We start from the raw sequence: 46,666 nt of genomic DNA, 5'->3' as shown, positions 1-46,666 counted from the left end.
GGAATAAACGAGAACTCTATCTGCAGAATGAGAACCCAGCAATCTAGATTGAGAAATCTTTTGTTAATTCAATAGAAGTCCTCTTAAATCGTAAGTCTCACTCATAAAGAGAGCATTCCTTATTCATTTTCTTCATTCCCTCGTCGACTACAAACTTTCCTGCTATAATAATAGAGTTCTGTTACAAGGGAATACCCCTTAGTCAAACTTTAAAAAAATGTTATGGAGGATTGGAAATTTGAAGGTCATATTGATTATTATTGGGCTGTTGTTCATTGGATTGTTATATTGTGGAATGAATAAAATAAAGCAAAAAGAAGTAAAACGGACGTCAAAAATGGCATCACCTCTGCTAATTACAGGCTTAGTGGTTGTACTCTCGGGTTGTGCCGGTTCATTTGACGAAAACGAGTCAACTGATAAAGCAACGGAAGAGCACGTTGAAACAGTCGAGATAGAAAAGCTAGAAGAGAAAGCACCAGCGGAAGACAGTTCAAAGAAGGAAAATAAAAAGACTGAAACGGAAACTTCGAGTAATAGCGCTACTGCCGTAGAAAAGAATTCCGCTTCCACTGGAAAACCAGCTTCGGCGAAAAAGACTGAGACATCCGGTACGACGGCGCAAGTCCCCGTTAAATTGGTGAAGACGATCGACGGCGATACAATTAAAGTTTTGTACAACGGCCAGGAAATCAATGTCCGCTATTTATTGATCGACACGCCTGAGACGAGCCATCCGCGCCTTGGCAAGCAGCCATTTGGAGAAGAGGCGAAGGAGCGCAATCGGCAATTGGTCAATAGCGGTGCACTTACACTCGAATTCGATATCGGAGAGAGAATCGATAAATACGATCGATTGCTTGCCTACGTTTATGTCGACGGGAAAAGTGTTCAAGAAACTTTATTAGCGGAAGGATTGGCACGGGTCGCTTACGTATATCCGCCAAACACTCGTCATTTGACGCCTTTCGAGGAAGTCCAAGCGGGAGCGAAGAAAAAAGGACTCGGTATCTGGTCGGTTGAAAACTATGCGACCGATTCTGGATTTAACAGCGATGTAGTACCTGTGACAAAGCCAAGTAGTTCAACAGCGAAAAGCCCGACAACTCCGTCGACGCCAAGCGTAAATGTTGCGGACGGACAGGAATGGTTCAAAAACTGTACGGAGCTCCGCAAGAAATATCCGAACGGCGTTCCGGAAGGCCATGCTGCATACCAATCAAAAATGGATCGGGATAAAGATGGGTATGCGTGTGAAAAATGATATAAGGGTCGGTCATCTCTTTATCTGAAAAGGTGGAAAAGCTAGCGTTAGTTCGGCCATCACTCCTGAAGCCTTTTCTTGATATGTCACACTATTCTAAATACCACAGGAACGGTCTTTTTTAAAAAACAATAGCACTGCATTGCCCGGGGAATTGAACTCGTTCAAAGAGGGAAAGATACATGAAGGTCGACTACATTAATGACAGTCTAGGAGGACCGCCGATGCAGGAATTCAAAATCACTTATTTTTTTGATGAAGAGCATTACATCCGCCGCTTTATTTTCACTGAATCCTTGGAGAGCGCCGAACAACTTGTCCGAAATGAGCGGGATCAATACATATCCTTCCGCGACAGCAGGGGCATTTACCATGAACTTCATACCGGCAAAGTCCGCGTTGTTCAAATTTCGGAATATCATCGGGAAGAGAAAAAAGCCGATCAATGATTGAGCAAACCGCGAACTCGACTGGAAAGAATGGACCCTTGTGCAAAAAATGGACCCCGAACACGAAAGAACGGACCTTGTGATTTCATACAAAAAAGCTTCCCTAATATAATTTCCCGGGAAGCTTTTTTCTCAATTCACCATACAATTTCAACCTCTTAAAAAATTGGTATGACAGCGCTTGGTATTTCAATGTGGATGTCAGTACCTACACCTTGTTGGCCGTCTATAGAAATGGTACCAGCAAAAGAGTTGACCATTGCATGCATATTATAAAGTCCAATGCCAGGTGTCTTCTTTTCAGTCAATTGCCGCGGATTAAAACCGATTCCATCATCATAAATCGACAGTTCCGCTTTTCGTTCTGTTATGGTTAATTTCAACTCAATCTGCTTGCATTTACCATGTCGGACTGAGTTGCCGCATGCTTCCGAAATAATCCGGTATAATGTCTGCTTCACTTTTTCGGAAATGAACCCCTCTTCCCCTGTCATTTGGTAATCAATCCGGATATCATTCAGTCTAGCGAACTCTTCAAGGTATTTCTGTAAGCATACTAAAAAAGGCGTCTCGCCTTTTTTAACAGAACTAAGCCGGTAGACGACTGACCGTAGCTCTTTAATTGTCGAATTCGCTGTTTTGGAAAGGAATTCGTATTCTTCTTCCAACTCTCTGCTCGACATCGATCCGCCTTTCACTTTCAAACTATGCAATGAACAGACAAGCCCGAACAATCTTTGCGATACACTGTCATGGATCTCATTCGCAATCCGATTCTGTTCTTCAACAACGATCATTTCGTCCATCATTTCGTCCATATGCAGTTTTTCAAGCATGATTTCTGCCAACTCACATAGAAATTCAAATGGCTGGTTGCCAGGATAAACGTTGTTATTCTCCATTTCCACCCCTACGACACAAATATTGTAAGATGTCTTAATGACTTTCATTCCGAAAAATGCACCATTCAGTTCCATAACAAACGGCACTCGCTTGCCACGGATTTCTGGCCACTTTTCCTTTAACTTATTTTCGATATGATGATCATTATCTGCAATTGCAAAATGACTGTGTTGCTGATTAAAATCGGTCAACCAAAAGAATGCATTCTTGCTTTTCGTACTTTTTACGATAGATGCGGTGATTTCATTCATCAATTTCCGCACGTCCATTGCAGATGAAAATTTATCCATTAAGTGATAAAGCGACATGACCTGTTCCAGTGTATCTTGATATTTCTCATTCGTTTCTGTCAGTTTTTCATTGACATGCAACAGTTCTCTTGTAAGTCCGGTGAAAAGCCGAGTCAAAATGACGGTCAATAAACAGACAAGATAGAAGTATGACTGTCCTTCAAAAATCGGAGCTAAATTCCCCGTGTTTAAATAAGCGATGAATGTCGCACTACTGAGGAAAAAGGCTAGGATTCCCCAACAGAATAAAGAAGAGAGAAACATCGCAGCGACTAATACCGGATTTAGTGCATACCAAATGAAAGCGCTTGAAATCCCTCCCGTAGGAATTAATAACAACGTCACTCCGACCATTTCCGCAATGACGGTCAGTTTCATGATTGACGAATTTGCTGCATATCGAGTTTGCAAATCTGTAATAATCCATGCCGCAATGCATAAAGAGGCAATTACCCCCATTTTAAAACCGAGTACTGATTGCGGATCCATTAAAAAGAAAATTGAGGACAGAGCTAATGAAACGTATCGATAAAATATAAGCAATCCCATATTGCTCGATGGATTTCTTTTCAAGCTAATCGCATATCCCATTCCATACACCCCTATAACCACCTATTTCTTCTTTTTAAAATGAAAGCCTGACGAAACTTTTATTCTCTTATGCTCCCAGTATAGACAACCAATACTGAATATCACGTCATAAAATGCGATAATTAAGATTCTATTTTTGTCTGATTAGAAAAGATTTTGTCTGATTGGTTAATTTGGTGGCAGGCACCTTTACTATGTGCACAAATTGTGGAACTGCCGCTTGCAGTGCTTATGTATTGAGCTGCATCCTCACAGCTCATTTATATATTCGCATTCCCATTCCCCTATTTTCCTGCTTGTCCATCCAGCCTTTTATTCACCGTCTTGAGCGTCAAACCTGTATCGTCCGCCGCCAACTCCAATAGATCCAACTCCGCTTTGTTGAGGCCGTTTTCCAGCCTTTCGAATGATTCGGCATCATGCAGGTGCTGTTCGTATTCCTTTTCGAATGAAGCAAGAAGTTCTACGGCCGGTTCGACTGCGGCAAATATCGTAGCGCTGCACGCCACAACGGAAACTGCCAGTAGGATTGCTAGAACTTTTTTTATGACAATCACTCCTTTAGACATAGACCTTTTCATTAACTATACGACTTTCACGGCTGTTAGAAAATTAAATTTTTTAGATAAAAAATGCTATACTTTCATACAAATCGTCAACATACGAATTGAAACTTTGTGCATCGACAGCTTTTATTGTCTAATGCTGAAAAAAAGTGGGGAAACATTCATATTTCGCACCCGAAGCTAGACGATATCTAAAACACAAAAAAGTCGACTCGAAAGATTGAGCCGACTTCACATTTTTTCTATTCAAATCAATTCATCAAAATACTCAACCGTTTTCATCGGTGTTCCGAGTTTCCGCAATGACCAAGTATCTTCAATATAGATGTCCGCAAGTTTTTCGTACTTGTCGCCGTGTTTCATCGCCCATTCAAGCGCAACGATGCTTTCATATAGATGCGCCATCCGCTTCATAAGACCTTTCGCTTCGAGTGTTTGAAGTGCATTGTCCAAATTTGCAAATACCGTAAGATCGGTGGATAGCTTGTTTAATTCGACGAAAACCGCTTTTTTCATTTCGCTGTCATGGATGATGACAAGGCGGTTCCGCATTTCATCCAGAAATAGCTTGTGCGCTTCGTAATTATTGACGAGCCGGATGAGTTCGAGCCCTAAAATATTCGCGGTGCCTTCCCAGACGGTGAGCACTTGGGCGTCCCGCAGTAGGCGCGGTGTGACGAAATCTTCGATATAACCGTTGCCGCCATGCATTTCAATCGCTTCGTGCGCGAAATGGATTGCCTGTTCCGCCGTTTCCTTTTTCATAAGCGCGATAAAAAGACGATTGAGAATTGTTTCCCGATCGGACGCCGTGCCCTCTGTGACGCGTTCATACTGTTGGGTCAAATCAAAGACGGTAGCCACTTCGACATGGAGCTTTGCAACCATTTTTCCGATTGTATCCTTCACCATCGGATAGTCGATGAGCCGGTTGTCGAATGCGTTGCGGCGAGTGGCATATGCTTTTGATTCCAATAATGCCCTGCGCATGATGCCGACTGAAGCGACAGCATTACAAATGCGCGACAGATTGAGTGCTTCCATCATATAATAGAAACCTTTTGTCTGATCACCGACGACATAGGCGAGCGCACCGTCAAATTCGACCTCGCCTGAAGGTACGGCGCGCACGCCCAGTTTGTCCTTCAGACGGCGGATGCGCAAGCCATTCAGCTTGCCATCTTCTGTGCGCCAAGGAACTGCGAAAAGCGTCAATCCACGCGAGCCGTCCTGCGCTCCGTCAATTCTAGCAAGCACCATCGCGACACCTGCCATGCCGGCATTCGATGCAAAATATTTCTCTCCAAAGAGGCGGAAGTGATCGCCGTCTTGCACCGCTTTCACAACGTTTGCACCTACATCAGATCCTCCTTGCCGCTCCGTCAAAAATGTTGCGCCTTCGTATAACGGTACTTCACCGGTCGAGCAAACATTATTGAGGAAAAGGCTTTTCACATGTTCATCAGCGTAATGATCAAGCAAGTACGCGGTCGCCAGCGTCAACGTGACGGGGCAATGAAACCCCGGCTCCGCATGCGACAGAAGATAGCCTTGCGCGAAGCTGTACGTATAATTCCCTTTATGCCCGAGCTCTGGAATTTCCTTATGCACGTAGCCGACAATGCCCGTATCATACGTTTCCTGGACCGTTTTCCGATACCCTTCATTCACCCATACTTCGGAAACTTCCTCTCCGAATTTATCGTATTGGATGAGGCGGGGCTCCCCTTCGCGGTCAGTATATTTCGCACGCTCGTCGATTTCATTCGCACATAGTTCTCCGAAGGCATGCAGTTCCCGCTTCGCGTAGTTAAGGAATGGCCCATCCAGATGTTCTTCGAGTATGAGTTGAAGTGTTTCGTCGTTTTCAAAGAAATTGTCTATTTTAACGGAATCCGCTTCTTGTAGTACTTTCACTGGATTGTCACTCCTTCCCGCAATGGTTGTTTCAGAATTTTGCCGGATGCGTTTCGCGGCAATGCTTCAACTTGCTCGTACAAGCGCGGAACTTTGTATTTGGCAAGATGCTCCGCCAGGAATGCCTTCATTTCATTCACATTAACCGGTACAGTTGCAGCGAACACCGCTTTCACCGTCTCGCCCCATTCAGGATGCGGCACGCCGACGACCGCCACTTCCCGGATGCCAGGAAAACGAAGGATCGTTTCCTCGATTTCTTTCGGATACACATTGACGCCGCCCGAAATGATCAAGTCTTTTTTCCGGTCGACAATCCAAATGAAACCATCTTCATCGAACTTCGCCAAGTCGCCGGTCTTCAGCCACTCCCCGATGAAAGCCTTCTTCGTCTCTTCATCATTCTTATAGTAGCCGAGCATATTCCCTTCCCCGAGCAAGACGATTTCACCGATTTCACCTGTCGCAACGTCTTCCCCTTGTTCATTCACAATCCGGAGTTCTGTGTGAAGAGGCGCCCTGCGTCCGATGCTGCCCGCTTTCGTAGCGTGCTCATCCGCAAGCAGCAATGAACCGCTAGGACCTGCTTCCGTCAGGCCGTAGACGCAAATAAGATTATCCGTCTTGAATGCGGTTTTCACCATTTTCACTTCGTTTGCGGATAGAGGAGCTCCCCCGTACACCCACCACTTCATGGAAGAAAGATCAGCTTCCTTCAAACGCGGCTGTCCCGCCGTTAGTAAATAGGCGACAGGCGCACCGAAGAAATGGGTCGTTTTCTCTTTTTCTACCGTATCGATCAGTAGATCAGGTGTGAACGTCGGTGTGAGAACGAGCGTTGCACCGACATACATGCCCGCCATCATGAATAAATGAAGCGGTGCCGAATGGCTGAGCGGCATCATGAGAAGAATACGGCTTTCCGGTTTATATTCCATTTCAACTGCAATCAAGGAAGCGACAGTAAGAATGTTGCGATAGCTGAATAAAACCCCTTTAGGATCTCCTGTCGTGCCTGAAGTGTAAAGTATTGTCGATTCGTCGTCTTCTTTTAAATCGCATGGAATCGCTTGATCATCCGATTGCTGGATGAGCGTTTCGAAGCTTTTCCAGATTCCCGACGCTTCTCCTGTTTTGATTAAAATAGAAGGAGATTGCAATGTTCGCACCGTATCGAACAGCATTTCATTTGCAATGAGCGCTTCTGCATCTGAATGGATAAGCACATATTTCAATTCGTCTGTTGTCAATTTGACATTGATCGGTACGACAATTCCGCCGATTCGCTGCACCGCGAAATAGGCGACGATGAATTCCTCGACATTCGGCAGGAAGAGCGCCACCTTCGCTCCTTTTTGAATCCCTTCCTTTCTGAGTGCATGTCCGAACCGATTGACACGCGCATCCAATTCCTTATATGTCGTCCGCTTCCCCATGCTGACGACTGCTTCTGATTGCGGATACTTCCTTGCATTTCTCTCCAATAATTTTGAACTGTTCATTCCCTTCATTCCCCTTTCGAAATGTTTAACCTGTCAGTGAATTCTCCGAGTAGTTCTTCCATTTCACCCTTCATTTCTTGAAGTTCTCGAATTTTTTCATCGATTTCTCCAATTCTTCGTTTGCCATATTCGACTGTCCGTTCAAGCTGTTTGCGCCCTGACCGGTCTTTGTCGAACAGCAGCACCATCTCTTTGATTTCATCCAATGAAAACCCGTATCGCTTTCCTCGGAAAATCAGTTTCAATTTTGCAAGCTCTGCATTTGAATACATCCGCTGTTTGTGCACCGACCGATCTGGTGCAAGCAGCCCAATTTCCTCGTAGTACCGGATTGTACGCGTTGACACCCCAAATAATTCCGCAGTTTCTCTAATCGTCCTCAGCTTCACCACCCCTTCAGCTGTTTACGTTGACTATATCATTGACGTTAACGTAAAGGTCAAGTAGATCGGTTTGAATTTTGCAGAAATTGATCAGTGGGATTGCTACTGGAAATCCGCTAGAATTTCGTTAAAAAATGTACGTTATAATGTATTTTTCGCAATTTGCATATTTTTAAGACATTTATACTATTTATTTGGAATTCACCATGCTATAATAAATGGCGAAATGAGAAAAAAAGGAGGATTAGTTATGTTTAGTAAAAGTTTTTTACTCGATCATCGCGCGCTCGCATTACGTTGGGCGAACGGAGACGATGGCTTGTCGGAGATTCTAACGACGCATGGCAATTTTCTTTCTAACCGCAATCCTATGGAACTTTTGGATCAGGCAAGCATTTGGAATCATACTATAAGAAGTGGTTCTCACATGAAACCTGACCCATCATGCTTGAATCAACAAAATTATGGGTTTTTCCAAACAGCGGAATCCCGCGATGTGAACTGTGTATGGATTTTCAATCGCTTTTTCACTTCTCGTGCAGTCGGAATGAATAAGACTGAATTGCGATTTGAAAATGGTTCAACCATTTCCGTTCATGCGAGCAAGTCTTTTATTGATCAACAACGCAAACGCTTACATAGGGCAGACAAACCTATCTGCCAATTGAACTACATACTCCCGGGCAGCAAAGAATTCAACTACCATTATTATTCAATTGAACATCAATGATACGTCAAAAAGCCTCCAAACCGTGAAAAGGTTGGAGGCTTTTTGTGGTGTCAGGCACCGAATTTTTTTATTCTTTTAGGTCTTCGATAGAGTCGATGTCCATGTATTGTGGAACGACAAGGCCGATTTTAACGCCTTCCATGCTTACGCCGAGGTCTTCGAATTTACCATCAAATTTTTCTGCGTATGTTGCATGCGTCACCGGCAACCAAGCTGCAAGTGAAGCATCTGCGCTACCATCAGCGACTGCAGTCCAAAGCGGGCCTGCTTCCACTTGAGTCAATGTAACATCATATCCCATATCTTCCAATACGAGTTTTACAACGTTATGGCTTGCAATTTCACTATCCCATGCGACATAGGCTAGTTTGATTTCATCGCCATCAACTTTATCGATACCGTCAGTCCATTCTGCTACTTTATCTGGATTTGCATCGATCCAGTTTTGTGCAGCGACTACTTCTTTTTCACCTTCTTGAATAGCGACCATCACTTCACCCATGTCCTCTTCAGCCCAATTGAAGTTGGAAAGAATCTGATGTGCTTCAGGCAGGTCTTCCGCAAGCCCGACTCTGCCGATTGTATGAATTTCCTCTTCCCCACCATAAGAACCTTTCGGGTCATCCAAGTATTTCAAGTCGAATTTCGCGAATTTCCAATGTGGCGTCCAACCAGTAATGATAATCGGCTTTTCAGCGTCATACGCTTTTTTCAAAGACGCTGTCATCGCCGCACCCGATCCTGTTGTTACGTCCCATTTATCAAGCTCATAGTCCTCAATTGCTCTGTCAGTCGCTTCCATAATGCCAGCGCCTGGGTCAATACCAGTAATTTTATAATCAACGGATTCACCGACCGAAGTCGAGTTGCCTCCGCCCGAAGTTGTTTTGTCGTCAGCCTTATCATCATTTCCGCAAGCGGCAAGGCCTACTGCAAGTACTGCTACTGCTCCTAGTCCGAACATTTTCTTCTTAAAATTCATCGTATAGTTCCCCCTTGTTTTTTCTTACCTGCGTGCTGTGTAATCCGGTCAAGAATAATGGCGACGATGACAATCGATAGGCCGGTTTCAAAACCGACGCCCGTCTTCAATTGTGTTACCGCTCTATACACTTCTTCACCGAGTCCTGGTGCACCGACCATTGACGCGATAACGACCATGGATAGGGAAAGCATGATGCTCTGATTGACCCCAGCCATAATCGTCGGCTTGGCAAGCGGTATTTGTACTTTCGTAAGCCGTTGCCAAGTCGTCGAGCCGAATGCTTCAGTCGCTTCAATCAAATCTTTTGGTACTTGCTCAATTCCAAGCATTGTAAGACGGATAGTCGGCGGCATCGAGAAGATGACTGAAGCGACAACGCCCGGTACGACACCAATATTGAAAAAGAAGATCGCTGGCAATAAATAAACGAATGCCGGCATTGTCTGCATCAAGTCCAAAATCGGATTGATGATCTTTTTCACCGTCGGCTGCTGCGATCCCAATATGCCTAACGGGATACCGATAACAAGCGCAATAACTACCGACGTTATGACGAGCGATAGCATTTGCAACATCGAATACCAGTAGCCTAGGTAGTCAATGAACAACAGTCCGACCAATGTAAATATCGCGATTCTGCGAGTAGAGATGAACCAGGCAAGCAATGCGAAAAGAATGGCCAGCACGATGGATGGCACCATATCCATCAAATCCACCGATCCTTCGACAATACCTTTTAGAAAGGCAGATATTCCGTCGAAGACAGATCCGAAATGAGTAACAAGCCAATCAACACCAGTATCAATCCAATCTGCGAATGGCAATCGTGGCAATAAATTATCCATGGTTGACCACCTCGACTTCTTCCGCAACTACGGATTCTACTGGACTGCTATTAATAAACTGGCCGTCGCCTGCTAAAGCGCCGATCAGTGCACCACGAATGATAATACCTTGCAAATGATTCTGTTCGTTCACAACAGCGACTGGAATCGTCGTCGTCGAAACAGTATCGAACAGATCAGTTAATACTGTATCCGGAGTAATTGTCGGAACATCCCGAATCAAGACATCTTCCAATGTTTTACCTGAATCCGTTGCGTCAAGTGCATCTTGCGCTGTCACCGCACCAATCAACCGATTCCCTTTATCCACAACATAAATGGATGAAATCCCCTGTCTTTTCATAAGACGCAATGCAACTCGGGCACCACGATCTATTTGAACCATATCCGCCTTCTTCATAATATGGCCTGCTGTCAACACTTTCGAAAGGTCAACATCCTCGACAAAACGTTCAACGTATTCATTCGAAGGGCTCATTAAGATTTCTTCAGGCGTCCCGATTTGAACGATTTCTCCGTCCTTCATTAGAGCGATGCGATCGCCGATCCGAAGTGCCTCATCCAAATCATGGGTGATGAAAATAATTGTTTTTCCCATATCATGATGCAGTTGCAGCAATTCATCCTGCATATCTTTACGAATTAACGGATCCAGCGCACTGAATGCTTCGTCCATCAATAAAACATCTGGACCGTTTGCAAGCGCTCTCGCCAATCCGACACGTTGCTGCATTCCGCCACTTAGCTGGCTAGGATATTGTTCTTCATATCCTGCTAGTCCTACGAGTTTCAGTGATTCGCGTGCTTTCTCTTGCCGTTCCGCTTTCGCAATCCCTTGAATTTCGAGACCATATTCCGTGTTCTCAAGAATTGTCTTATGAGGGAAAAGGGCGAAATTTTGGAACACCATTCCAATTTTTTTCCTTCTGATTCCGCGAAGCTGCTCTTTATTCATCACGACAATATCTTCCCCATCAATTCGGATTGACCCCATCGTCGGATCAATCAACCGGTTCAACATCCGGACCAACGTCGATTTCCCACTTCCAGATAGCCCCATGATGACAAATATTTCACCATCATAGACATCGAAAGAAGCGTTTTTCACACCTACCGTAGCTCCGGTAGACTTCAAGATTTCACCCTTCGATTTGCCTTCGTTCAATAGCTGCGCCGCGCGCTTGCTATGTTTACCGAAGATTTTAGTCGTATTGACGACTTCGATTTTCTTTCTTTGTTCTTCCATGCGTACACTCCCTAAATTCGAAACTCAACGTCTACTAGTATATGCGTAATAATTTTGTAATACAACCGTTTTTACGAAATAAATTGTTTGTACGGAAAAAACTGTACAAAGTTTAGTTTTATCGATATACTCGAAATGTGGGTATAATATGCTTAGGATAGTGATTGGGAAATTGATTTCCATGAGAGACTTCGGAGGGAATGCATAATGGACGGAAAAGAAACACTTGACAAAGCACGCGAGCGGATCATCGAAACAATCGCGCAAAATATACATCTATATGGCCTAACACCATCTGCTGGCAGACAGTACGGCACGATGTTCTTCCATAATGAGCCGTTAACATTGGATGATATGACAGAAGAACTCGGCATGAGCAAAACGAGTATGAGCACTTCCGTTAGAGCATTGTCAGACTTAAAATTAGTGGAACGCGCATGGAAACGTGGTATCCGCAAAGATCTCTACCAAGTGAAAGACGATTGGTACCAAAGCTTCATCGATTTATTTTCAATTAAATGGCGCAGGTCCATCTCTCTTCATTCCGTCGCTATTAGAAAATCGTTAACCGAACTGCAAGTTTTGAGAAACGATCCAGGAGTTAGTGATGAATTGAAAGAAACTGTTGAAATAGATATAGCAAAACTCGAATATATACGCGATTACTACGAATGGCTTGATCGTTTAGTTGATGCATTCGAAGACCACGATATTTTTGACCTTGTTCCTCGAAAAGATGAATTGACGAAATAAATGACTAAAGTGTGCTGGTGATCGTTAGCACACTTTTTTTGATGCTAAATGTAACATGAACAGTTGCTTTCCGTTCCAGGCGGACGCTTTCCGCGGGCATGGCTTCAGCCTCCTCACTTCGCTTCGCTACGTTGCGGGGTCTTCAGCTCATGCTATTCCCGCTGGAGTCGCCGCCTTCCACTCCAATCAACGGTGTGATTAAATAAGTGAGGTAAGGGATATGATGACGAAGAATCAAATCCATGAACTCGAACTGTTGGAGATTCTGACCACAGAGCAGTTGGTCCCTTAAGATCATCTGGTCCACAAAATGGATGCGTCTATTGATTTCTCCTTTATCTATCCATTAGTTAAAGATTTTCACTCGACCACATGTATTAATAGTAAAAGGGTTGGAAATCAAACGATTTCCAACCCTTTTGTCTATACTCTGAAGCGCGCTAATAATGATTAGTAACTTTTTTATGCCTTATTCCATAAATTATTTCTATGGTTAATAATCAATTAATTCAGTTTTACTAATTCTAGGACTCTATCTATAGTGTATGTAAGCACTTACAAGAAAGGATGATGGAAATGAAAAGGTCGTTACTCTTTTTAGGGTTATCTTTTGCACTTATTCTTGCGGCTTGTAATGAGTCGTCTGGAGATGCAAGTTCGGCGGATGGCGATTGGATGCCGACGAAGAATATTGAAATTGTAGCTCCATCAGGCGCCGGGGGAGGTTGGGACACAACCGCTCGAATGGCTGCTAAAGTTTTGGAAGAAGAGGGTTTGATTGATCAGGGTATCGGAGTTGTGAATAAAACAGGTGGTGGTGGCGCAGTTGGTTGGGCTTATATTGCCACAAAGAAAGAAAGCCCATACAACCTATTTGTCACTTCCACTCCTATGATCGACGTGCCGCTGAATGGTCAATCTGATTATGATTATACCGACTTCACTCCGATTGCAAACGTAATTGCCGACTATGGTGCATTCGCGGTGAAAGCTGACTCAAAATGGCAAACTCTGAATGATCTTTTCGATGATATGAAAAAAGATCCGACAAGTGTTACGGTAATCGGTTCATCATCCCCCGGAAGTATGGATCACTTGAAATTTGCAAAGTTCGCTAAAGAGGCGGGCGTTGATATTACTAAAATTAAATATGTTTCCGAGCAGGACGGCGGAGAGTTGACTGCCCTTCTTAACGGGAGTGTTGATGTGTTTTCAACGGATGTTTCCGAAGTTGTTGAGCAAGTGAGAGCAGGCAACATACGTGTATTGGCTGTAACTTCTGAGGAACGGCTTGAGGGGGAAACAATTTCTGAATTCCCTACCGGTGTTGAGCAAGGCATCAATACGACTTATATTAACTGGAGAGGATTCTTTGGACCTAAAGACCTTCCTGAAGATGCACTTGAATTTTACGAGCAAAAGTTTAAAGAGATGACTGAAACGGATGCTTGGAAAGAAATTAGAGCCAACTACGGATGGGGAGATTTCTTCATGGGTCATGAAGAATACCAAGAGTTTTTGAAAGAGCAAGTGGAATCGAGTAAGGCATTGCTGGATGAATTAGGGATTGTCCGTTAATAAAAGCAGTATTTACATTAAGTCAATGACTGAAATAGTTCATTGACTTAACCTTTTGAAAGGACGTGTTAGATTGCTATCTTCTCAAAACAAGAAAGTAAGCTTGTTTTTGATTGTGCTTGGAGTCGTTTTCGTGATAATGAGTGTGAGACTTCCTGAATATCCTTTAGTGCCGGTGGATGCTGATGCGATTCCTATCATTTTAGGCTGCTTGCTCATCTTTTTATCAATTTTACTATTTTTCATTAAAGATGAACCAAAAGATAGTGAGGACAGTGAACAGTCGGAACCCTTTTTCAATGCCGACAGGAAGATGCTCTTTTTATTCGGAGGATTTATCCTCCTCTATATTGTCCTTCTTGAATGGCTTGGATTTCTGATTACGACTGCGTTATTCATTTTTACAAGCACATTTGCTTTAGGCTATAAGAAGCATGTGACCAACATCATCGTCGCTATTGCCATACCGATTGTTTTTTACTATTTATTCAATTATGTATTGAAGATTTCATTGCCAAAAGGGATATTGCCGTTTTGAAGGGGGATGAGAAAGAATGGGTGTAATGGATGGAATTTTAGAAGGTGCAAAAGTCGCTTTTAGTTTTCATGGCATCCTCTTTGTTTTAATGGGCGTATTTCTAGGCACAATCATCGGCATGTTGCCTGGACTTGGTCCTATAACCGCGATTGGTGTGATGATTCCCATTTCATATGGAATGGATGCGAATATGGCGCTTGTTATGATGGCAGGAATCTATTATGGTGCAATTTTTGGCGGATCTACTTCATCCATTCTCTTAAATGCGCCTGGAGTTGCTGGAACAGTTGCAACCGCTTTCGACGGATATCCAATGGCGCAGCAAGGAAAAGCGGGAAAAGCTCTTGCCATTGCGGCGGTGTCATCATTCATCGGTGGAACGGTCGGAGTTATCTTGCTTATGCTTTTCGCTCCATTATTGGCAACGGTAGCCATCTCTTTTGGACCTCCGGAATATTTCGCGCTCATGCTACTTGCTTTAACAGCTATCGCAAGCCTGTCTGAAGGCTCCACGATAAAAGCGCTCATTTCAGGAACACTTGGCTTCATGGTCGCGATGATTGGGATAGATGGTCAAACTGGAACTTCACGATTCACTTTCGGCAGTGCATCCTTATTAAGCGGAATTGATTTTCTGGTCATCGCCTTGGGGATCTTCGCCTTGGCAGAAGTATTTAAATTAATTATTACCCGAAATGACATTGATAGCGGTCCAAATAAGAACATCGGAAGCATCAGAATTACAAAAAGTGAATTAAAGGAAATGAGCGGTCCAGCTTCAAGGCAATCCGTCTTGGGCTTCCTCATAGGTGTTTTACCTGGCGCCGGTGCTACAATCGCTTCTTTTATCGCATATATTACGGAAAAGAAAATCGCTAAAAAACCCGAGGAATTTGGAAAAGGTTCTATCAAGGGACTTACAGCGCCAGAAACGGCAAACAATGCTGCAACAAGCGGCGCATTCGTACCATTGCTTAGCCTAGGAATACCTGGTTCCGGAACGACCGCAGTTCTTCTTGGAGCATTGATGGTGATGGGAATCCAACCGGGGCCAATGCTTTTTACTGAAAAGCCTGATCTGTTTTGGGGTGTCATTATCAGTATGTATATCGGAAATATATTCCTTTTGGTACTGAACTTGCCTTTAATTCCCTACATATCTAAGCTCTTGAATATACCAAGACCGATGCTTATATCGCTTGTCACTATTTTTTGCCTAATTGGCGTGTACGGAATCAGCTTTAATACGTTTGATTTGTACCTGCTGTTGGCATTTGGGATTATCGGTTATCTTTTACGACTTGTCTCATTCCCGGCAGCGCCATTCATTCTTGCTTTCATACTTGGTGAAATGATTGAGCAGTCTGTACGTAAGTCAATGACGATTTCAAACGGCAGCTTTATGATTTTCCTGGAACGCCCGATCACATTGGCGTTCCTGATCATAACAGTACTTTCCTTAGCATTACCGCCACTACTCGGTATGAGGAAAAAAATAAAAAGCATAGAGTGAATTTGTTGGAGGAGCTATGAAGAAAATTAAATTGATTGCCATGGGCGGAACGATTTCAGCCCATCACACTAAACGAACAGATTTGAGAAATTATACTTCCGGGCATTACACGGGTGAGGATTTAATCCGTGAAATACCGGAGATGAATGAAATCGCAGAACTCCATATCGAGCAACTATCCAACGTAAGCAGTACATTGATTGATACGGAGCATTGGCTCATGTTACGAGATAAAATCCATCATGATTTAAGTGACGGAAACTATGATGGCATCGTGATTACACACGGGACGAATACATTGGAGGAGACTGCGTATTTTCTTCATTTGACGGTTGAATCCGATAAACCGATCGTCCTTACCGGTGCACAACGTCCCTTTTCCGCAATTAGCTCAGATGCACACCTCAATTTATTGAATGCATTGAAGGTTGCAGCGTCCGACTCCTCAGTAGGCAAAGGTGTATTGGTTGTTTTAAATGATCAAATCAGTTGCGCACGTGATGTGTCAAAAACAAATACGTATAGATTGGAAACTTTCAATTCGGGAGAGCTTGGCGTATTAGGCTACGTAGATCCAGATGATTCGGTACAGTTCTACCGCATGTCTGTCCGGAAGCATACGACTTCCTCCGAGTTTGCCATTTTGCCGATAAGTGATCTGCCGAAAGTTGAAATCATCTATTCTTACGCAGGAGCCACCGGAAGGACGATCAGACCTCTACTGGATGAAGAACGAGTCGACGGAATCATCGTAGCAGGAACCGGTGCAGGCAGATGTTCAGAAAAAGAAGAGGTTGAGCTAATAGAAGCTAAGAAAAAAGGCATCCAAATCGTCCTTGGTAGCCGGGTTATGAATGGCAGAGTCCTTCCCCTGGAACGCTACAAACATCTCCAAGCTTCCACTTCCGATAATCTGCCTCCGCATAAAGCAAGAATTCTATTGATGCTTGGCCTTTTAAAATATAGAGATAATGAAAGCATTCAAACCTTGTTTGATATGTATTGATGGTGTGAATGTTTGTTACAATTAAAAAAATCGTTGAAATAGGTGAAAGCTGGTCTAAATAAGCTAACGGGCTGATTCGCGGACAGTTCGCCGTTTCAACGATTTACTTTTTGGATAGAAACTTTCAACGAAGGGGAATTTTATCTTTATACCGTTTAACAAAACCGACGAACGCATTGATGGCCGCGATTTCCAAATCCTCTTCACGATAATGAAGAAACGTCTGCCGTTTGAATTTTTCTCCGCCCATAGTCTCTAATGGCTGCATACATAATTCCTTTTCTCCGACTAAGCATATGCCCGGTAAAATCGTATAGCCTAGACCAAGTCTCGCCATTTCCTTTCCCGTCTCCAAATTATCTACTTTCATAACCGACTTTCTTGTAGAATCAAACCATTCCTTCCACCATCGATCGACTATTTGCTTTAAATATGTATCCATTTGATAATGGATATTCGTGAAATCATGCAATGACAACACGTCAATGGGTTCTTTAGAGACGATGTAAAGAGATTCCTCACAAATCAATTCTCTTCGATCATTCCACAGTTCATGCCCCCGAATGAGCGCGACATTTACATCGCCATTGTCAATTTTTCTCGCCATATCCGTACTTAACCCCGTCACCATATGGACGTTCACTTCCGGGAATTCATTGAAGAAAGCTTGTAGCAGCTGTGGCATAATGTACTGTCCGAATGTAGAAGCAACGCCTAATTTTATCGTCCCTTTCACTTCCACATTCATTTGAAGAAGGGCCTCTCTAGCCTCATTCATCTTTTCTAAGATTTCACTTGCATAATCAATCAAGACTGCTCCCTTTGGTGTCGGTCGAATCCCCATCCTGCCCCGCACAAATAGCTTCGCCTTGAAGGATTGCTCAATTTGCTGCAAACGGTAACTCAATGCTGGCTGTGTCATAAACATATTTTCCGCGACTTTGGTTATGTTTCGTTCCTGATTTAAATACAAAAGAAGTCTTAAATCCTTTTCATCCAACTGAAAACCCCCCTTCTTCACCTTTTTAGTAACTATAAGTATAGATCAATAGAGACTACCGGACTAGTAAGTTGCATTTAACTCTGAATGTTCCGTTTTCCGCACCAGGATGCTTTTTCATTTCCCGCTCCCATTTGGTATAATACATAAAGGAAACCCGTCGGTTACGGGGAAATCGATATTGCGAAAAAAGCAACGTTCAAGTTGCAGAAGGAGGCATTTGGATGCCGGCAAAAATGCCACTTTTATTACTTATGCTAATCATCGGAAGCACATCGTTAGTTCTAGCGTTGACGCTATCCATTTCGAGCGGACTCCAGTTGACATTATTGATCATCGCCGTCTTGCTTAACGTAACAAGCTCGGTCAGCCTCATGGTCATTGGAGCCAAACGGACAAGAGAATCCCTAAAATAGTTTTTTATGGTGCCTGCTACCAAAACAATTTTGAATTGTTTTGGTAGCAGGCACCATATTTTTTCACGCCTAGCCAACCGAGCATGCCCATACATATAAATAATGGATAGACAGAGCGTACGGAGGGGCTTGTATGTTTTTGATGACGATTATTGTGATTGGTATCGCTGCGAACATCGATAATTTAGGAATTAGTATGGCTTATGGTTTGCGCGCTAACCGAATTCCATTTATATATAACCTGACAATCTCTATGATATCCGCTTGTTGTGCATATTTAGCGATCATTGCTGGCAACGTCTTATCTGATTTCCTTACGCTGTCCACCTCAAACTTCATCGGTGGAAATTTGCTTATTGGACTTGGTATCTGGGTTGTCGTGAAACCTTCCGACTGCTCGGAGGATACTAAGAATATGGTGTCCATCCAATGGAAGGAATCCATACTTTTAGGTTTCATTCTCGCACTCAATTGCCTGTCCATCGGATTTAGCGCTGGTATTACAGGCGTTCCCCCATTATCGACCTCCATTTCAGTTGGTTTCTTCTCTTTCATTTCCATCGCAATCGGCGTTCGCCTCGGACATAAAATAGGCATGACCTGGTTCGGAAAACAAGCCGAGCGCATAGGTGGAATCTTGTTGATTTTGATTGGAGTTGTTGAGATATTTATATAGTCGAAAACCGCTGTGCCTGCCATCCACTTATCTAAATCAAGACACGAAAAAACCTTTAGAGAGTTCTCTCTAAAGGTCTATTTTTTGGATTGTTTGATTCGCCGTCATCTTTAACTCTTCGTAGTCAACTGATTTTAAAAACCCTTTCGATTGCATCGTCTGTACAAATTGTAAGAGCTCCATCTTCATCTTCACGATCTCGATGTCCAGGAATTCCACTTCGCAATCAGTCTCCGTTCTTGCCATCGTCATCCCCTTCACACTCCTTTTTTATTAGATGAATCGCCATGACCTGTGACTATTAACTAAAATATAACACGTCAAGTCGAACTAAAGAAGCATTTCCTGTTGGGACATTTATTTTAGAAATGACGTTTTTTTGCTTATTTTCAATAAAAATTTCTCATTCTGAATAGATTTGTATTATACTATTGATGTATTATGATAATTAAGAGAGGTGTCCCTAAATGAAAATAGGTCATTTGATTCGTGCTGAAAGAGTACGGCAAGATATGAAACAAATTGTCTTAGCTAAAGGGATTTGCACGCCTTCTTATCTGTCTAAAATCGAACGTAATCAGATTGAACCTAGCGAAGACATTATGTTACTTTTAATGGCACGGTTAGATATGGATCCTGGGAAATTGCAGAAAACTGATGAACAGACAGAACTTGAGTTTGAGAAGATGTTAATGGGAATTTATAAATTAGTTATTACCTCGCGTACTGATAAACTTACAAAAGAAAAACTGGACTATCTGGAAAAAAACAGTCCACTTTTTGAAAACAATTCTTTACATTATACTTATTCATTAATCATATTAAGGTTTAGGCTAATTTTAAGGATAGACTTAGTAGAGACAAAAAAGGATATTGATGCACTTAGCCATTCCGTAGAACAATTTAATTCCTATCAAATGTATCTATTCAAGTTGAATTTGGCAATATACGCCTATAGTGCAAGAAATCGGAAGGAATCGATCGCTTATTTCGAAGACATATTAGATAACTTAGATAAGTTCTCTTTAAGCGAATGGGAAAAAGCTGAAATCTACTATATGATTGCAGTCATTTATGTAGCAGAAGGTCATATCTCCACTTCCGCAGATTATATTCGATATGCGCTAAATTTTTTTAGGGAAAATCTAATGATGAGCAGAGTTTTGGATTGTTATATTCTTATTGGGATTACTCGAAAAAGAAGCGAGCAGTTCCAAGAGTCCCTAGATGCATATTCAAAAGCCATGCAAATCTGTGATGAATTTAATCTTAATAATGAGAAAGGTATTATATACCATAATATAGGGACATTGAATAGCGCTATGAACAATAGTAGTCAAGCGCTATTATATTACCAAAAAAGCATTGATAATAAAAAAGATGAGGACGATAAGTTAATATCAATATTTTGCCTTATTGTCGAGCATTCCAAGAGAAGTGATAAACTGCTAGTCATCGAATGGGCAAACAGGGGAATCGACTTATATCATAGATTAAATGATGAAAACCAACTATCTTATTTTCATCACTTTAATCTATACAAATCTCTTCATAGTGAGAACGGCTATTTCGATGAAATCGCCAAAGAGACTATCCAGCACTTTAAAGATATTCAGGATTTTCGTTATATTCATAAATATTGCATTGCATTGGCAGAATGGTACTATAATAATAGGAAATATAAGCTGTCATCTATTTATTATCGAGAAGCGAATAGGTATGGCTATATTTATAGAAAAGTAGAGAAATGGGAGGATTTGTAATGAAAAAAATTGCATCGATTCTTTTGCTAGTAGTCATCTTAGGTGTGTCAGTTCAAGTTAACACTGCTTCAGCGAATGAAGATCAAGTGCCAAAGCTTCAAAGAATGCAAAGCTTTTCACAATTAATTTAAAGTAAAAAAGGAATGCCCATTGGCGTTCCTTTTTTCTATGTGCTCGCCACCGTATAAATTCTCCATAAATACCCACTAGAACTTTTGACTAACAAACCGATAAAAAGGTTATAGGGAGGTTAGTCTTATGAAAAAGTTCATCATGTTTACTGCATCAGTCCTTCTTTCATTTTCAATCTTCACGGTTACACCACATGCATCAGCCTCGACGGCGATTAATAACATTTCGACAGCAACCGCTCAGACTCAGACGAAGAAAGCCCCGAAATCCTATCAAATGATTTTGGAAGCACTTTTAAACGGGCAAGAAAAAGGGCGCTTTGATGTGACGGAAGTTTCCTATAAGGAAGCCGGGAAGGTCATTCAACAGGTGTTGCGCGAGAATCCGGAAGTCATGTATTACAACGGGGCTAATTTATGGTCGGATGGAAGAATTGAATTTACCTATTCCGCCTCCCTTTCGACAGTGAAGGCAAATCAAAAGCAATTGCAGTCGGAAGTTGAAAAAGTCCTTCAAGCCATCATCAAACCTACATACACCGATTTTGAAAAGGTGAAAGCGATCCATGACTACATTGCACTCAATACAGCATATGATTATGAAAACTATCAACAAGGTAAGATTTCCGCAGATTCCTATACTGCCTACGGGTCACTCATTAAAGGAATTGCGGTCTGTGACGGCTATACGAAGGCAGCCCAACTGCTTATGAATCGACTTGGCATCGAAAATGAATACGTGGAAGGCTATGGAAATGGCGAGGCGCACTCTTGGAATCTTGTGAAGTTGGATGGTCAGAACTATTTTATGGATATCACATGGGATGATCCCGTTCCAGATACAAAGGGAGATGTGCGATATTCCTATTTCCTAGTCACTTCCAAACGGCTTAAACAGGACCACAGCTGGGTGGAAAGCGAATGGCCTGTCGCGTCGAGCACAAAATATGCATTTTTCCATGACTTCTCAAAATCAGTCGAGACGGACGGATATTATTATTTCAGTAATGAAGCGGATCACGGGAAGTTGTACCGCATCGCAAAAGATGGGACAGGCAAGCAGAAAGTCAATGATGTTCATGCCCCCTACTTTGCAATTGCTGGAGATTGGATTTATTTCAGCAATTACTCGAATGGCGGTTATTTATTCAAAATGAAGATAGATGGCAGCAACCTCACAAAATTGAATGATCGGCATGTGACAGCTTTGTCGATCGAGGGAAACTCACTTCATTATAAAGATGAGACGACTTCGAAGTTTATGGAGATGACTGTTGAAGCTGTGCCAATCAAACCTAGCGGTGACATTGTCGCTTCTTCGAAAACGTGGACAGTGACGTTCAATACCGCTATCGACCCTATGTCCATCCTACCTGAAAATGTTTTCGTCACGAAAGAGGCGGGAAAACGGATTTCCGTCCGCTTGAGCAGCGATCCTAAAAATCCGCGGAATATTATCGTTCAGCCACCAAGTGGGGGTTACGAAAAAAACACGAATTATGTCTTAACGATTCAGCATATAAAATCTGCGACAAACCGTGTTCAACAGCAAGTGAAACATCACCATTTTTTCGTTCAATAAACAGCAAAGCACCTTCAGCATAGAGAAGGTGCTTTTTCACGATGTCCCAATTTCTACAAAGTTCGTTTCCATAGGAGATCAGGTGGCTGTTTGTTATACTAACGTGTGAATTCAGTGAAAAGGAGATCATCAAATGCAGAAAATAACTGGGAAAAACGCGATTATTACTGGAGCTGGCAGAGGAATTGGCCGTGCGACCGCAATTGCTTTTGCAAAAGAAGGCATTCATGTCGGACTCATCGGGAAAACTGCCGCTAATCTTGAGAAGGTTGCGGAAGAGCTACGTGAATATGGTGTTAATGTTTCGTTGGCTGCAGCAGATGTTTCCGATAATGCATCTGTCATTGCAGCCGTCGACTACGTGAAGTCGGAGCTTGGCCCAATCGATATCCTCATTAACAATGCCGGAATTGGGAAATTCGGCAAGTTCCTTGAACTATCACCGGAAGAATTTAAACATATTATCGATGTCAACTTAATGGGCATGTATTATGTTACCCGCGCAGTGTTGCCTGAAATGATCGAACGGCAAACAGGCGACATTATCAACATCTCTTCCACTGCCGGACAAAAAGGTGCCCCTGTCACAAGCGCATACAGTGCGTCGAAATTCGGTGTACTCGGCCTAACCGAATCGCTTATGTTGGAAGTGAGAAAGCATAACATTCGTGTCAGTGCATTGACACCAAGCACAGTGGCAACTGACCTTGCATTTGAAGAAAACCTTACAGACGGCAATCCCGATAAAGTGATCCAACCTGAAGATCTTGCCGAAATGATGGTCGCACAGCTAAAACTTCACCCGCGCGTCCTCTTAAAATCAGCCGGCCTATGGTCGACAAACCCTTAAACGTTCGTGCCTGCCACCGAAACAATATTGGATTGTTTCGGTGGCAGGCACTTTTTTTAGATTAACGGCATATAAGGTTGGTAAATCGGATTTGTGTAAAATGGAGGTCGTGGCCCGATTTCAGGGAGTTTGAACTGCGCGAAGTCCCCGTACTCCACCTCCACCTTCCCTGTCGAATCATTGATGAGCAAGTAGTTCACTTCCGGATTGTAATAAAATTGCACAGCAGTCACTCCTATCCTATTTATTTGCTATCTTATTCGACTTGCCCACGAAGAGTGCTGAGTGGACAGATTGAATTTGCACGGTTACGGCCTAGAAAGCATATTGTACGTTGATGAAATGCTTATGAGAGGATTGAGGAAAGCTTTGAGAAACGATTCGCCTAGTAAAAAAACTTATCCAATGTATCCTAACTTCGGTAAAATAACTCGTTTCGAAGAAATTGCCTTAACCGTGCCGGAGCAAAGGCAATTCCGGCAACCCGGTCTTGAGGAATATATGGTGCCTCAACCTATAATCGAAGACCCCAATTATAAAGGCAGTGGAAAACTGGAAGGGAAAGTCGCATTGATTACCGGAGGGGATAGTGGAATGGGTGCGGCGGCAGCTATCGCATTTGCGAAAGAAGGTGCGGATGTCGCCATTGCTTATTTGGATGAGCATAATGATGCTGAACGAACAAAAAGAAGAGTCGAGGAAATTGGACGCCGCTGCCTTCTCCTCCCCGGTGATTTGCGGAAGAAACAGCAGTGTGAGGAAATTGTTGATAAAACCGTTGAAACATTCGGTGCACTTCACATCCTCTGCAATCACGTCGGCATCCAGTTCCAACAACTATCATTGCTCGATATTACTGATGAACAGTTCGACGAAACGTTTAAAGTGAATATTTACTCTCATTTTTATACAACCCGCAAAGCACTGAACTACTTGGAAGCAGGAAGTTCCATTATTAATACGAGCTCAGTGGTCGCGTTTGACGGCAATGATCAGCTTATGGACTATTCAGCGACAAAAGGAGCAAACGTCGGCTTCACACGGGCTTTGGCAAGCAATCTGGTCAGCAAAGGCATTCGAGTTAACGCAATCGCACCCGGCCGAATTTGGACACCGTTAATCCCCGCAAGTTTTTCGGCAGATCAAGTCCCTCTAGCCGGCAATCCAATGGATCGACAAGGTCAACCTTTCGAAGTGGCTCCCACTTTTGTATACTTAGCCTCCGACGACTCCCGTTTCGTCACCGGGCAAGTATTGCATGTCAATGGAGGCCAAGTTTTCGGATGAAAAAAGCTCTAATCGGGGATGCCTGCCACCCACGCAATTCAAAGTTGTTCAGGTGGCAGGCATCGTATTTTTAAAGCAGACTCCTCAAGTTTTCCAAGTAATTCCCTACAGCAGTATCTCCGATAAATTTGTAAAGAATCGCGAATAGAAGAATGACTACTATGACATACAGCGTGAAGCCATATAGGGGGTCAACTCCCTTTGGTTGTTTGGATAAAAGAGCGCCCATTACGTAACCAGGAGAAATCACGATGACGTAAACAAGTCCCGCAAGCATGATGAAACTGCCATATACATAAGACTTCATTAAAAGCACGCCGAGCGCAATGAGTCCAACGACAATTGCCGGTAAAGAGTGTGCGCCATAATGGACCAATATCTTTTTAAAAGAATAATCCGGGCCGAAATATTTGCTGATCATAAAAAGCCCTAACGACACGATCCCCATACTAATTACGATAAAGACAAATACGTTGATGAACACCGAGAAATACGAAAGTTCATCGTACATTTCACCGACAAGCTCCGCAATGCCGCCAACCGATGCTTGTAAAACACCGTTAATTGCACTATAAAACGACAGGCCAAAGATGATGGCATACAACATTAATGAGATAACTCCATGACGGAATTCATCTGCCTGTTCTGTAAAACTTAAAGATGGAGCTTTTAAATGCTGCTTAAAATAGGACCGGTACGCCTGAAACCCCTTCTTCAAGTTATCCAGTTGCACACTCGATTCCACCTTCGCAACCTTTGCCGCAACGGCTTGCTGTTCACCTGAAATCACCGATTGATTTACATCTACATTGTTCGCGACCCCCAACCTCACACCACAATTACCGCAAAAATGTCCATTCCCCTGCACATTCCCACAATGACCGCACCTCATCGTTTCCCCTCCATTTAAAGTTATAAAAAAATTACCTGATTTTCATCACCTATCACCACTTTATTATGAACATGAAGGAGTTACGACTGATTTCCCGAAACAAAAAGCCGGTGGCAGGCACCGTAAAAAATATTAATAGTATTTCCTCATCACTGTAGGTATAATGAGGTATAGTCAGTATTTTTTCAATAGCAACTTTAGATCTAGCCAAAGGGGGAGCATCTTTGTTTAAGCAAAAAGGTAGTATTCGCAAAAAGATTGTTTTAGGGACATTGATTCCTATTTATTTTATTACTATACTGTTCAGTTTTGTTTTTTATTTCACATCGATTCGCATCATAGAGGTAAATGTGATGCCGGAATTCGAAAAGTCTCTTAACTTCACGATGGATGAGTTGAAAGAAAAAGTGCCAGATCGGTTGATAAAATTGGCTCTGGATAATAAAAATCAGCATAACAAACTTCTAAACATCGTCAATACATTGAAGGAAAAAAACGGTGTGGAAAACATATCGATACATAGCAAGGTGAATGGCGAGGATCTGTTGCTGGCAACTACCGATTCGGCCGATTACTTAGTTGCGTTGCCGATGAATGCGGATAAAAACCAGGCCCTTGAAACTGGAAAGCCGCTGTTCAGCGATATTTACAAAGATGAATTCGGTATACATAAGTCGTTTTATTATGCAATCCCTGGGACGGATTCCGTTATTAGTGTCAGCCAGGATGCTACGTCACTCAGTCATTTAAAACGCGCAGTCATTATTATTAGCCTTGTGATGATCGGACTTGGCGTTGTGCTTGGAATCGCGTTCCCTTCATTTATTGCAAGAAAACTTACGAAACCGCTTACTGAATTAGTACGTTATACCGAAACAATCGCACAAGGAGACTTGACGCAAACTGTGCAAGTGAAAAGCAAGGATGAAATCGGGCGGCTTGCGCATAGTTTTGAGCATATGAAAAACGAATTATCTCAGATGATCAAGCATGTAAATCTTGCTGCTGATAATGTTGTGAATTCGTCCAATGAGCTGGCGTATAGTGCCGAGCAGATGAGCGATGTTGTGAATCAATCAACAGTCGCGACACAAGAAGTTTCTGCAACAAGCGACTCACTTTCGGTTGCCGCGAATCAAAACTTGACAGCTTTGGAACAGATTACGACTGGCATCCAGGACATCGCAGATTCATCTTCAAAAGTTGCAGAGGAGACGGCGGAAGTGTCTGAAGCCGCAGAACAAGGAAGCCGGTTAATCAATGATTCGATGGATGGAATCAATGCAATCAATGACTCTGTTCAGGCTTCAATGGAAATTACGCAAGTATTACATTCGCGTTCCAATGAAGTGGAGAAGATCATCGGAATGATCACCGATATATCCGATCAAATTAACCTATTGGCATTGAATGCCGCAATTGAAGCGGCCCGCGCAGGAGAAGCCGGAAAAGGATTCAGTGTTGTCGCGAGCGAAGTACGTAATTTAGCAGAGCAATCTGCCGTCTCCGCCAATCAAATCCGAAAGCTTATTCACGACATGCAAAACGACTCCCGACGATCCGTGGAAGCGATGGCTAAAGTGAATGAGGACGTCGAACGTGAAACGGTTATTGTCAACGAGGCCGGCGCGTCGTTTGGAAATATTTTAGAAAAGATCTCGCAAATTTCCGAGGATGTCCAATCTGTATCGGCCACCGTACAAGAAATTTCTGCGGGATCCGAGCAGATCCTAGCTTCCACCCACGACACCGTCCAGTCGCTTGCAACTTCATCCGGCAACACACAAAACATCGCAGCCTCCATGGAAGAGCAGCTCGCTTCAATGGAAGAGATGGTCGCAACGACAGAAGCGTTGAACACCATGGCGAATGATCTGAAGGAAGAGATTAGGAAATTCAAAGTTTAACAAAACAAAAAGCCGCGACGTATTCAGTCGCGGCTTTTCGTTTTATTAAAGAATAGAGCAACACAATGAAACCAGCTTGCAAAGCAATCATCGCAAGTCGCAACACAACCAAACGACTGCAACACAATCAAACCGCCTCGCAAAGCAATCATCACAAGCCGCAACGAAATCAATCGATCTTACAACACAACCAACCCATTTCGCAACACAATCAAGCCAAAGTAGTGCAATCATTTTCCAAAATCATCCAACCTCCGCAGATTCCCGTTCAAATCCCAATCGGGACAATATACATGCCTGCTTGCAAATCATGTTTAACTACAACATCGACACCGTAAATTTCTTTAATAGCGTCCGCTGTAATAATGTCTGCGGGTGCTCCTTTGGCAGCGATTTGTCCATCCTTCATTGCAATAATCGTATCGCTATAACGGATCGCTTGGTTAATATCATGGAGCACCATGACGATGGAGATGCCGTGCTCTTTATTCAATGAACGAACAAGTTCAAGCAATTCGTATTGGTAATAAATATCCAAATACGTCGTCGGTTCATCCAAAAATAAGTACGGTGTCTGCTGTGTGAGCGCCATCGCGATCCAGACGCGCTGCATTTGCCCGCCGGACAGTTGGTCGATCGGCATCTTCCGTTTATCCAATAAATTCGTGCTTGCAAGCGCCCACTCCACCGCCTCTTCATCCTCTTTCGTTGATGAAGAGAACAAACTCTTATACGGTATCCGTCCATAAGCCGTCAACTTTTCAACGGTCATATCGGATGGCGCATTGTTTTGCTGATGGACGACGGCAAGCCTTTTCGCAAGCTCTTTCGGCTTAAAATCGGTCAATGCCTTGCCGTCTAGCACGACCTGACCGTTTTGCGGCCGATAATGATTCGACAGGACACCGAGCAATGTCGACTTGCCACAACCGTTCGGACCGATAATCGTCGTCACTTTTCCAGTTTCAATCGAGCCGTCGATCCCATGCAATGTATTCAACTTATTGTCATATGAAAACGTGACACCGTTAATATCCATAAATGCGATCACTCTTTCTCAACAGGAATATGAGGAATGGCCCCCCGATGACCGCGACGATGATTGACGCCGGAATCTCATTCGGCGCAATCAATACCCGTCCGAGCGTATCGGCCAATAAAATCAAAAGCGCCCCAGCCAATGCAGAAAATGGGATGAGCACCTTATGATCATTTCCGACGAGCGTCCTGCCGATATGCGGTACGAGCAAACCGACAAACGCGAACATCCCCGCAACCGCCGTAGCGACAGACGCCAGTAAGACGGCAATCAATGCAATGACAAACCTTGCCAAATTGACATTGACTCCTAGACTTTTCGCAGTTTTGTCCTCAAGTGCTAAATAATTGCACCATTTATACACGAAAAACGAAAGCAAGATTCCGATGCTGCCGTACAGCGCAATTACGTCGACATCGCTCCACTTCTTCAGCGTCAATGTCGAAGTCGTCACTTGGCTCATCGACTGCGTCAATCCGCCTCCGCTGAATCCGATCGCCTGGCTTAACCCGGTGAATAGCGCATTGACTGCAATCCCGATCAAAATCATCCGCAGCGGATCAAGCCCCGACTTCCACGACAATGAATAAACGAGCAAAAACGCAAGCGCTCCACCTAGAAACGCAAACATAGGGACGAAAAAGAACATCGTCGGAAATAGTGCAATCATTAAAATCGACATGAAACTTGCGCCCGCAGATACCCCGATGATTCCGGGATCCGCAAGCGGGTTGCGCATGACCGCCTGCAGCAGCACACCCGCGACCGACAACGCCGCCCCTGCAAATACTGCGATCAAAAGCCTCGGCAACCGCAAATCTTTTATGATTGCGACATCATCATTCGTCCCCGTCAGCAACCCGTGGAACAACTCATATGGTGTCACTTGAATGCTGCCCGTCAACGCTGATTGCACAAACACGACAATAAGCAGCGCGATGACAACTATGAAACTGACTCTTCTTCTCGTAAACCAAGACATATTTCTACCTGCCTTCATTCCTCTGGATAGAGCATCTTCTGCAATTCATCCAACGCTTCGATTGCTGCCAAATTGCCCGTCGTTCCGAACAGTGTTTCCTCCAAATCATAGACACGGACATTTTTCACGGCATTGAAATGCTTCCATACATCATTCGAACGGAACTCTTCATCGAACATCTCCACAACTTGCTCGGGCATTCCATGTGCAGCCCTCAAAATGATATCCGGATTCGACTGCTGCAAATATTCCGTATTGGACGATAAAAACTCTACATCCTCGCCCGTTATCACATTCACACCACCGACCCGCTTCACAAGATCACCGATATACGAATGCTCCGTCGCGACTAAATAACTTCCAGGAATCCCAAGCAAAATCAAAACAGTCGGCTTCTCTTTCCCTTCAGCAACAACCTCTATCTGGGCTAACTTCTCTTCGAACTCCGCCACAATTGCTTCCGCCTGCGGCAAACGGTCGTACTTTTCGCCAATTTTCAAGATTTCTTCATGCATCGCGTCGATACTTTCCAGATTGGCATACGTCATATCGATCCCGCGTTCTTCAAACATCTCTTGCAAGTCATATTTCAACGTCGTCACTGAATAGATTTCCGTCGGTTTCAAAGAAAGCAGCATCTCCATATCGGGACTCATCGGATTGCCGACTTCCTTCGCATCGGCATATCGTTCCGGCAAGTCTTTATAGCTGGAGGGGACACCGACAAGATCGATTTCCAGTGCATCCATAATTTCAGTCAACGCGACAGTCGTTGCGACAATTCGATCCCCTTCCTCGATGTCCTCTTGAACAGCGGCCGCCTTGTCCTTGCCTGAAGAACAGCCGGCCAGCATCGCAAGAAACAAGATGCATACTAGACCGATTGCTTTTTTCATTTTTGAACAACTCCTAACCGTGCTTTTACTTACGGGCACGTTTCTTCACTGCAGCAAATGTGATACCGCCTGCCAAAATTGCGAAGATCACTGCCAGCACGATAAATAAGATCGTATTCGAACTGCCTTTTTCATCCGCCACTTCTTCTGCGACTGCTTCGTTTTGCTCTGTTTCTTCTATTGAAATTTCTTCTGCTGCTTCCTCTTCTTCAACGAGTTCATCTGCCCTATCCTCTACGCCAAGTTCATCCTCTTCATCTTTTGCCGCATCAACGGTTTCGTCCGTTTCAACGTCTGTTGTCGAAGCATCCTCTGTTTTTGACTCTTTTTCCGATTCGGATTTACTCGCTTTTTCGGTCACAGTTGTTTCATTCTTGGAAACTTCTTTTTTCTCAACTGGCTTTTCAACCTTCTGTTGAGTCGGTTTTTCTTCTGGCTTTTTCGTTGCTTCCGGTTTTGTTTCAGGTTTCGTTTCCTTCACTGGAGGTGTCGTCACTGGCTTTTCAGCAGGTGGTGCAGGTATGGATGATGTGTTGAAAGAGAGGCGTATGTCGTATTTATTGTCATACTCAAACCCGGGTATCCCTGTCACAATGACATGGATTTTCGCTTTTACCGGCTGCCTCAGATCCGTTACGTCAAACTTGACGACACGTTTGTCATTCGCTTCACTGACAACTTGCACGTCTTTTCCTTGCACTTTGAAATATTGCCACCATGAACTATTATTCAACGTCACTGTCACTGTCGCTTTGTCATTTTGGATTTTCACTTTCGCGGGGCTTACCATATAATCGGCAGTCGCAGATTGTTCATTCCCAGATTCTTTCAATACTGTGAATGGAACAGTATAATCACCGTCTGCGAAAGTCGTCCCGGCCGCGTGCACCGGCATCATTGCGGGAATATAAAGCGCAAGCAGAAACGCAATCGCCATCGAAAAAAGCGTTTTCGTTTTCATCGTAAACTCCTTTATTCACATACACACAACGCCGGCTGTCACTTATATGCGTGACGCCGGCTGGAGTGTATACTTATTTAATTACTTCTAGCATGTTGTAAACCATTTTCACCGCATGAGCGCGAGTTGCGTTCATTTTCGGTTGGAACATTTTTTCGCCTTTTACATCATTTCCATTAATGATGTCTAACCCTGCAGCCAATGACACAGCTGATTTTGCATAATCATTGATTTGCGAAGCATCAGCGAACGCAGCATCTGTTTTCACGTTTTCTAGAACAGACGCATCTTTGTATTCAATTGCACGGATAATCATCGTCACCATTTGTTGACGTGTAATTGCTTCGTTCGGATTGAATTTGCCGTTGTCGCCTTTGATAATGCCAGCGCGGCTAGCAGCTTCCACCTCTTGAACGAAACCAGTCATCTCTTTCGTCACATCAGAGAACGTACCTTCAGCATCTTGCGTCGGAAGCTCCAATGCACGTGCAATAACTAAAGCGAATTGAGCTCTTGTCATTTTATCGTTCGGTGCAAATGTATCTGCAGCTTTACCTTTGACGATTCCTTGTGCAGCAAGTGCTTCAATATAAGGTTTAGCCCAAGTGTTATCGATGTCTTTGAATGGTACTTCAACTTCTTCAGGTTGTTCTTCCGGCTCTTCGGTCGGCTCTTCTTCAGTAGCAACTGGTGCTACACTGTCCTGATCGAAAGCAAGACGAATTGTGTAATTCCCAGTATGATTCGCTGCTGCGACAAACACAGTCACTTTCGCGTTCATCAGTTTTGTAAGATCCGCTACTTCGAATGAAACGATGCGGCTGTTTGCTTCTTCATCTACACTTACTACGTCTGCATCAACATATTCGCCGTCTTGCTCAACTTTGAACTCTGTAATTTGTTCATTGTTCGTCAAGTTAAGAGCAACGATGTTTTTACCATCTTTCACAGTCAATGAAGCAGGTGTATCCATAAATCTCATCATCGAAGAGTCTTTCTCTTCTTCTTCATGCAATGCTTTATAACCGATTGTGTACTCCCCATCTTTTAATGTTTCGCCAGGAGTTTCAGTAACTTCTTCTTTTGGATCTTCTTTCGGCTCTTCCACTTCTTCCTTATCAGCAGGAACGTCGCTTGCGTCAAATTGGAAACGGATATCGTACGTATGATCATACTCGCCAAGGCCAGGTACGCCTGTAACGATAATATGAGCTTTCGCATTCACGATGCTTTTAACATCTTTAACATCAAATTTCACAACTCTTGTATTCTCTTTTTCATCTTCACTAACAACTTCAGCATCTACGAAATCATCACCGGCTTGGATTTTCAAAGACTGCCAGTATTGACTGCTGAGCAAAGTCATATATGCAACCGTTTTTCCGTCTTCAACTTTGATTTGTACTGGGTTTTTCACAAACTTCCCAGCAGATGATTCTTCATCACTGTCGGGTTGAAGGACTTTAACTGGAAGCTCATATGCCTGTTCGTCTTGCGCAGTTACTTCAGCAGCCGCTGACGGAAGTGCAGGTACTGCAGTGAAAAGCACTAGAATTGCTGTTAAAAACATCATTAAATTCTTTTTCATTCGTCTACTCTCCTCTTAATCTTAATATCAGTTCTTTTTCTTGGATCGCGTCATTTTGCTTACAGCTACGATGGCCACAACCGCAAATAGCGCAACCACTATGTACCAAATAGTCTTTCCAGAAGCATCATCTTCGGATTGGGAGTCAATCCACTCCTCATCCGCCACTTCAGCTGAATCGGGATCAATGGCGACTCGGACGGTATATGCATGATCATAAACCGGCTCCATATCCTTGATGATGACATGCATCTTAAGCGGGAATGGCGTCAATTGCTCACCATCGAATTTAAACTCGACAACCCGTGTATTCGCCTCCGTATCCTCGCTGACGATTGTCGAATCGACAAATGCATCGCCATCTTGCGCCTTCAGCTCTTTCACCCATTCGCTTTGATTCACGGTCACCTGCATGCGCGCATCAGCACCTTTGATTTTCAACAATGCAGGCTTCGCAAAATAATCATTCGCAATAGAGACGGAATCACTATCAGCTTGTAACAATTGATAGTCAATAGCGTAAACACCATCGTCCAGTGTCGCGGCGGACGCGTTCATTCCCGGCAACAATAGGATGAAGACAAGCAAACTAGCAGCCGACAAACCCTTCATCATTTTCCCACGAGCCAACCCCTCACCTCTTTCAACTATCTTCAAAACTATTCAATGAGAACAGTTATCAATTATCACTCTTCCATAATATATCATAAGCAACCAATTTAATAGACCATTTCTCAACCTTCACATATCGTTCACAAAATGGTGACAGCCACCCGAACGATTCAGAATTTTCCCGGTGCCCGCCGCCCAAGAGATTCTGAATTTTCTGGGTGACAGGCACCGAAAAAAAAGGTGGGTTAGGAAAATTCTTGCATAGTGTTTGAGTAGTTGAGATAATGATTGGTAATATATTGCTCGTAATTTCAATGGTGGGGGTGATTTTTATGATTCGTACAATTGTTGTGGACGATGAGCAGCTCGCATTGCGGCATTTAATGAAGAAACTGCAAACAATTGAGACGGTTGAAGTTGTTGGCTCCTTTTCAAATGCCCGTGATGTCCTTAAAGGCATGAAAACTCTGGATTTCAATGTGGCATTTTTGGATATTGAGCTGCCTGGGCTTAGCGGTCTTGATTTGGCTGATCTGCTTAAGGAGTGGAATAAGGATGTTTTCATCGTATTTGTCACCGCATACCGTGATTATGCAGTTCAAGCTTTCGAATTACATTCCATTGATTATTTGATGAAACCGATCATGTCGGAACGGCTTGAGAAGACGATCTTACGGATCCAAGAACAACTTGAGAAGCGAACCACTGAGAAAACAAATGCAACACTTCCTTCAAAAGCCTTGAAGATTATTTGTTTCAAAGAATTTGCCGTATACCATCATAACACCCCCGTGAAGTGGAAAACTGGAAAGGTGAAGGAACTATTTGCCTATTTCATTACAAACCACCAAGACCCCATCCATCGGGATACAATCATTGAAGCATTATGGAATGATGTAGAGTACCAAAAGGCGAAGATTCAATTGCATACCGCGATTTCATACTTACGAAAAACATTGGATGCCATGGGTTATCCGGATACCATCACTTTTTCAAACGGAAGCTATGTAATGGAAATTGATCATTATGAATGTGATGTACACCAATTCGAACGGATTTTCGAAGACCACCCGCAACTTACAGATGCGAACATCGAAATGTTCGAAGACATTGTTCAGAATTATAACGGGGATTATATGGAGAATAACGGTTATGAATGGGCTCTCGTGAAGGCGCATGCAATCCGTCAAAAAATTTCCCAACTTCTTCAAATGATGATCGATTTCTTCGCCGACCAGAATTTGTTGAATAAAAAACAACAGTATTTACAACTTCTTGTCTCCCTGAGCCCGTATTCGGAATCTGCCGTTCAACAGCTTATGCGTTTCTATGTTAAAACTGGCAACCGCGGTGAAGCTGTAAAGGTTTATCATGACATGAAAGAGCTCCTCATCGAAGATCTTGGCATTTTACCAGATCAATCGACGACCGGATTGTACGATTCTATTTTAAATGGGTAGAAAAAAGGCGCCGTAGACCAGTGAAGCAGTCATGGCGCCTTTTTTCATTTTGGAACAGTAAAAGATACGGTTGTACCGACATTGAGCTCACTCGTAATTCTCAAGCCTCTGCCGAATAATTGACGCAGTCGTTTGTCGGTATTCAACAAGCCAATGCCTTTATTCCTTTCACCCGCCTCGGATAACAACTTACAGACTTTTTCAGGATCCATTCCCATGCCGTCATCCGCAATCGAAATTTCAACAGCCCCATCTAGTTCCATAACGGAAACCTTCACAGTCCCCCCACCTGGCAGGCATAAAACACCGTGGTTAATAGCATTTTCAACTAGTGTCTGGATTGCGAGCGGAGGCACGAGCACATTGGAATTCACATCAACTTGCCATTCCACTTGCAATCGTTCGCCAAACCGCTCCTTTTCGATAAACACATACGAACGGACGAGTTCAAGTTCCTTCTTAAGAGGCACAAGTTCGCTCAAGTTTTGAGTTGTAAAACTTGCATTCAAGTAATTTCCGAACTCATTGATCAGCTTCATCATCTTTTCCGGGTCCTCTTCACTAAGCGCGGCAATTGTATTTAACGTATTGAAAAGGAAATGCGGTTGAATTTGAGCCTGCAGCCATGCCGCCTCCATAATAACCCGGTCAGACATCGACTTCCCGAGATCCGTCAACGCCTTCACTCGCACAACCAATTCTTTCTTAGCAACCGGCTTAATAATATAATCATTTGCCCCATAGTGGAATCCAGTTTGGATATCCTCCGACTGACTTCGCGCGGTCAGCATCATAACAGGCAGCTCCGCCATCGTGAACCGCTCCCGAATTTTCTCCGTCAATTCATAGCCAGACATTTTGGGCATCATGACATCCGTCAAAACGAGATCCCATTTGCCTTTATTCAATAAAACCAATGCTTCCGTCCCGCTCGTACATGTCGTCACTTCGAATTGAGAAGCCTTCAAAATGCGTTCTACAATCGTTAAATTAAGGGGATCATCGTCGACGACGAGAATCCTCGGTAGCCCTTCTCTTTCTGAACCTGCTGCTATTTCCAAACGAGGGGCCGTCAACTGATTCACCATCGGACGTTCCGTTTTCAATTCTTTCCTTTCATTCCCTAAAGGAATCGTGAATGAGAATGTCGAACCTTGATCCACAACCGACTGCACTTCCAACTTGCCGCCATGAAGACTGACGAGTTGCTCACAAATGCTAAGCCCAAGACCAAGTCCTCCACCCATTGCAGTCATACTTGAATCCGCCTGCTCATACGGAAGGAAAATCGAGTGTAACGTTTCTTCGTCTATCCCGATTCCCGTATCTTTCACACTAACCCTTGCCATTTTCCCTTCCATCTCGACAGAAATTGTAATTTCCCCACGCTCTGAATACTTCACCGCATTGTGGATAAGGTTGAATACAATTTGAAACAGCCGATTTTCATCAGCCCTCAAGCAAGGAAAATCTTCACTGATGTTAATAACGAATGAAATATCCTTCCCCTCCGTCATCAGACGCATCATATCCACAACGCTTGCGACGACAGCAGAAAGATCGACATCTTTTTTATGAAGCTCGATGCCGCCCTCTTTCAAATGTTGAATATCCAAAAGATCATTCAGAATATAGGACATCCTTTTACTGACGGAAATAAGCGTCTCCATATTCCTCTTGCTTTCAACAGATAAATGATCACTTTCCGTTTCATAAATCGTCTGGGATATATTCATAATGCCATGTAAAGGATTGCGTAATTCATGTGATGTATTTGCCAGAAACTCATCTTTCTTTTGATCAACGCGCTGAAGCTTTTCAGCGAGTGCCTTGCTTTCTTCGGTAGCTTGGAAGAATTGCTTGAACCAGAAAACCGCAAAACAGATGACAGCAATGATCATATTGAAGGGATAATACGGAAGAACAACTAATCCGATCGTATTGAAGTAAGCACAAACTATATTGAATGCAATGCTAATTGTTGCAAAGAGCAAATAGATGGAGCCGCTCGTCCCCTTCGACACGATTTTCAGTAAACTGAATGGAATGAGGATCGGTCCCACGATGAAAATCAACGAGAACAAATTTCCCGAAATAGGTCGGATATCCAATAAAAGTACGAAAATATATACCAAATATACGATGAACAACAATTTATACAGATAGGAAAGCAACGAAGTCGTTTTCAATGTGCCTTCCAGCAGTTTCCTAAAAAAGAGCACAAGGAAGATAATACTCGTCGTATAAGAGAAGTGCGCAAGCTTTATCCACCAAAATTGTTCAATCGTCGGAAATAAGTAAAGTAAAATCCGCTCATCATCCAGAAGAATTGACAACGCAGCGCTTCCAAACACAACTGCTAAATACAATAATTCACTTCTTCTTGAAAAGCCGATGTAAATAATGATGGCAAAAACGAAATGTAACAGCAAGATGCTGACAGATAAAAGTTGAGACATAAGCGCTACAGTTTGGCTTTTTTCAACCGCTGACACAAAACCAAATTGAATCGGCTTCTGCATCCCGCTTTTTTTCGAGGGACCCGTGTCAGCAACTTGTATAGATAAATCAATCACTTGAACGTCGCTCTGGAAACTTATTTTAAAAGGTTTGACTTTTGGAACAAAATCACTTTCCTTCGTCGCTACCTTCCCCTGTTCCATCACCTTTTCCCCATTAATATAAATAGCCGATGCCGTTCTTATATCTTTTACATAGAAGGTATATGGCTCATTCTTATGTTTTTCGTCTAACAGAATTCGAAGATGATATGTACCGTATAGAAATGACATATCATTACCAGCTGGTGGATTGGATAGTGATTCTCTCCATTTCCCCGGCACGGTTATGTACGCTGGCGTGTCGTCCTGCCGTTCTGTATTTTCAAGACTCCATGGGTCAAACATCCATTCACCAACTAGTTGAATCGAATCGTCCGCAAAGTCAACTCCTCGCAGATCAAGCACTCCTCCTTCAGCTTGCGGAAGATTCTTATCGTAATAAAGGGTAGCCCATAGGAATCGAAGCCCAACTAAGGTAATTAAAAAACAAGTTGTCAGTATGATGATTTTCCTTCTATTCATGTTCATTAAATTCGACATCCTACTTCAAATTTCCTTTATTCATCATCACAACTAAAGAACTTTCCCTAGAATATTCATAAGCGTTTCCGGCTTTCGTTTTCGCTTCATACATGGCTTCATCTGCAAGTTCCATCAATCGACGAGCATTCACACTATCATCAGGGTAAATACTCACACCAATACTGATGTTTACCTCGATATAATGTCCTTCCAATTCAAATCCTTTCTCAATCTGAGCGAAAATACTTCCGATAACAGAATCAAGTTTAGCAGAATCTTCAAGAAGGATAATGAATTCATCGCCGCTCATATGGAAAAGGCGCTCGTCTAAAGACGGCAGCTTTGAAACCCGTTTCCCAATCTCGATTAATAGCAAATCCCCGATTGTATGTCCATAACTGTCATTCACCACTTTGAATTGATTGATATCCATGAAAAGCACCGCAAACTTCGTACCGTCTTGTTCCGCTCTGCAAATTAGCTCATCCATTGAAGTGAGCAATTTCCTACGGTTCGGCAAGTTCGTCAATTCATGCCTAAAAGCAAGCTGTTTCCACTTTTCAGCATTTTTTTGATCCGTTTTATCGACATGCAAAGTCATCACTTGGTGGACATTCCCGTTGTTATAAACAGGAATGAACGTCGATTCCAGCCACTTCAACTCACCATATTTTGTAACAAGACAGCTCTCCCCGTTCCATTGCTTCCCTTGCCAAAGTTCATCCCAAACCTTTTGCCACTCAGCTTTCTCTCCATTCACGTAATCCAGGTAATCACCCATTTTCAAATCATCAATGGTATAGTGAAACTTTTCAAGAAATAACTCGTTCACTTCCATGATTTTTGCTTCACTCGTCAGTTGGATAATCATAAAATTTTGATTCAGCATATATTTAATAGCCCTAATAGTACTTTTATCATATATTAATTTTATAGACATTTGACTCACCTCTGTAATTGACTTATACACTATTATAGGCGTAAGTTCTTACAAATCACTTAAACTTTTATGTATTAAACACCAATAGGCAAGTGTAAGCATGTTATTTCTCGTTCATTCATCCGTTACAGGACCATAACTAAATTTATTTTCGAAATCCACTAAGACTAGTTCTTTGCTCCGAGTGCACAGTATGCTGCGAATCACCTGTTTTTAATTCCTACAAAAAGGTCTCCATTTGTATGGTAGATTAAATAAAAGGAGATGAAGAAATGAAGAGATTGAGTGGAGTTTTGATAGTAGCGCTTTTGGCATCGTTCACCATGGTTGCCTGTTCGTCGAAGGATAGCGATAGCGATGATGTAGCTGAAATAAAAACAGTTGGAACTGACGATGTCACGGAGACTGAAGAAGTTACAGCTGAAGAAAATGTCGAGGTTACGATTACTGCTGATTTGCTTATTGGCGCAAACGTTGATGATATCATTACGAAGGCGAAAGAGGATGGCATTGATGATGTAACGAAGAATAATGACGGGTCCATCACGTACAAGATGTCTGAAGCGAAGCATGCGGAAATGTTGGAAGACATGAAAAACGATGTGGCTGAGCTTGTTGATCAAGTGCTTAATCGGGAGAGTTATAGGGACGTTAAGAATATTGAGTATAACGATAATTTGTCGGAGTTTACTTTAACTGTGAATCAGGAAGGCTTTGCTTTATACGGCCAGGAGTCGCTTGTCCCCCGTCTTGGCATTCAAGGAATACTGTACCAGATTTACAATCGTACCGACATTGATGAGCTTGAAGTAAAAGTGAACAAAGTGGACGAAGAAACGGGAGAGGTTTTTGGTACTACGGTATACCCTGAAGGGTTCGGGGTAGCGGAGTGAGTTAGGAATAAGCGCAACGTTTTATGGCTCATTCGATAAAACCGGAGTTTGACAGGACTTAAAAACCACCTATCCGAGAAGGTCTTCCCTTCTCAAATAGGTGGTCATTATTTTGTTCATTAAAAGACAGCTTCTTCAAATCCTTCCGCTTGCAGTGTGCCGTTCTCGATTTCTTCGACGAAATGACAGGCAGCTTCGTGACCGTTGATCATAGAGGCGTGTGTTGACAATTCAGGAACGTCTACCTTGCATTTCTCCTGTGCAAACGGGCAACGTGTGTGGAAACGGCAGCCGGTTGGCGGATCAATTGGCGAGGGCACGTCCCCTGTCAATACGATATGCTTCTTCTCCCGTGTCGGATCCGGAACCGGAATCGCGGATAATAGCGCCTTCGTGTATGGGTGCTTCGGATTTTCGAAAATCGAATATTTGTCGCCAATCTCGACGATTTTCCCTAAATACATGACGATGACGCGGTCAGAAATATGCCGGACAACACCTAAATCATGTGAAATGAACAAATACGTCAACTTAAAGTCTTTCTGCAGTTCTTGCAGCAAGTTCAACACTTGGGCTTGTATGGAGACGTCAAGTGCCGAAACGGCCTCGTCACAAATAATAAGTTTTGGATTGACCGAAAGCGCGCGTGCTATGCCGATCCGTTGCCGCTGCCCGCCGGAAAACTCATGTGGATACCGGTCCGCCTGATATTCATTCAAACCGACCGTTTCAAGCAACTCAATGATCCGCTTCCTCCGCTCTTTCGCCGGCAATACTTTCTGGATCGTCATAGCTTCATCCAGCACATCCGCCACAGTTTGCCGCGGGTTGATAGATGCGTAAGGGTCTTGGAAAATGATTTGTAAATCCTTCCGCAACTTCCTCATTTCCCGTTTAGATAATGAAGTGAGCTCATGCCCATTAAACGTTACCGTCCCCTCCGTCGGTTCTTCCAATCGAAGGATTGCGCGTCCCGTCGTTGACTTTCCACAGCCGGATTCACCGACGATGCTGACCGTCTCCCCCTCGTAAATCGTAAAGCTAATATCATCGACCGCTTTTACATGATTGACAGTTCGCCCCATCATCCCGCCTTTAATCGGAAAGTATTGTTTCAGTCCGTCGACTTTCAGCAATTCTTTTTTCGCCATAGACGATCACCTCCGCTTCGCCTTCCCATTTTTCGGAATAAATCCAACAGCGTATATCATTACCTTCCGTATCTTTCATCAATTCCGGCATTTCCCGCCTGCATAGATCGGTTGCGGCCGGGCATCTTGGCGCAAATCTGCAACCCAAAGGCATTTCTTTCGGATTCGGTACATTCCCTTGAATCGACTCCAGTTTCTCGAGCTCGACATCATGTCTTGGTAATGAATTCATCAAGCCGATCGTATACGGATGCTTCGGTTGTTGGAACAATGTCACGACATCCGAATACTCCACCACTTGACCAGCGTACATAACAGCAACAGAATCACAAGTTTCCGCAACAACGCCTAAATCGTGTGTAATCATAATAACCGACATCCCGAGTCGCTTTTGCAGATCGCGGATGAGCCTGAGAATTTGCGCTTGAATTGTGACATCCAGCGCAGTCGTCGGCTCGTCCGCAATGAGAATTTCCGGATTGCAAGCCAATGCCATTGCAATCATAACTCGCTGGCGCATTCCGCCGGACAGTTCATAAGGGTACTGTTTTACCCGTTTATCCGGAGAAGGGATTCCGACGAGCTTCAACAATTCAACGGATTTGACAAGCGCTTCTTTCTTCGACAGATTTTGGTGTTTCATGATTGACTCGCTAATCTGCTGGCCGACTGTGAAAACCGGGTTCAGAGAAGTCATCGGCTCTTGAAATATCATCGAAATAGCATTCCCACGGATGTCACGCATCTTCTTATCCGAATAGGTGAGAAGATCCTCCCCTTTAAATTGAACTTTTCCGCCGACTATTTTCCCGTTATTCGCTAGAAGCTTTAAAATCGATAACGCCGTAATGCTTTTGCCCGATCCCGATTCGCCAACTATACCAAGCGTCTTTCCTTTTCGCAGCACGAAACTGACGCCATCAACCGCTTTCACTTCAGCATCATCTGTATAAAACGTTGTGCGAAGATCCTCCACTTCCAATAAAACACTATTCATCCTGGACACCCCTCTTTCCAACATGTATCAATTCAAATCGATTCGCTTGTTTAATAGACGGTAGGAAATATCGACGAGCAAATTCACAAAGACGAACAGGAATGAAATAATCAGGACAGTTCCTTGGACGATCGGGAAATCTCTCGTCCGGATGGCGTCAATCGTAAGCCTTCCCATTCCGTTAATGGCGAAAATTGTTTCCGTAAGAACCGCTCCGCCAAGAAAGCCACCAAATTCAAGTCCCACAACCGTAATAACCGGAATAAGTGCATTTTTCAGCGCATGTCGGTAGATAACTACCCGTTCGCCCATTCCTTTCGCTCTTGCTGTTCGGATATAGTCCTGTCCGATGACTTCGAGCATCGATGACCGTGTCATACGCGCAATAATCGCCGCTCCACCTGTTCCTAGCGTGATAACAGGTAATAATAGTTGCCTCCAGTCGTCCCCCCACCCGGATGCCCTCATTTTCATGAATTCCGGCATCCATTCCGGTCCGATTGCAAACCACTGAATGAGCATAAGCCCGAACCAGAAATTCGGCATGGAAAGACCGAAAAGGGCGACAAGCATAATTGAAACGTCGGACCATGTATAATGACGGACCGCCGAAATAATACCCGCTATCAAACCGAGGAAGACTGCGAGAATCGTTGCATAAAATGAAAGCTCCACAGTTGTCCAAAATCGGGCTTTTATTTCATCAGCGACAGGTCGGCCGCTTCTAATCGAGTTTCCAAGATCGCCTTGAACAACATTTTTCATATAACTGAGGTATTGTACAGGTGCCGGTTTATTCAGCCCTAGTTTCTCTTCGATTTGTGCAATGGTCTGTGGAGACGCCCCTTCTCCTGCAATCATTTGGGCAGGATTCCCTGGTATTAAGTACATCATTGAGAAAACAAGTATGGATACGCCTAACAAGACCGGAATCGTCTGGAGCAGGCGCCTTACTATGAATTTTGTCATTTCACTGCCTCCTCCATCATTTATTCATCTTCGGATCAAGCGCATCCCGGAGCCCATCCCCAAAAATATTAAAAGCCAGTACAACAAGAACAATCATGATTCCTGGGAATAAAACAAGATGCGGTGCCTGTTGCATATAAGCCCGTCCTTCATTGAGCATGGCTCCCCATTCCGGTGTGGGCGGTTTCGCACCCAGCCCTAGAAAAGCGAGTCCACTTGCTGTCAAAACGGCTGTTGCAATCCGCAATGTCAATTGGACGATGATCGGAGAAAGGACATTCGGCAAAATATGTTTGAAAATAATCCTGGCGTCTGACGCACCAAGCGCTTTCACTGCGTCGATATATTCAAGCTTCCTCACCGTTAATGTCGACCCACGTACAATTCGGGCAAATGCCGGAACCGAGAAAACACCGACCGCTATAATAACGTTTTGCAAGCTTCCACCGAGAACAGAAACGATGGCAAGCGCAAGCAGGATTCCAGGAAATGCAAGAAGAATATCCATGGCGCGCATGATGAACGTATCCAGTGGACCTCCATAATAGCCAGAAAAAATGCCTAGAATGACACCAACCGTGCCACCGAGGGCTACGGACAGGAAGCCGACTTTCATTGTGATTCCCATGCCGTGGATGATCCGTGTAAAGATATCACGCCCATAATTATCCGTTCCAAACCAATGTTCCCCGGAAGGCGGCGCCAGTTTATTAGATATTTGTGTCGCATTCGGGTCGCCTGTTGTGAAGAACGGTCCGAATATTCCCGTCAAAACAAATAATAATATGAGGACTCCGCCAACGACTGCCGCTTTATTTTTGCGAAGCCTGCGCCAAAAAGTTTTGTACGCTTCAACTCTTGGACTGGACCGCTTTTGTCCAATTCCCACTACTGGTGTATGTTGGACCATTTTGAACACTCTCCCCCAAAGTTTGATACTGGTAAATTAGTATATTGACAGTAGCATATCATGAAAAAACTATTTGAGGAACGTTTTTTGTCATTATTTTCATTTAATTTTAAATAGTATAATTTTAAAATGATATATCCATTGAACAAGGCGCATTGGATATATGTTCCAACCATTCCATATGCAAGTTAATTTGAAATCAGATAATTTATTTTAAAATTCACTTTAACAAATTATTCCGAATTCATATTGTCCGCCTGTGTTTTTTATGCTATATTGCATCTGACTGTTGCAATATTCTAGCAATCTGTTGGAATTGCAATATGTTAAAAACATACGGGGGGAACAAATATGAAGAGAAATGGCAATCTTAAATGGCTGTTCGTACTTGCGCTGGCCTTGTCAATGATTCTTGCTGCATGTTCAGGAGGCGGTGGATCATCTTCATCTTCATCTAATGGAGATGAAGGATCAGGCAATGACATTGATGAAGACAAAGGGGAAGGAATTGATGGCGGAGACTTGGTGCTTGCGGTCTTATCGGATGCCTCTTCATTGGATCCGGCCGGTTCCAATGATGTACCGTCATCCGTAGTACAAGCGAATATCTATGAAACTCTTGTGAACCGCGATGATGACAATAATATTGTCGAAGGTCTAGCCGAAAAATGGGAGGCCATCGATGATACAACTTATGAATTCACACTTCGTCAAGGCGTCACATTCCATGATGGCGAGCCTTTCACAGCAGATGCCGTAAAAGCAAACCTTGAACGTATCCTTGATCCTGATGTAGCTTCACCACGCTATTTCCTATTTGAAATGGTTACAGACGTAATCGTAAAAGACGACCATACAATACAAATCAAAACTGAATATCCATTCGCTCCTTTGCTTGCTCACCTATCACATAACGGAGGCGGAATGGTCAGCCCGAAATCCATTGAAGCTGACTATGATGCAATGGCCAGTGGTAAGGATGCAGGTTCCGTCATTTCGACAAACCCTGTAGGAACAGGCTATTTCAAATTCGACAATTGGACACCAGGTGATGAAATCAAGCTCGTCCGTAATGATGATTATTGGGGATCCAAAGTACATGTCGACTCTGTAACTTTCAAGGTCATCCCAGAAAGTGCAGTCCGTAATGCAGACTTGGAAACAGGATATGTCCATGTCGCGGATCCTATTCAACCGAATGAAGTTGCGGACATCAACTCAAAAGACTTTGCGAAGGTCAACCAAAAAGCATCGTCCAGTCTTGCGTATCTTGGCTTCAATACAGAAAAAGAACCATTCAACGATCCAAAGGTCCGTAAAGCAATTTCTATGATGATAAACAAAGAAGATATTAGTGAAGGGGTATACGATGGCTTTGGCGTACTTGCAAAAGGACCTCTTGCACCTGGAATCTTCGGATTCAATGATGACGCAAAACCGCTTGAATACAATTTGGAAGAAGCGAAGAAACTTCTAGCCGAAGCTGGGTTGGAAGACGGCTTCAAAACGACTATTTGGACAAATGACAACCCACAACGTCAACAAATTGCGGTTCTCGTTCAAGAAGAATTGAAAAAAGTGAATATCGAAGTGGATATCGAAGTAATGGAATTCGGCGCTTACCTGGAAAAGACCGCAAATGGCGAGCATGATATGTTCATCCTTGGTTGGTCCAACCCGACAGGTGATGCGGACTATGGAATGTACGCGTTGTTCCACTCTTCACAAAAGGGTGATCCAGGAAACCGTTCATTCTATGAAAATGCAGAAGTCGACAAACTTCTTGAACAAGGCCGTCGCGAATCCGATCCGGATGAGCGTATCAAAATCTATAACCAAGTCCAAGAGCTCCTAATTGAAGACGCTCCAATGGCTTACTTGATCCATACTGAATACCTGACAGGCGTCAGCAATAAAATCAAAGGCTTCTCAATCGGTACAGATGGTATCTACAAATTAAAAGACGTACAATTCGTGGAGTAATAACAACAAAAAAAGAATGCTGCCCCAATGGCGGCATTCTTTTTTTTGTCTTGAGTATCTGCCCCTATATTTTTGGGTATTTTTTATTGTTCTGGAGCAGTTGTTTCTTCCGCCGCTGTGAAAATGCTGTTTGCAAGCAGGCGATAAGAATGTTTCGTATGCGCCCTGAATGCCAGGTCATTTGCAAAAAGTATCACTGACGTGTCTTCCATTTGCTGTGTGAATGCGAGAATTTTTCCTTTCGCGTCTTCATGTCCTGGCCACCAGCCAGCGACAAAGAAGTCGTCAGTCCCCTTTACCGTCGCCAACACTTCCGCTCCTTCTGGAACGGCAGTAATCCAGGAACCTCTCGTTGTATAGAAAAGCTCTTCTGGACGATAGCCAGCCATCAATGGGTGGTCTGTGTTAACCATCGTTTTAACCAGTCCTTCATGACCGCCTTTTGTCGTCTTGTACTCAAATCCTTCAAGCAATCCCGATTCGTGGACAGCCTTTAAAACACTGTTTCCAATTCCAACGTATGTCTTGCCAGTCAGTTCCTGAGGCAATGCAGAGTCGGAAACAACGATGTCGGCCTGTTCCTCGTCTGTCAATGTAAAGCCTAATTCCTTCAATGAGAATGTCAATTGTCCCGATCCA

Annotated in this window: 44 protein-coding genes and 1 pseudogene (1 of these 45 running past the window's edge); 20 read left to right on the top strand and 25 right to left on the bottom strand. The window is 43.4% G+C overall.

Features of this window, described 5'->3' with window-relative positions; all coding sequences use genetic code 11:
• Positions 1 to 337 precede the first annotated feature (337 nt).
• Entirely contained in the window at positions 338 to 1,264 is a 927-nt protein-coding gene (locus SLU01_RS03835; RefSeq protein ID WP_147055538.1) for a thermonuclease family protein, read from the top strand.
• Positions 1,265 to 1,446: 182 nt separating this feature from the next.
• The gene (locus tag SLU01_RS03830; protein ID WP_246110858.1) at positions 1,447 to 1,713 is read left to right on the top strand and encodes a hypothetical protein; all 267 of its coding nucleotides are present in this window, start codon (positions 1,447 to 1,449) and stop codon (positions 1,711 to 1,713) included.
• A 158-nt stretch (positions 1,714 to 1,871) separates the two neighbouring features.
• On the opposite strand, the gene SLU01_RS03825 is transcribed toward SLU01_RS03830, so the two are convergent.
• The 5 genes from SLU01_RS03825 to SLU01_RS03805 form a co-directional block, all read right to left on the bottom strand.
• On the bottom strand, positions 1,872 to 3,497 hold the full coding sequence (locus tag SLU01_RS03825) for a sensor histidine kinase (protein WP_147055526.1): 1,626 nt from the start codon (positions 3,495 to 3,497) through the stop codon (positions 1,872 to 1,874).
• 284 nt (positions 3,498 to 3,781) lie between these two features.
• Positions 3,782 to 4,066: a hypothetical protein gene (locus SLU01_RS03820; RefSeq protein WP_147055524.1), complete on the bottom strand. Its 285-nt coding sequence runs from the start codon at positions 4,064 to 4,066 to the stop codon at positions 3,782 to 3,784.
• 243 nt (positions 4,067 to 4,309) lie between these two features.
• The gene (locus SLU01_RS03815) at positions 4,310 to 5,980 is read right to left on the bottom strand and encodes an acyl-CoA dehydrogenase family protein (RefSeq protein WP_147055522.1); all 1,671 of its coding nucleotides are present in this window, start codon (positions 5,978 to 5,980) and stop codon (positions 4,310 to 4,312) included.
• Positions 5,977 to 7,482, bottom strand: coding sequence for a class I adenylate-forming enzyme family protein (locus tag SLU01_RS03810; protein ID WP_147055520.1), 1,506 nt, complete (start codon positions 7,480 to 7,482; stop codon positions 5,977 to 5,979). Before SLU01_RS03810 ends, SLU01_RS03815 begins: the two co-directional genes overlap by 4 nt.
• 5 nt (positions 7,483 to 7,487) lie before the next feature.
• Positions 7,488 to 7,865: a MerR family transcriptional regulator gene (locus SLU01_RS03805; protein WP_174842610.1), complete on the bottom strand. Its 378-nt coding sequence runs from the start codon at positions 7,863 to 7,865 to the stop codon at positions 7,488 to 7,490.
• A gap of 250 nt (positions 7,866 to 8,115) precedes the next feature.
• Here SLU01_RS03805 and SLU01_RS03800 point away from each other — a divergent pair, with 250 nt between their 5' ends.
• Positions 8,116 to 8,595 (top strand): competence protein ComK, encoded by a 480-nt coding sequence (locus SLU01_RS03800; protein WP_170232577.1) that lies wholly within the window; start codon positions 8,116 to 8,118, stop codon positions 8,593 to 8,595.
• A gap of 67 nt (positions 8,596 to 8,662) precedes the next feature.
• Here the strand turns inward: SLU01_RS03800 and SLU01_RS03795 are convergent, their stop codons facing one another.
• From SLU01_RS03795 to SLU01_RS03785, 3 genes are read right to left on the bottom strand one after another with little or no spacing between them, the layout of a single operon-like run.
• Positions 8,663 to 9,577, bottom strand: coding sequence for a glycine betaine ABC transporter substrate-binding protein (locus SLU01_RS03795; protein WP_147055514.1), 915 nt, complete (start codon positions 9,575 to 9,577; stop codon positions 8,663 to 8,665).
• Positions 9,574 to 10,425: an ABC transporter permease gene (locus SLU01_RS03790; RefSeq protein WP_147055512.1), complete on the bottom strand. Its 852-nt coding sequence runs from the start codon at positions 10,423 to 10,425 to the stop codon at positions 9,574 to 9,576. The genes SLU01_RS03795 and SLU01_RS03790 overlap by 4 nt, the downstream gene beginning before the upstream one ends.
• Positions 10,418 to 11,671 carry a quaternary amine ABC transporter ATP-binding protein gene (locus SLU01_RS03785; protein WP_147055510.1) on the bottom strand — a complete coding sequence of 418 codons (1,254 nt, stop codon included), beginning with the start codon at positions 11,669 to 11,671 and terminating at the stop codon, positions 10,418 to 10,420. The genes SLU01_RS03790 and SLU01_RS03785 overlap by 8 nt, the downstream gene beginning before the upstream one ends.
• A gap of 207 nt (positions 11,672 to 11,878) precedes the next feature.
• Between SLU01_RS03785 and SLU01_RS03780 the strand changes: the two genes are divergently transcribed.
• The 6 genes and pseudogenes from SLU01_RS03780 to SLU01_RS03760 all read left to right on the top strand — a co-directional run bounded on the left by SLU01_RS03780 (position 11,879) and on the right by SLU01_RS03760 (position 17,059).
• Positions 11,879 to 12,424 carry a GbsR/MarR family transcriptional regulator gene (locus SLU01_RS03780; protein WP_147055508.1) on the top strand — a complete coding sequence of 182 codons (546 nt, stop codon included), beginning with the start codon at positions 11,879 to 11,881 and terminating at the stop codon, positions 12,422 to 12,424.
• Positions 12,425 to 12,644: 220 nt separating this feature from the next.
• Positions 12,645 to 12,791 (top strand): annotated as a pseudogene (locus tag SLU01_RS18175) (IS5/IS1182 family transposase); the annotation flags it as partial.
• Between the two features lie 209 nt (positions 12,792 to 13,000).
• Positions 13,001 to 14,002, top strand: coding sequence for a Bug family tripartite tricarboxylate transporter substrate binding protein (locus tag SLU01_RS03775; protein ID WP_147055506.1), 1,002 nt, complete (start codon positions 13,001 to 13,003; stop codon positions 14,000 to 14,002).
• A 55-nt stretch (positions 14,003 to 14,057) separates the two neighbouring features.
• The gene (locus tag SLU01_RS03770; RefSeq protein ID WP_308507716.1) at positions 14,058 to 14,540 is read left to right on the top strand and encodes a tripartite tricarboxylate transporter TctB family protein; all 483 of its coding nucleotides are present in this window, start codon (positions 14,058 to 14,060) and stop codon (positions 14,538 to 14,540) included.
• Between the two features lie 16 nt (positions 14,541 to 14,556).
• Complete coding sequence (locus SLU01_RS03765) at positions 14,557 to 16,053, top strand: tripartite tricarboxylate transporter permease (RefSeq protein WP_147055502.1); 1,497 nt, start codon at positions 14,557 to 14,559, stop codon at positions 16,051 to 16,053.
• Between the two features lie 16 nt (positions 16,054 to 16,069).
• Entirely contained in the window at positions 16,070 to 17,059 is a 990-nt protein-coding gene (locus SLU01_RS03760; protein ID WP_147055500.1) for an asparaginase, read from the top strand.
• 124 nt (positions 17,060 to 17,183) lie between these two features.
• Here SLU01_RS03760 and SLU01_RS03755 read toward each other — a convergent pair whose 3' ends face one another.
• On the bottom strand, positions 17,184 to 18,059 hold the full coding sequence (locus SLU01_RS03755) for a LysR family transcriptional regulator (protein WP_147055498.1): 876 nt from the start codon (positions 18,057 to 18,059) through the stop codon (positions 17,184 to 17,186).
• 224 nt (positions 18,060 to 18,283) lie between these two features.
• Here SLU01_RS03755 and SLU01_RS03750 point away from each other — a divergent pair, with 224 nt between their 5' ends.
• Positions 18,284 to 18,475, top strand: a complete 192-nt coding sequence (locus SLU01_RS03750) for a hypothetical protein (protein ID WP_147055496.1) — start codon at positions 18,284 to 18,286, stop codon at positions 18,473 to 18,475.
• A 133-nt stretch (positions 18,476 to 18,608) separates the two neighbouring features.
• On the top strand, positions 18,609 to 19,151 hold the full coding sequence (locus tag SLU01_RS03745; RefSeq protein ID WP_147055494.1) for a manganese efflux pump MntP: 543 nt from the start codon (positions 18,609 to 18,611) through the stop codon (positions 19,149 to 19,151).
• Positions 19,152 to 19,220: 69 nt separating this feature from the next.
• On the opposite strand, the gene SLU01_RS03740 is transcribed toward SLU01_RS03745, so the two are convergent.
• A complete protein-coding gene (locus SLU01_RS03740) occupies positions 19,221 to 19,403 on the bottom strand; it encodes a hypothetical protein (protein ID WP_147055492.1) in 183 nt (60 codons plus the stop codon).
• Between the two features lie 215 nt (positions 19,404 to 19,618).
• Between SLU01_RS03740 and SLU01_RS03735 the strand changes: the two genes are divergently transcribed.
• The 4 genes from SLU01_RS03735 (at position 19,619) to SLU01_RS03725 (ending at position 23,477) form a co-directional block, all read left to right on the top strand.
• Positions 19,619 to 20,914 (top strand): tetratricopeptide repeat protein, encoded by a 1,296-nt coding sequence (locus tag SLU01_RS03735; protein ID WP_147055490.1) that lies wholly within the window; start codon positions 19,619 to 19,621, stop codon positions 20,912 to 20,914.
• The gene (locus SLU01_RS18315) at positions 20,914 to 21,045 is read left to right on the top strand and encodes a hypothetical protein (RefSeq protein WP_281288358.1); all 132 of its coding nucleotides are present in this window, start codon (positions 20,914 to 20,916) and stop codon (positions 21,043 to 21,045) included. Before SLU01_RS03735 ends, SLU01_RS18315 begins: the two co-directional genes overlap by 1 nt.
• 127 nt (positions 21,046 to 21,172) lie before the next feature.
• Complete coding sequence (locus SLU01_RS03730; protein WP_147055488.1) at positions 21,173 to 22,627, top strand: DUF5050 domain-containing protein; 1,455 nt, start codon at positions 21,173 to 21,175, stop codon at positions 22,625 to 22,627.
• Between the two features lie 133 nt (positions 22,628 to 22,760).
• A complete protein-coding gene (locus SLU01_RS03725; RefSeq protein WP_147055486.1) occupies positions 22,761 to 23,477 on the top strand; it encodes a 3-ketoacyl-ACP reductase in 717 nt (238 codons plus the stop codon).
• Positions 23,478 to 23,533: 56 nt separating this feature from the next.
• Here SLU01_RS03725 and SLU01_RS17880 read toward each other — a convergent pair whose 3' ends face one another.
• The gene (locus SLU01_RS17880) at positions 23,534 to 23,701 is read right to left on the bottom strand and encodes a hypothetical protein (RefSeq protein WP_170232576.1); all 168 of its coding nucleotides are present in this window, start codon (positions 23,699 to 23,701) and stop codon (positions 23,534 to 23,536) included.
• A gap of 124 nt (positions 23,702 to 23,825) precedes the next feature.
• Between SLU01_RS17880 and SLU01_RS03720 the strand changes: the two genes are divergently transcribed.
• Complete coding sequence (locus SLU01_RS03720) at positions 23,826 to 24,764, top strand: SDR family oxidoreductase (RefSeq protein WP_147055535.1); 939 nt, start codon at positions 23,826 to 23,828, stop codon at positions 24,762 to 24,764.
• 70 nt (positions 24,765 to 24,834) lie between these two features.
• On the opposite strand, the gene SLU01_RS03715 is transcribed toward SLU01_RS03720, so the two are convergent.
• Positions 24,835 to 25,656: a DUF6574 domain-containing protein gene (locus SLU01_RS03715; RefSeq protein ID WP_170232575.1), complete on the bottom strand. Its 822-nt coding sequence runs from the start codon at positions 25,654 to 25,656 to the stop codon at positions 24,835 to 24,837.
• A 224-nt stretch (positions 25,657 to 25,880) separates the two neighbouring features.
• Between SLU01_RS03715 and SLU01_RS03710 the strand changes: the two genes are divergently transcribed.
• The gene (locus SLU01_RS03710; protein WP_147055482.1) at positions 25,881 to 27,563 is read left to right on the top strand and encodes a methyl-accepting chemotaxis protein; all 1,683 of its coding nucleotides are present in this window, start codon (positions 25,881 to 25,883) and stop codon (positions 27,561 to 27,563) included.
• A gap of 268 nt (positions 27,564 to 27,831) precedes the next feature.
• On the opposite strand, the gene SLU01_RS03705 is transcribed toward SLU01_RS03710, so the two are convergent.
• The 6 genes from SLU01_RS03705 to SLU01_RS03680 form a co-directional block, all read right to left on the bottom strand.
• The gene (locus SLU01_RS03705) at positions 27,832 to 28,602 is read right to left on the bottom strand and encodes an ABC transporter ATP-binding protein (protein WP_147055480.1); all 771 of its coding nucleotides are present in this window, start codon (positions 28,600 to 28,602) and stop codon (positions 27,832 to 27,834) included.
• Positions 28,592 to 29,584, bottom strand: coding sequence for a FecCD family ABC transporter permease (locus SLU01_RS03700; RefSeq protein WP_147055478.1), 993 nt, complete (start codon positions 29,582 to 29,584; stop codon positions 28,592 to 28,594). Before SLU01_RS03700 ends, SLU01_RS03705 begins: the two co-directional genes overlap by 11 nt.
• A gap of 14 nt (positions 29,585 to 29,598) precedes the next feature.
• Positions 29,599 to 30,480, bottom strand: coding sequence for a heme ABC transporter substrate-binding protein IsdE (isdE, locus tag SLU01_RS03695; protein WP_147055476.1), 882 nt, complete (start codon positions 30,478 to 30,480; stop codon positions 29,599 to 29,601).
• 25 nt (positions 30,481 to 30,505) lie between these two features.
• Positions 30,506 to 31,441, bottom strand: a complete 936-nt coding sequence (locus tag SLU01_RS03690) for an NEAT domain-containing protein (RefSeq protein WP_147055474.1) — start codon at positions 31,439 to 31,441, stop codon at positions 30,506 to 30,508.
• Between the two features lie 73 nt (positions 31,442 to 31,514).
• Positions 31,515 to 33,029, bottom strand: a complete 1,515-nt coding sequence (locus SLU01_RS03685) for an NEAT domain-containing protein (protein ID WP_147055472.1) — start codon at positions 33,027 to 33,029, stop codon at positions 31,515 to 31,517.
• Between the two features lie 27 nt (positions 33,030 to 33,056).
• A complete protein-coding gene (locus SLU01_RS03680; RefSeq protein WP_170232574.1) occupies positions 33,057 to 33,659 on the bottom strand; it encodes an NEAT domain-containing protein in 603 nt (200 codons plus the stop codon).
• 314 nt (positions 33,660 to 33,973) lie between these two features.
• Here SLU01_RS03680 and SLU01_RS03675 point away from each other — a divergent pair, with 314 nt between their 5' ends.
• On the top strand, positions 33,974 to 35,101 hold the full coding sequence (locus tag SLU01_RS03675) for a response regulator (RefSeq protein ID WP_170232573.1): 1,128 nt from the start codon (positions 33,974 to 33,976) through the stop codon (positions 35,099 to 35,101).
• A 44-nt stretch (positions 35,102 to 35,145) separates the two neighbouring features.
• On the opposite strand, the gene SLU01_RS03670 is transcribed toward SLU01_RS03675, so the two are convergent.
• The gene (locus SLU01_RS03670) at positions 35,146 to 38,190 is read right to left on the bottom strand and encodes a hybrid sensor histidine kinase/response regulator (RefSeq protein ID WP_170232572.1); all 3,045 of its coding nucleotides are present in this window, start codon (positions 38,188 to 38,190) and stop codon (positions 35,146 to 35,148) included.
• Between the two features lie 13 nt (positions 38,191 to 38,203).
• Positions 38,204 to 39,073: a sensor domain-containing diguanylate cyclase gene (locus tag SLU01_RS03665; protein WP_170232571.1), complete on the bottom strand. Its 870-nt coding sequence runs from the start codon at positions 39,071 to 39,073 to the stop codon at positions 38,204 to 38,206.
• 323 nt (positions 39,074 to 39,396) lie between these two features.
• Between SLU01_RS03665 and SLU01_RS03660 the strand changes: the two genes are divergently transcribed.
• Positions 39,397 to 40,017 carry a hypothetical protein gene (locus SLU01_RS03660; protein WP_147055463.1) on the top strand — a complete coding sequence of 207 codons (621 nt, stop codon included), beginning with the start codon at positions 39,397 to 39,399 and terminating at the stop codon, positions 40,015 to 40,017.
• A gap of 119 nt (positions 40,018 to 40,136) precedes the next feature.
• Here SLU01_RS03660 and SLU01_RS03655 read toward each other — a convergent pair whose 3' ends face one another.
• From SLU01_RS03655 to SLU01_RS03640, 4 genes are read right to left on the bottom strand one after another with little or no spacing between them, the layout of a single operon-like run.
• Positions 40,137 to 41,168: an ABC transporter ATP-binding protein gene (locus SLU01_RS03655; RefSeq protein ID WP_147055462.1), complete on the bottom strand. Its 1,032-nt coding sequence runs from the start codon at positions 41,166 to 41,168 to the stop codon at positions 40,137 to 40,139.
• Complete coding sequence (locus tag SLU01_RS03650; RefSeq protein ID WP_147055460.1) at positions 41,113 to 42,165, bottom strand: ABC transporter ATP-binding protein; 1,053 nt, start codon at positions 42,163 to 42,165, stop codon at positions 41,113 to 41,115. The genes SLU01_RS03655 and SLU01_RS03650 overlap by 56 nt, the downstream gene beginning before the upstream one ends.
• A gap of 27 nt (positions 42,166 to 42,192) precedes the next feature.
• A complete protein-coding gene (locus SLU01_RS03645) occupies positions 42,193 to 43,134 on the bottom strand; it encodes an ABC transporter permease (protein ID WP_147055457.1) in 942 nt (313 codons plus the stop codon).
• 16 nt (positions 43,135 to 43,150) lie between these two features.
• On the bottom strand, positions 43,151 to 44,044 hold the full coding sequence (locus SLU01_RS03640) for an ABC transporter permease (RefSeq protein WP_147055455.1): 894 nt from the start codon (positions 44,042 to 44,044) through the stop codon (positions 43,151 to 43,153).
• A gap of 351 nt (positions 44,045 to 44,395) precedes the next feature.
• Between SLU01_RS03640 and SLU01_RS03635 the strand changes: the two genes are divergently transcribed.
• The gene (locus tag SLU01_RS03635) at positions 44,396 to 46,027 is read left to right on the top strand and encodes a glutathione ABC transporter substrate-binding protein (RefSeq protein WP_147055453.1); all 1,632 of its coding nucleotides are present in this window, start codon (positions 44,396 to 44,398) and stop codon (positions 46,025 to 46,027) included.
• 83 nt (positions 46,028 to 46,110) lie between these two features.
• Here the strand turns inward: SLU01_RS03635 and SLU01_RS03630 are convergent, their stop codons facing one another.
• Positions 46,111 to 46,666: the end of a M14 family metallopeptidase gene (locus SLU01_RS03630; protein WP_246110857.1), read on the bottom strand. The gene runs 2,186 nt beyond the window's last position; 556 of the gene's 2,742 nt are visible here — the last part of the coding sequence; the start codon falls outside the window, past its right edge; the stop codon is at positions 46,111 to 46,113.

It is taken from the genome of Sporosarcina luteola (genome assembly GCF_007991495.1).
Taxonomy (GTDB): domain Bacteria; phylum Bacillota; class Bacilli; order Bacillales_A; family Planococcaceae; genus Sporosarcina; species Sporosarcina luteola.
Note: the sequence above shows the minus strand (reverse complement) of the source record. Positions and strands in the feature narration are given on the sequence as shown.

What these genes read in the sequence shown, in the direction of transcription:
- SLU01_RS03835 (WP_147055538.1), top strand. Translation starts at nt 338, where the DNA reads ATGGCATCACCTCTGCTAATTACAGGCTTAGTGGTTGTACTCTCGGGT.
- SLU01_RS03830 (WP_246110858.1), top strand. Translation starts at nt 1,447, where the DNA reads ATGAAGGTCGACTACATTAATGACAGTCTAGGAGGACCGCCGATGCAG.
- SLU01_RS03825 (WP_147055526.1), bottom strand. Translation starts at nt 3,497, where the DNA reads ATGGGATATGCGATTAGCTTGAAAAGAAATCCATCGAGCAATATGGGA.
- SLU01_RS03820 (WP_147055524.1), bottom strand. Translation starts at nt 4,066, where the DNA reads ATGTCTAAAGGAGTGATTGTCATAAAAAAAGTTCTAGCAATCCTACTG.
- SLU01_RS03810 (WP_147055520.1), bottom strand. Translation starts at nt 7,482, where the DNA reads ATGAACAGTTCAAAATTATTGGAGAGAAATGCAAGGAAGTATCCGCAA.
- SLU01_RS03800 (WP_170232577.1), top strand. Translation starts at nt 8,116, where the DNA reads ATGTTTAGTAAAAGTTTTTTACTCGATCATCGCGCGCTCGCATTACGT.
- SLU01_RS03795 (WP_147055514.1), bottom strand. Translation starts at nt 9,577, where the DNA reads ATGAATTTTAAGAAGAAAATGTTCGGACTAGGAGCAGTAGCAGTACTT.
- SLU01_RS03790 (WP_147055512.1), bottom strand. Translation starts at nt 10,425, where the DNA reads ATGGATAATTTATTGCCACGATTGCCATTCGCAGATTGGATTGATACT.
- SLU01_RS03785 (WP_147055510.1), bottom strand. Translation starts at nt 11,671, where the DNA reads ATGGAAGAACAAAGAAAGAAAATCGAAGTCGTCAATACGACTAAAATC.
- SLU01_RS03780 (WP_147055508.1), top strand. Translation starts at nt 11,879, where the DNA reads ATGGACGGAAAAGAAACACTTGACAAAGCACGCGAGCGGATCATCGAA.
- SLU01_RS03775 (WP_147055506.1), top strand. Translation starts at nt 13,001, where the DNA reads ATGAAAAGGTCGTTACTCTTTTTAGGGTTATCTTTTGCACTTATTCTT.
- SLU01_RS03765 (WP_147055502.1), top strand. Translation starts at nt 14,557, where the DNA reads ATGGGTGTAATGGATGGAATTTTAGAAGGTGCAAAAGTCGCTTTTAGT.
- SLU01_RS03760 (WP_147055500.1), top strand. Translation starts at nt 16,070, where the DNA reads ATGAAGAAAATTAAATTGATTGCCATGGGCGGAACGATTTCAGCCCAT.
- SLU01_RS03750 (WP_147055496.1), top strand. Translation starts at nt 18,284, where the DNA reads ATGCCGGCAAAAATGCCACTTTTATTACTTATGCTAATCATCGGAAGC.
- SLU01_RS03745 (WP_147055494.1), top strand. Translation starts at nt 18,609, where the DNA reads ATGTTTTTGATGACGATTATTGTGATTGGTATCGCTGCGAACATCGAT.
- SLU01_RS03740 (WP_147055492.1), bottom strand. Translation starts at nt 19,403, where the DNA reads ATGACGATGGCAAGAACGGAGACTGATTGCGAAGTGGAATTCCTGGAC.
- SLU01_RS03735 (WP_147055490.1), top strand. Translation starts at nt 19,619, where the DNA reads ATGAAAATAGGTCATTTGATTCGTGCTGAAAGAGTACGGCAAGATATG.
- SLU01_RS18315 (WP_281288358.1), top strand. Translation starts at nt 20,914, where the DNA reads ATGAAAAAAATTGCATCGATTCTTTTGCTAGTAGTCATCTTAGGTGTG.
- SLU01_RS03730 (WP_147055488.1), top strand. Translation starts at nt 21,173, where the DNA reads ATGAAAAAGTTCATCATGTTTACTGCATCAGTCCTTCTTTCATTTTCA.
- SLU01_RS03725 (WP_147055486.1), top strand. Translation starts at nt 22,761, where the DNA reads ATGCAGAAAATAACTGGGAAAAACGCGATTATTACTGGAGCTGGCAGA.
- SLU01_RS03720 (WP_147055535.1), top strand. Translation starts at nt 23,826, where the DNA reads ATGAGAGGATTGAGGAAAGCTTTGAGAAACGATTCGCCTAGTAAAAAA.
- SLU01_RS03715 (WP_170232575.1), bottom strand. Translation starts at nt 25,656, where the DNA reads ATGAGGTGCGGTCATTGTGGGAATGTGCAGGGGAATGGACATTTTTGC.
- SLU01_RS03705 (WP_147055480.1), bottom strand. Translation starts at nt 28,602, where the DNA reads ATGGATATTAACGGTGTCACGTTTTCATATGACAATAAGTTGAATACA.
- SLU01_RS03700 (WP_147055478.1), bottom strand. Translation starts at nt 29,584, where the DNA reads ATGTCTTGGTTTACGAGAAGAAGAGTCAGTTTCATAGTTGTCATCGCG.
- isdE (WP_147055476.1), bottom strand. Translation starts at nt 30,480, where the DNA reads ATGAAAAAAGCAATCGGTCTAGTATGCATCTTGTTTCTTGCGATGCTG.
- SLU01_RS03690 (WP_147055474.1), bottom strand. Translation starts at nt 31,441, where the DNA reads ATGAAAACGAAAACGCTTTTTTCGATGGCGATTGCGTTTCTGCTTGCG.
- SLU01_RS03685 (WP_147055472.1), bottom strand. Translation starts at nt 33,029, where the DNA reads ATGAAAAAGAATTTAATGATGTTTTTAACAGCAATTCTAGTGCTTTTC.
- SLU01_RS03675 (WP_170232573.1), top strand. Translation starts at nt 33,974, where the DNA reads ATGATTCGTACAATTGTTGTGGACGATGAGCAGCTCGCATTGCGGCAT.
- SLU01_RS03670 (WP_170232572.1), bottom strand. Translation starts at nt 38,190, where the DNA reads ATGAACATGAATAGAAGGAAAATCATCATACTGACAACTTGTTTTTTA.
- SLU01_RS03665 (WP_170232571.1), bottom strand. Translation starts at nt 39,073, where the DNA reads ATGCTGAATCAAAATTTTATGATTATCCAACTGACGAGTGAAGCAAAA.
- SLU01_RS03660 (WP_147055463.1), top strand. Translation starts at nt 39,397, where the DNA reads ATGAAGAGATTGAGTGGAGTTTTGATAGTAGCGCTTTTGGCATCGTTC.
- SLU01_RS03655 (WP_147055462.1), bottom strand. Translation starts at nt 41,168, where the DNA reads ATGGCGAAAAAAGAATTGCTGAAAGTCGACGGACTGAAACAATACTTT.
- SLU01_RS03650 (WP_147055460.1), bottom strand. Translation starts at nt 42,165, where the DNA reads ATGAATAGTGTTTTATTGGAAGTGGAGGATCTTCGCACAACGTTTTAT.
- SLU01_RS03645 (WP_147055457.1), bottom strand. Translation starts at nt 43,134, where the DNA reads ATGACAAAATTCATAGTAAGGCGCCTGCTCCAGACGATTCCGGTCTTG.
- SLU01_RS03640 (WP_147055455.1), bottom strand. Translation starts at nt 44,044, where the DNA reads ATGGTCCAACATACACCAGTAGTGGGAATTGGACAAAAGCGGTCCAGT.
- SLU01_RS03635 (WP_147055453.1), top strand. Translation starts at nt 44,396, where the DNA reads ATGAAGAGAAATGGCAATCTTAAATGGCTGTTCGTACTTGCGCTGGCC.